Origin of the sequence: Pontibacterium sinense (assembly GCF_015209595.1) — a bacterium.
Lineage (GTDB): Bacteria > Pseudomonadota > Gammaproteobacteria > Pseudomonadales > Balneatricaceae > Pontibacterium > Pontibacterium sinense.
In genome coordinates this window covers 57,672-99,198 of record NZ_JADEYS010000021.1, presented here as the reverse complement: position 1 = coordinate 99,198, position 41,527 = coordinate 57,672, and the positions used below count along the sequence as shown (strand labels likewise).

Below are 41,527 nucleotides of genomic sequence, written 5' to 3'. Positions count from 1 at the left end.
TCAGCTGGTCTGGGTGGATTTGAGCCAACCGGACGCTTTAAAACCGGCATCCTGGGTATGGCTAATGAAGAAGATGAATACCAATTGTCTATTCAGTATCGCTTTTAAGCAGCTCAGAATAAGAAAGAAAAGGATAATAAAATGTTTAAGAAAATGCTCAGCGCAGCTGTCGCAGTTGCACTCTCTGGCCCTGTAATGGCGGCCACTCTGGAGGATGTCGAAAACTCCTTCTACCCCTATAAAAATGGCGCACCTGAGGTGGCTGGCCTGACCGCTGGCATGACGATTAATAGCGCCAACGTTGATACAGTTAAAGACGCACTTGACCCAGCGATGTATCAGTTCATTAAAAACGGGGATTACGAGATACGTATCGGTGAAACCACCTCGTTTGATCTGCACGAAAACTATGTCGAAGCTTCACGCAAAAACCTGAACACCACCACACTGGGCGATGAACCCGGTCAGATCAACGGTTTTGTGGCGGGTCGTCCGTTCCCGGAAGATCCAAAAATGGATGACCCCCGTGCCGGTGAAAAGCTGGCGTGGAACTACAAGTACGGTTACAACTGGGGTGATACTGGGGCGGTGTATCCGTTCTACTGGAAATTCCGCGATATGAATTCCGGTAAAATCGAGCGAAACATCAAGTTCAACTTCCACTTCCTGAACTATAAGCACCGTGTGCGCCACGATCCGCAGCCGGATGTTGCCCAGAACCCATCGAACTTGTTCCGGGGCATCTACGTACGTGTATTAGAGCCGTTTGATGTGAAAAACACGCAGCTGCTGATCCACCGCTACGAGGATGATCTCAAACGCGACAATGCGTACCTGTATCTGGGCTTCCAGCGCCGTGTACGCCGTCTGTCCACGGGTCAGGTCACCGATGCATTCCTGGGTTCCGATCTGATGATCGAGGATTTCGAGGGCTACAACGGCCGTATCAGCGACATGAACTGGTCGTATAAAGGTACCCGCCACTTGCTGATGCCTTACTACAACCACAATGATCAGCCACTGGACGCTGAGACCCATAAGGATGACGAAGGTTATCAGGTGGTGAGTTTCACGGGTAAAGGCGGCTGTTTCCCGAATGTCAGCTGGCAGCTACGTAAAGTGTATGAGGTGGAATCTATCCCGGTCGATACTAACCATCCGCTGAGCAAGCGCGTTCACTTCATCGATGCACAAACTTACGCAGTACCGCGTACCAATGCTTATGACCGCAAAGGCGATTTGTGGAAAGTATTCACCATTGGACAGTCGCATCCAGATCACCACCTGCCAGCAAACAAAGGCAGCGGCGTATCGATTGATGATGCGTTCTCTATGGTTGATATGCAGGCAACACACTGTACGACCGGCCAGTTCAAGGGCCAACTTGATCCTAAGCTAAGCCCACAGCGTACCTTTACGGTACAGAACCTACGTGCTTCCGGTCGGTAAAGCCTAGGTTCACATCATCACGTTACCTTTTTGCCGGTGCACGCGCTGCGCGCACCGGTTTTTTTAGCAGTTATTCGCAAAACGAACAAATCCTGCCTATATTTCCTCGCACTAACTCTCTGGTCAGAGGGAACTTGCTATACAACAGCACAAGATTCAAACAACGGTTTCAAACGCAGTGATTACCATTTTTGATTTTTTTTGTTAATCTGGGCTTGGTTATGTTCCTTTAGCAAAGTTGTACCTAAATAGCTTGAATTCGAAGGCAAAAATCTTCACGTTTTTAGTGGTATGCTCATACACTACAGGGTGAAAACATGACTCTCGGTTGTCTGACCAAGACGGGTGTCTGTCTTTAGTTTTTTTAGGATGTCACAGGATGACTGGCTCACCATATCTGTTGCTGGTGAATGGCAACGAAGAGCAACGTTCACATCTAGCGCGCTTTATCGCCGCAAACACTCAATACAGTGTTATTGAGGCAGATAGCGGTGCAATGGCCGCTGGGCTGTTAAAGACACAGGATATCCGCTGTGTTGTCAGCGATATCTATATCGACGGACTGGATGGCTGGCGTCTTGCACGCATGGTCCGTTCCGGCGTGTTCAGTTGCAGCGAACTTACTCCTTTTATCATCGTCGCCTCCACTTGGTGTAAACGGATTGCCGAAACCACCGCGCGTGAATTCGACATCGATCACCTGATACCTTATACCCAGCACGAACAACTCAAAGAGCTGTTAAACGTATCGCTCACTGAATCTCATCAGTATCGTCATGCAAATATTCTGGCCATTGAGGATTCAGAAGACACGTCAACACTGATACAACGTATTTTGCGTGGCCGCTTTGAAGTCGATATAGCAGAAGACGGTCCTAGCGGATTAGAACTCTGGCGACAGAAAAGACATCCAATCATCCTGCTGGATGTGATGCTACCGGGCATGTCGGGTCCAGAGGTGATGGAAAAAATCCTCGATGAGAAACCCGATCAGACGATCGTAATCATGACGGCACATGGCACGATGGATCTTGCCGAAGAATTGATGCTCAAAGGCGCTTCGGACTTTATCAGCAAGCCCTTCCGCAATGCCCAGTTACGTAAAGTGTGCGAGATTGCATCCCGCCGCGAGGACTTTCTGGTCAGTAACGAGCAGTTCGCCCAAACCATCGAATCTCTGCGCCAAAACGAAAATGCACTCGATAATCAGGCTCGCGAACACAAACGCATTCTAAACAACCTGACTACCGCGGTGTTGGAACTCGATTCCAACGGTCAGATCGTATTCTTAAACCAAGCCTGGAAACAGATGACCGGCCTGACCGAACAAGAGACGCTGGGACAGAAGCTCTCTGGTTTTGCCTGCCGTGAAGGCCACACGTTTTCGAATGAGGTCGAGCATGCGACCAACGAGATTATCCAGCGCAAATGTATCCGTACGCGGTTGGAGTTTAAACTCAGCAGCCAGTTCAGCCAGGGAGCTTGGGTCGAAGCACGCCTGAATCGTATTATTCGTGATAACGATATGATCGCGATTTCCGTGTCGATCGATGACATCTCCGCCCGCAAACTTGCTGAACAACGGCTGGAACATCTGGCGATGCACGACTCGCTAACAGGCCTGTATAACAGACACTTCTTTGATACAGAGCTCGCCCGTACTGCTGCCATGGCCCGAAGTACCGGCTCGGTGCACACACTGCTCTATATCGATCTGGATCACTTTAAAGCGATCAACGACACTCAGGGCCACAACCAGGGTGACTACGTATTAGAAGACGTAGCCGGAAAGTTGCGACACCGTCTGCGTGATACTGATCGTCTCTGCCGTATTGGTGGCGATGAATTTACCGTCATTTTGATGGATACCGATCTGGATCAAGCCCGCTACATCGCTGAAAGCTTATGTGAACTGGTCGCCATGGATCAATACACCTTCGGCGACCAGATCTACAAAATCAGCTGCAGTATTGGTATGTGTCTGATCGACGGTTCAACAGACAACGCACAGCTCTACCTTCAACAAGCCGATATCGCGCTCTACGTCGCTAAACGCAACGGCCGCAATTATGTACACAGTTATACCGAGCAGGACAAAGAGAGTGACGATGTCAAATCCAGTATGCAGTGGTTGCATGCCGTACAGCAGGCGATCACTCAGGATAATCTGATCCTGCACTTCCAGCCGATTTACCATATTCCAACGAATCAGATCGCCTATTACGAAGCACTGGTGCGCCTGGTGGTCGACAATAAGGTCATCTATCCGGGTGACTTTATCCCTGCGTTGGAGCGCTTTGAAGATATCTCCTTACTCGATCAACACGTGATCAGCAAAGCGATCCGTTCGCTCTCTAGCTATCCTGAGTTGCAAAAAGTCGCGATCAACCTGTCAGCACAAGCATTTCGTAATGAACGTTTAGTGCCGCTGGTGCAAGAGAAGCTGACACAGTACGGAGTTGAGGCCCATAGAGTCATCTTTGAGCTAACCGAAAGTGCCAGCCTCTCCAATCTGAGTGCAACACAGCATATGGTGGAACAACTGTCAGAGATGGGCTGCGCCTTTTCCATTGATGACTTTGGTACCGGCTTCAGCACCTTCTCATACTTGAAAAACTTACCCGCAGAGACAGTCAAGATTGACGGTTCTTTTGTGAAAGAACTCACCAACAGCAGTATCGACCGAGCATTGGTAAAATCCATTCGGGAAGTTGCCTTTGCACTGGGCAAGAAAACGGTCGCCGAATTTGTGGAAGATAAGGATACCCTCGATCTGTTACGCGAAATACAAGTCGAGTATGCTCAGGGCTATTACCTCGGGAAACCGAAACCGCTTTCTGAGCTCTTTGGACAAAAAGTCGCACCCGACGTTTCTCATTCACTACAGGAAGTAGCCATGCAAACCCAGGACGGATCAGATGAATAGCAGCGCTTAATCCTCAGAACCCTGTTGCGATCAGCACTAATGACCTGGGATTGGTTCATTGGTTGTGCTGTTTGTGGCTGTTCTGTTTGGTTTTATTCTTAATAAATGGAATTCAACACAATGGACACCCAACCCACCCATACACATGGCAGTGAAACGGACACAGATGTTCCTAAAAACCTGACCGCGCCTTTTACCTATGGTGATCTTATTGTTGATTACCTGAAAGGCATGGGCGTCTCACATGTTTTTGGGGTTCCTGGTGGGTCTATCGAACCGTTTTTTGATGCCGTCGCCCGTGCAGAGCGCCGAGATATCCACCTAAAAATGGTTGTGTCACGCCATGAAACGGGTGCCGCCTTTATGGTTGACGGTCATATCCGCGAAACGGGTCGTTTTGGCGTTTGTTGTTCAACCACCGGGCCTGGGGCAACAAACCTAATCACCGGCGTTGCAAATGCGTGGGAAGAGAACTTACCCATGCTGGTCATTACCGCCCAAACACCAATGGCTAAGTTTGGGAAAAAAGCGTTGCAGGATAGCTCTTGTTCCGCGATCGATGTCGTAGGTATGTTCAAACACTGTACAAAATACAGCACGTTAGTTTCACATACAGATCAACTTGAAAATAAGTTGATTAACGCGTTTATGACCGCTAACACACCACCGAAAGGCCCTGTGCACTTGAGCCTTCCAGCGGACATCGTAAACACCCCGCTGCCCGTTATTCCCGATGTAAATAGCAGCCTCTTTGAACAAACAGTGGGGGTATCCACCCCCTCAGCACTTGAGCAACTCAAATCGGAAATCGGTACTGCGGAACGTATTCTTTTATTCGTCGGGGAAAACTGCAAGCTGGAAGAAAATCAGTTAATTCAGTTTGCCGAGCAAATCAATGCAGCAATCGTTTCAGATCCGACCGGAAAACGCTGGGTCGACGAAACCCATCCGCGTTACTGTGGCGTATTTGGCTTATCCGGCCACCAAAAAGCGCGCTCACTGGTCATGGATCAAAAGTATGACATGGTGTTGGCACTAGGAACCCAAATAGGCGAGCTCGGTACCAGCAGCTGGTGCCCTGACCTCCTCAGCCCGAAACTGATCCATATCGACGACTCCATAACTGCGTTTTCACGTACACCAAACGCTCACCTGCATATCTGCGGCGTATTGAGCGACATTATTGGTCAGCTCACGACATCAGCCGCCATCTTGCGAGCCCAAGGTAAACGTTGGCAGGATTTAACCGCTACCGTTGTAGATCAGCCCCTATTGAGTGCCCCGTTGCAGTCCGCCGCAAACAGCAACGCGGTGCCATTGAAACCGCAACGAGCGTTCCACTCTTTAGGGCGAAACCTTCCTGAAGATACACGTATATTTATAGATGCGGGAAACGCCTGGGCTTGGTCGATCCATTATATGCAGCGCGCAAACACCCAAGGATTGTTTCGCATCGCTATGGCTTATGGCTCTATGACTTGGGCAATCGGAGCATCAGTAGGCTCCTGTGTAAGCAACCCTGCATCCCCTCATCTGTGTATCACAGGAGATGGTAGTTACCTGATGGCAGGGCAAGAAATTACCGTCGCCATCCAGCAAAAAGTACCACTTGTGATGATGATCCTTAACGATACTGCCTTAGGAATGGTGAAACACGGACAACGTCTCGGAAGAGCGGAGGAGACAGGCTTTACACTGCCATCAATTAACTATGCAGCGCTCGCTAACGCTCTGGGTATTGAAGGCTTGGCAATTGAAACCCCGAGACAGCTCGATGAGCTCGATTTTGACAGGCTTTTTAGTAAAAACGCCCCCACTATCATCGATCTTCGAATTGATCCTGAAGAAATACCGCCTATGGGGGAAAGAATCAAAGGGCTATCCACCAGTAAATAGCTTATCACAACCGACTCTATGTCGGGCCACTACGGCAGGTCTCGATCCTCAACGCCGACATAGTTAATATCATCACACCTCATCGGTAAGTATGTTCCTGCAGGTTTGTCATATGTTTCAGCGTGACAAGCCTGAACACCTGCAACAACAATAAGCGTAGTCATCCGTTTGACCTCAGTTGCACTAAAACCATGATCACTTAGAAATGCCACCATATACCCACCGACATTGATACATTCATCATGGTTTTCACTAAGGTATTCATTGATCTTCATTGCTAACGCTTCATGCTCTCCAACTACAAACTCAAGATCAGAACTGACGCGCTGCATTGCAACCACACGTTCATCACCTTTTGCAATTGGTCTGGCATAACCTGGAACGCTGCTCTTACGGCCAAACTGTTCATCAACAATTTGCTGGACGGTTTTCCCATTCTTGTATTCTTTAAGGGCGTTACCAATGAATTCCATGCAATGATCCATTACTCCTGGACCATAGATAACCGAGTCAGAAGCGAGAACTCCTGCAACTGTTCCAGCAACAGCCGTCGACTTTGAACTACCCGCTAGTGCACCCATTTGGTTACACCAGATACGAGAGTCCGGCCAGCTGGCACAACTGAAAGTATTTTCTAGCCATTTCGCCAGCCTTATATCTGGTAGGCGGCCTGTAACGTTTAGCAACATTACCTGAAAATAAGACGTATGCCCCACCAAATCCTCTAACTGCGAGTATCCCTGATTGTAAACCGCTTCTCCTATTCTCCAACCACCTTTATTGCTGGATATACGATTACGATTCCTGTCCCACAAATTATCAACATCAAGTACATCATTCGATGACATAATTTTCCTCCGGGATAAAAGGCATATCTGTTATAGGGCGTCCAAATTTTTCAGCAGCCTGTGCCGCGATACCAGGAGCACTGCCTATCTGAAAGATCATTTCCCCTTCATAAGGCGTGAATCCTAAATCCTTCATACCCGCGGCAAAAAGGCCAGTCATCCTCCAGCCGCAATTCTCCTCGGATAGAGCATTAGCGAATAAACAGGCCCACGAAAAATATTTACCCGTTTCACAGGTACTGGAAATATTATCGGCAAGCTTCTGACTATAGGGGTCTTTGTCGCCATAAACAGTGCCAAACCCAGGTGCAGGATTTTTATCACCCTCAACGTCCAAAAGTCTTTTAAATGCATCCGCAGCAACGTCGGAAGGAATTAGCTTTATATTTCGTTCCAGATACTTCATACAATTGAAGACTTCATGGCTTCCTAGGAACTCTCCACTAAATACATTCAATGCTAGAGGGATAACATGGCTCACATTTGTTTTTGTAACCGCCGCGTTCATTGCAGCGCGACTAGCGTTATGCCTTGGTCCTGGGTGAATAATGCTAATTAGTAGTTTATCAAACAAAAGACTTTGCTCTGGATTTGGAAGCTCCCCCTTCATAAGCAGGAACAAAACATCAGAGAAACTACCATTGTTTACGAGAGCTAAGTGTTCATATCCGTGACAGCGCGCCTCAGCGATCTGAAACGGGTTATCTGAATCTGGAACCTCTTTCCAAACGGCAGTTGAGATTCGTTGGCAAAACGCATCTCCCCTTTTCTTTTCTTCTACTTTTTTCATAGGCTATTCAGCAAACTCTTTCATTCAAGGATCCTAGAGAACTGCATTGTAATCAGAACTTATACCGCAGCTCTCCTATTACACTCCTTCCTTCGAGTGGATAATCCCCAGGAATACTTGCGCTTGAAGGTTCTCTCGCATCTGTATCAAAAAGGTTTTTCACCATTATTGAGAACTTCAATCTCTTATTATCAAAGCTGCGTGTTAATTTTGCGTTAACCCAATGATAATCATCGACTTTATCGCGAGAATCTCCAGAATTTCGAGTACGATTTCCAATCCAATAATGCTGTAAAGAGCTACTCCAGTTTTGATTCAGGCGATATTGCAGATCAAGATAAGTGGAATGTTTTGGCGCATCAGGAACGGCCATACCAGTATCGGAATCTTCGGAGTGTTGATATGCATAATTAGCAAACAGCGTAAGCTGTTTAGTCGCTCTCCAATCGAATTCAAGCTCCGCGCCATACCCGTCTTGATTGCGTGCATTCTGATATTTAAGCGTGCTGCCTTCTGCCACAGTGGCAATTAGGTCTGTTGCTTTGTAACTATACAAACTCAGTTTCAAATCTGTTTCGAAGGTAGGTCTGTAGTCAAACGCCAATTCGAACGTTTCTATCTCTTCTGGATGAAGATCAGGATTACCTAAAGCGGAAGGATTATTTATCAGATGCTGTTCACTGAATGATGGTGCTCTGAATGCCTCACCATATAACAGCTTGGTCGTTAAATCATGGGACGTTTCCCACACGAGGGCTAAACGTGGATTGATGGTACTACCAAAATCAGAAAAGTGATCCCAACGTAATCCACCGGTAAAAGACCAATCATTATTTAACTGCCATTGATCTTGTATTGATACAAAGTAGGCTGTTCGCTCCTGATCCTGCAAGTAAATATCCTTAGTCCCAGCAACATTAGTCAATGTCCCATCAACAGATCCTTCTGTACCGTCAATTACACCTGGACCAAAATTCTTCAGCTCAGCTGTTTCAGCTTGATTATAAGTCCACCCTGATGCAATCCGTATCTGATGCTCAGAGAATCCGGTATATAACCCAGCTAACTCGTACTTCGTTGTCTCACTAATAGATCTAGGCTTTCCTATATACCCGTCAGGAAACCTTACTACACCTGCTGAAGGCGATGAGAATGCATTCCCATCAGAGCCAATCGGCAGAGCGGCACCAGCAGGAAATAATACAAAATGAGTATCAATATCGGTTCGTAAGAATGACAAATCAGTCTCTATCCGAAAAGTTTCACCCAAATCTGTTTTGTAACTTAACTTAGTAAGGAACTGATTTGCATCTTGATAACCAATATTATCAAGTGCCTGAGCCCCACCTTGGCCAAGCCCACCGTGATCTTGTTCCCAATACCAGTTTTCTAATCTCCAATTAGAAAACTCAAAGTCTAAGTGTAAATTGGTAATATCTTGCTGCGTGTTCAGCGAACCTGGGGCCTGAGATGCATTTGTCCCAAAGACAGTATCATTGATAGTTTGTAAATCACGCTCTACGATGCGCGAATCATCACCATCTGTCCGCAAATTTTCGAATGAGAATGAAACAGCGAAATCATCGTTTTGATAACCTTTTTGTGCCCAAACATCACTACTACCGAAGCGACCTGCGCGGATTCCGAATGAACCGTTTAGATTCTCATCAACAGATTTAGTAATAATGTTAATAACACCGCTATACGCGTCCGCGCCATATACTGCAGAACCAGGCCCGCGTATCACTTCAATACGACTGATGTTATTCACAGGCATGCGGAAAGTTGTCGCGAGACCTCCTGTCACCAACTGTTTTATCTCAGTACCATTCAGCAAGACAAGTATCTGAGGATTAAAGCCTGTTTGAATCCCGCGTACTGAATACACAGGGTCCAAACGACTTAAATCTGACCGCATCACGTGTAAACCAGGGATTCGTTCCAAGACTTCGTCGAGGTGGGTTGCTCCCATCGCTTCTATCTGTTTACTCGAGATTACACTGGCAACAGAAGGTGCTTTACTGATGGGCGTACTGGTGCCTGTTGCAATACTAACAAGCTCATCCTGACCGTAGAAATCTGCAAACTCATCGCCATCCGTGAACTGATTGTTACCGTCAGCCATCACTGCTGCGGTCCAGATAGTTGAGGTCAGAGCTAGAAAAGACAACTTTTTATGCATCATAATTTTTCCAGGTCTGTACTGCTTAGTTTCTTGGAGAGCAGATTCTCTGATGTCTGATCAACAGTGTCTGCGGGGGCTACCAGTGGTAGCCTAAAAATAAATGTGGTGCCCTGACCGGTTTCACTGAACACATCCAGCGTACCACCCATCATCTCCGTAAAATGCTTAGAAATTGCCAGCCCTAATCCCGTGCCACCATATTTCCGTTTTACACTACCGTCGATTTGTCGGAATTTGTCGAAGATCAGCCCTTGCTGCTCTTTCGGTATACCAATACCTGTATCTGATACCTGCCAGATAACAAATCCATCTTCCACAGAAGCCGACAGCAAAACGGTGCCCTGCTCTGTGAATTTACAGGCATTAGAAAGCAGGTTTAGAAGCACCTGCTGAGCCTTCTCTGTATCAACCTGCAGCAAATGATCTTCTGCTGGCAGATAGACTTTGAACGCATTCTGTCGCTTAGACGCCAACGGACGGATAACAGACTCTGTTTCCTGCGTCAGCGTGTGCAAGCTGATCTCTTGAGGCATCAGTTCCATCTTGCCCGACTCGCACTTAGCCAAATCAAGGATCATATTGATTAATGCCAACAACCGGGTAGACGCGCGCATAGCTTCGCGCAGATCTTCCACCGGCTCATCCATCGCCTCATCTTCCAGCTCTTCAATCACCAGCTCGATATATCCCATCGTAGCTTGCAGCGGTGTGCGCAGCTCATGACTGATATTGGCTAAAAATTCAGACTGGGTACGCACAGCAACTAACGCGGTGTCGCGGGCATGAGTCAGCTCTTTGGTACGGATCGCCACCTCGGTTTCCAGCCCACTGTTGAGCTTCACCAGCTTATCTTCCTGCTGCTCCAACACCTGCATCATGGCGTTATAACTTTCCGCCATCTGACGCACTTCCATGGGGCCTTCAACATTCGCGTAGTTATGCTCTCCCGATGTCCTTGCCTCATTCATACTCTGCGACAAATTCAGCAAAGGCCGGGTAATACGTTTTAAACCTACACTTTGCAGCCAGACCAACAGGGTCGCGAAGCCAAGACCAATCATCAGGTTATAGCTGAACAGATTGGTAGTCAGCGTCTGTAGCGAATCTTTGGATACGTTCAGCATCACATATCCCATCAACTCTTCCTGACTGCCACTGAGCTCAAACTCATCGTAATCATCTTGCTCTTCACGCAGAAAGACAGGAGACGTGATGATCCAATGATCACGATTGTCTGCAGCGAGCACCGGCACAGGATGTGCGAACCAATCCTTAAGTTGATCCGTGTCCCAATTGATCTCTCCACGTTGCTGCAGAAGCAACATCCGTTCGGTGAAGATTGCCACACCGGAGACATCGTTAAACGCCATCGCCTGATCAAGCGCCTGATCTGCATTCTCTTTACTCTCGGTAATCAACGAGAGCAAACTCTGATGAGCCAGATTCCCAGCGATCTGCAAAGAGTGATGTTCAAGCACCTGACGTGACTGATTCACAGCAATCCATGCGGCCACAATCGAGCTGGTGAGCGAGAGCAGAGCAATCGACACCATCAAGAACGTGAGCAACTGTTTTCGCAGACTATTTTGATTACCAACAAAAAGCACGGTCACTACCTAAACATCAAGGTTGAGGAAACGTTCGGTAAAAAGAGCGGGTCAACGTAGGGCTGTATTCCATTCCTAAGTGCACAGCGGTACGCAGATTCACCCCCAAATGCAGTGAGCGGGATGGTTCCACACCCGGCATCGTCTTCCCACTGAATAGCTCTTTTACCATCTCAGCCAGACGTTCACCTGACTGTTGATTATTCGGATAAATAGAAAACAACGCTCCACGCTTCACGTGGGACGGTTTACTCGAAAACATCACCAGACGACGATCCCAAGCTTCGCGCAGCAACATCGGCAAAATAACAGTCTCGTTCGCCGTTACTTTGTCGAGAGGTAACCAAATGGCGTCCGACCCATTGCGCGCATTGTCCAACACTTCTTCGTATTTCCTGACGGCGTCAGACAACGTATTAACCTCATACGCCCAAAGCTCCAGACCTTTCTTCTTCGCTGATACTTTCGCTAATTCCACCATCCAGCGAGACTTAGCCGTATATAAAACAAATACACGTTTGGTTACCGGGGAAAGAACGTTTAATTGACTGAAAAGGTTATCGGGATCGGTAATCAGACTGACACCAGAAAGTGTGCCATTGGGGGTGAGGGGTAAAGCGCCACTGACAAACGGGTAATGGCCATTAATATCATTGATCAGCGAATACCCCCGTCTTCCCAGCGTAATCACCATATCAACCTGATCACGATCAAGCTGGGCCAACACCTGTTCAGGGTTATAGCGGGTTTCTAATGGATATCGGATCAAACGGTCAGCATGACGTTCATCAATGCCATCGACAATCTGATCAAAGACTTGTTTATACGGTGGGGGGGCTTCTGGATACAGCACGGCAAGTGTAGCGGCCGATAACGGCGCAACAAGCATCGGCAAGCAGATGATTAAACCGAACAACCGCTTTAGATCAAGCCATCGCCCTGGTTGTAAAGTCCTTTTTAAATCAGCCATACAGCGGCAAGTTACCTAAATACAGAGATTATTAAATGATCGATAAATAGTTCCGCAGAATTATAACGCATACGGAATCTTTTGCTGAAAACCCGCTCAAGATCGATCAAATGCCTTTAAAAGAGTAAAGACCACACGTTGCTACCCTTTTATCACTAGTGAGTAACATATCATTTCGGCACATAGATTTCCCTTACTTATGCTGCCATCTCACCGCTACCGAGCAAGATAGCACCACCCTGAGAACGCTATATCAGAAGCCACAATCATATATTGTCACCATTGACAAAAAACAACACCCCACGATAAACTGTCAAAACTGACAATATAGTACTGAGTAGAGATATGGGACGCCCAAGTAAGAAAGAGGAACGGACAGAAGAGATTTTGCTGGCTTTCCAACGCTGCGTTTCGCGCTTTGGATTAGAAGGCAGCACACTGGAGCGCATTGCGGAAGAAGCGGGCCTCAAACGCAGCCTCGTCCGACATTTTGTGGGTAATCGGGATGAACTGGTTGCCATGTTGGCAGACCGGGTTATCGACCAGTCCAACGCTCAATGGGATGAGTTTCTTGCCTATATGCCGCCGCAACATGGATGCGACTATCTACTGAACGGCCTGTTTAATGAATATCACAGTGACTCCGCTTTCATACTGGTGATCGAATCGCTTATCTTCGCAGCGGGACGCGACCCCGTACTGCAAAAGAAAATGCAAAACTGGATGCAGCATTTCTCCGCGACAATCACCGCTATTCTCAAAAATGACTATCCGCAAGCCAGTGTGCAAGACGTGGCCGCAGTTTCATTTGGACTGGTATCCCTCTACTTTAATCTTGACTCCCTCTCTCCTCTAGCAATGACCGATATCTATCGTATGCCAGCGCGTCAGGCGGCAGAGCAGCTGGTTCGGTCTTTAAAATCAGCTAAAGAGGCGACTGAATGATGAGCTGGACAGCCATACTTGGAATCGTCTTACTGCTCTGGGTGACATACGACCTGTTCTCCGGAAAAAGCTGGTTACACCGAGAGTTCCACCGTAGCGAAGAGCCTGTTGCCTACTGGATCACGCTTCTGCTCTGGCTGGTTGTCGCACTGTCCTGCTTTTATTGGGAGATCTGAAAACATGGCATTACCAAAACGCAATATCGCCCTGCGTATCCTCTATGGCATGTCCATGCTGGGTATGTTTGGTTTCCTTTTCTGGCAATCACTACCCTTTGATGCAAACGGCAAAAACCTATTCGCCAACCAGCGTCCCAGTGTCCCAGATTCGTCGACAACACACACAGCGGTAAAACGTTACGAAACCGTCAAACTCTACACCCGAAAAGTCGGCGGGATCACACGCACACTGGATCTCAGTACACACCTGAACAGTCAGATCGATCAACACTGGCTGGACTTTGCCAACTCGGCTCTGGCCGCTGATCTGCCGCTACACAATCAACAGGTGTATGCGGTCTATCACAACTACGACAACCAACGCTCAACCGTACAACTCACCTTAGGGTTTATACATGCCGGAAATCGCCAATATCCTTCGGTTGTCACCTTAGCGGCCGGGCGTTATCTCAAGCTGCCACGTATCAGTGTACTCGACGGGTGGCAGCAGGCAGAAACGCTGCCCGGACCTCTGCGTTTACAGACAGATTACGAAATTTATCAACTTGATCCTGACTTTCAACCGGAAAGCCAGATCACATTTCTCGCCCTGAAATAAGCGGAGAACGCTGATGACTAACGCTAACTGGCTTGAATATATCGAATTCATGTCGTTCAACATATACGACTGGGTCTTAGTGTTCGCCGTGCTGTTCCTGACCTTAGAGTTGCTGAACGAACTGATCACCCGACGCTTTACCGGTGAACGATTTCTGGAAACACTCTCAAGCCTCTTTACGCAAGTGCCGTACTACTTGTTGGAATTTACGGTCTTTGGCGGGGCGGTGTACCTCTACTTCAACATCTACGAGTTGATCCCGTGGAAAATCCCCGTGAATGGTTACAGTGCTCTGCTGGTACTTTTACTTGCCGACCTGACGTACTACATCGAACACTACGCGATCCACCGGATCCGCCTATTCTGGCTGGCACATTCCGTCCATCACAGTTCGGGCGTTTATAATACCGCCACCGCGTTCCGTTTTAGCCTGTTTGACCCGATGGTATCCATACTCTTCCATCTGCCGCTGGTATTGATGGGCTTCAACCCAATCCTGATCTTCGCCGCTGAAATCTTGGTACAAGCCTACCAATTCTGGATTCACAACGAGATGATCGGCAAGCTCGGACCCCTGGAATGGTTCCTGAACACCCCATCGCACCATCGGGTTCATCACGGCAGTGATAAGCAATATATCGATAAGAACTTCGGCGGCATTCTGATTGTCTGGGACCGACTCTTCGGCACCTTCCAGAAAGAGGAATCTTTGCCCACGTACGGCCTGACCACCCCGATGACCAGCAAAAACCCCATCACCGTGCAGTTCTACGAATTTCCGCGGCTCTATAAAGACCTTGTAAAAGCCCGCACGGGCTCGGAATTTTTCAGCTATCTGCTTCGGCCGCCGGGCTGGCAACCCGACCCGACCCCGGAAAAAACACCGCCCACTGTGAGCCACTAACCCTTACAGGTATCTATCATGGACAACTTGAATCGTACCAGCCGTTTTCTAATGCAAGCGACGCTGGGGGTCAACCACGCCACCCTGAAACAGGTCGCGGACACTGGAATAGAACCCTGGCTGGAGCAACAACTTGATAGCCGGGTGAAAAGTAACAACACCTTCGAAGCCGCGACGCGCTCCATCTGGCAACACTTCCGCACACGTCTTAAATCGGCACATGGTGAAAGCGCCATTAACGGTGAGGGCAACAACCCCGCTCTGGCGTACAAATGGTATTTCCATATGGCATGGTGGGATCATACGCTGAGCAGCCATTCCGACCTGCTGCGCCAACGGGTCGCACAAGCCCTGAGTGAAATTCTGGTGATATCGGATAACTCCTCACTGGAACTGGACGCGGTAGGCATGGGCAGTTACTACGACCTGCTCTACAACCACGCCTTCGGAGACTATGCCGACCTGCTTCACGATGTCTCACTGCACCCGTGCATGGGCGTGTACCTGTCGCATATGAACAACCGCAAAGTAGACCCTGCGCAGCATATTCACCCGGATGAGAACTACGCCCGTGAAGTGATGCAGCTGTTTAGTATCGGGCTGTATGAGTTAAACCCGGACGGTCGTCGTAAAACAGACCGCCAGGGCAACGCGATTCCGACCTATGACAACACCGACATTAAAGAGTTAGCGCGGGTATTTACCGGACTTAAAGCACACAGCTACCAATACGAGTGGCCAACCAGTTTCTGGAGCAGCAGCTACAACGGCTACAAAGTCGGTTTTGAAGATGGCATCGATAAAACCTACAAGACCGTGCCGTTCGTAAACATGACCAAACCGATGGTAATTGACGAGGATTACCACGACCGTGGCCCCAAACGCCTGCTCAATGGCCATATCCAGCTGCCCGGCAAGCAGTCAGGTAAACAAGAGATCAGAGCAACAATCGAGGCGCTGGTCAGTCACCCCAATACGGCTCCGTTTATTGCCCGTCATCTGATAAACCAGCTCGTGACGTCCAATCCATCGGCAGCATACGTACGTGCAGTGGCCGCAAAATTCGGACGGCGCGGAAATCTCAAAGCGGTCGTGCGCGAAGTGCTGACCTATCCACTACGAAACCCCGTCTCTCACGTTGAGTTTTCAGCCGCACGGCATGAAGGAAGGCAAACAGTCCAATCCCAGAAGCTGAAATCCCCATTGTTAAGAGTCACACAGCTACTGCGTGGATTTAGCGCCAGTAATAAATCGGGACGTTTATGGCTAATCGGCGATGATATTCAGGAGATGCTGCAACAACACCCTCTCTCCTCTCCGACAGTGTTCAACTTCTACAAACCGGACTTTGTACCGCACGGTCCATTGGAACGTCGAGACCTGGTTGCGCCTGAGTTTGAACTACTCACCTCCGCCACCGCCATCGCTTACGTGAATTTTATGTATTACTGGTTTTTTGGCGACGGCTACCCGGCAGTCAGCACTCAGATCAACGCCACACCGGGCATCCTGAACGTACCCGAGCTGGATCCTGATCGCCTACAAAAAACCAGCCGTGACCGTATCCACCTGGACTTCAGCCACGAGCTGCAACTGGCTTCTGCCGGTAAACACGACGAATTGATCGATCATATGAGCCTGCGCCTCACCGGTCAGACCGATCTGGCGATCAAACCGCGCATTAAAGCTGCCTTTGAGCGTTACAAAGACACCCCGATCTGGGTAGTACAGACGGTTGCGTTTATGTTGGCAATCTCACCTGAATTCACCGTGCAGGAGGCCTGACCATGAAAACTCAAATCACCCGTCGCGAGCTAATCAAAGCTGGTGCGAGCGTTACCGCAGGGTTGGCGCTGTCCGGTGTGGCTCCTTCGTTCGCCGCCCCCTCACCCCGTCCTCAATCGATAGCACTCAATCTGCGCCCGCAAAAAAAAGCGCTGGTGTTCATTATGCTCGACGGTGGCAACGACAGCTTCAATATGCTGGTGCCCACCAGCGCCCCACACTACCGGGAGTACCAGCAGAGCCGCAGTAATCTGGCGCTGAGTCAGCAAAGTTTATTGCCACTTTCCGGCTTCACAGACAAGCAAGGCCGCACCTTTGGATTACACAACAGCATGCCGGAAGTGCAGGCGCTGTTTGCACAGAAGCAGCTGGCGTTTGTTGCCAACATCGCGCCTATGATCACACCGGTCAGCCAAGCCGCAATGCAAAACGGCAGCGCACAGATCCCGTTGGGCCTGCTGTCACACGCGGACCAGTTTCGACATTGGCAGACCAGCCGTCCGCATCAGCGCATCAACTCCGGTTGGTTCGGCTATTTTGCTGATGCCCTGCAGCCCAACCGACCGGTCAGCGAAATCCCCATGAACATCTCGCTGGCAGGTAGCAACATCATGCAAAACGGTGCGCAATCCTCCCATTACTCCATTACCGATAAAGGCAGTGTCGGACTGATCGTTAACGAACAGAAAACACCTCTCAATCGCGAACTTCTGGATAGCTTCGAAGACCTGCTCACCGCCGATTATCAAAACGATCCGTTCAAGCAGAGTTACCTGGCCCTGACCCGAGAAGCGCAGGCCCAACATGAGGTATTCCGCAGCGCTACCCACAATGTACGGGTGCCGGGATCATTCTCTGATAGCCCGCTCTCTCAGCAATTGCGGCAAGTCGCACAAAGTATCCAGGCGGCCGATGCACTGAACACGCCGCAGCAGACGTTCTTTCTGCGTTACATAGGCTGGGATCACCACGACGAACTGCTCAACAATCACGCCGAGATGCTGCGCGTACTGAGTAAAGCATTGGGTGAGTTCCAACATGCACTCAACTCCATGGGCCTGACCGATCAGGTGATTACCTTCACTGGCTCTGATTTCGGTCGCACACTGACCTCCAACGGGAATGGCACAGACCATGGTTGGGGCGGCAATACGCTGGTGATGGGCGGTGACATTCAAGGTGGCCAGATTTTCGGTGAGTATCCATCGCTATCGCTCGATAACAACCCTCTTAACGCAGGCGATGGCGTGTTGATTCCAACCACCAGCACTGACCAGCTCTATGCAGAACTGGCACACTGGTTTGGCGTGCAGAGAAAGCAGCTAAATGCCCTATTCCCCAATCTCGCACACTTTAACAATGGCACCTCACTGACCGGGTTGATCCGGGCTTAATAGCACCACAATCAAGGCAAATACGAGGCAAGTAGATCAGAACCCTTCGAAAACCTCGTCCCTTATTGCAACAGGAGAACCATAATGCCTGCCAGTCATGTGAGCACCGATCAAGTGATCCATCTACCCAAAGCAGCCTACACCTCAGAGGAATGGTTCAAGCAAGAACAGGCCACGCTGTTTGAGAAAAACTGGCAGTTTGCCGGATTGGTTGAAGATCTGCCTGAACCCGGTGATTTCATCACTGTTCAGGCCGGACGGTACAGCTTGATCGTATTAAAAGGTCCCGATGGCCAGCTGCGCGCTTTCCATAATATGTGCCGGCATCGCGGCACCCAGTTGCTGCGAACCTGCGGTAAAGCCGGAAAAGCGATCACCTGCCCCTACCATGACTGGAGCTACTCGCTCGAAGGGGATCTGATCGCCGTGCCTCAGCAAAAAACGGAATTTCCCGACCTGGATAAGAAGTCACTGGGACTACATAAAGCGCAGGTGGATATCTGGCTGGGGATGATTTGGGTGCACCCAATGCCCGACGCGGAACCACTCAAACAGTGGTTGCAGGGTGTGGATAACTATATCGGTCCACACCGACCGGAAGCATTGGTGGAATACCCGGAAGCGGCGACCGATCATGAGATCCACGCCAACTGGAAGCTGATCGCGGAAAACTACATCGACGGCTATCACTTGGCACACCTGCATTCAGCCACACTCAATATGTACGATCACCAGAAGCAGAAAACCGGTTTTATAGGCCCGCACTTCACCTTTTATGAGCCTCTACAGGATGATTATGCAAAAAATCTGAAGGATAAAAGCCCGCTTCCACCCATTGATCATTTTACTGACGATCAACCTGTGGGGGCATATGTACCGATGCTGTTTCCCAACCTGGGCATTGCTGCCACCGAAGACTCATGGTCTGTCTTCCATGTGATTCCGTTGGCACCCAATCGCACCCGAGTGATTACGCGTACGCGAATCAAAGCGGTGTCTGATTGGGCCTATCTCTGGCAGACCGGTAAAAGCTACAGCCAACAGTCTACATGGAGTGGAAAGTACAAAGAGGGTATCGGATCGGATGATCCCATGATGAGCGGTGACTTTATGGCAGAAGATATTTACGTCTGCGAACAACAGCAAAAATCACTGGAGTCCCCCCTGTTTTCAGTCGGTGCGACCGCAAGGCATCAGGAAAAATCGATCCGCGATTTTCAGAACATCATCCTGCAGCAGATGAACGCCAGCGGCTAAAGCCGCTGGGACGTTTCAGCAACAAGCTTCAATAATAACAGTGATCAGATGTAATTAGGGATGCTGACATGGGTATGACGCATATGTAACGACAACCCCAGGGAAGACAAGCCTCGCTCACCCAGCAATTTCGCAGAGAGTGGTAAAAACTCCTGTTCTTCAAAATTTGCATGGGCCAGATAGTCATCGGCCAGTTTACCCGCCGCTTCCTGATCCAGAGACGCTAGTTTGCCTTTAGAAAGCTGTTTGATATCACTTTCAATCGCTTTCCACTGCGCTTCCAGTGAACGGTGCTCACGCACCAGCTGATCGATCATACCCAACGCTTTTGCTGCATCGTCACCACCTTTGCGGGCGGAATCTTTTACTTCAGCAAACAGTTCCTGCTCCTCTTCACTGTGGTGTTCAAGTACCACATCGCGGAAGAACGCATAGAGTTTTTTCGCTGAAGCTTTGACATCGTCCTGAACAGGACTTTCGATTTCAGTTAACGACAGCGTCCGCAGACGTTCGAAGTTTTTGATAATGCCCACATGGCAATTGGAAAAGTCCGTCAATGGATCTTCGTTGCTTCCTGCACTGGCTGAGTTTGGCTCAGTAGTCATCAGTATGTACCCTCAGTTGCATATAGCGTGAGCTATTTCATATGCGGAATGCGAACTCTGATCCGGACCCGACCGGGATCTTTGAGTCTACCTTAATAATAGGTAACGACATCGAGGGTTGTTAATGACAAAAATCAATTACGATACAATTAATTCCAAAATACATAAATTAATGTATCACATAATGTTCTAAGCATAAATCAGTGCAGATCTCTTGAGCTTCACGCGTCCAGCGCTCTTATTCTGGAGGTTTCGTGATGACAGCCATCGTCAAAACACACCACGCGGTTACGGCCAGATTCCTTCGCAAAATAAAGAGCCTGATCCGCCTGCTCCAACATATCGCTAATGGAATTTGCATGTGTTTCATTCCATGCGGTGACACCAATACTCACAGTCAAAGTGCTCACTTTGTCCTGCCCCGATAACTCAACCACTAACCGGCTGATCGCCTCCCGGATATGGCTCGCCAGCTCAAATGCCTGCCGTATATCAGTTTCCGGCATCAATATGGCAAATTCCTCTCCGCCAAGACGGGAAATAATATCGGTACTACGCACCCGCCCAAAACACGTGGAATAGAAAGCACGCAGTACATCATCGCCAGCAGCATGACCGAACGTATCGTTCACACGCTTAAAGTAGTCCAGATCCAGCATCATGACGGACAGCGGGCGACCATAGCGCTGCGCGCGCTCGACTTCGTTGTCCGCCAATTCGTTGAATTTCCTGCGATTAAGTGCACCTGTCAACGGATCGGTGGAGGCTAGCATACGGAAACGTTCTTTCTCCCGAATACGCGCCTGGAGCTCGATATTCTGGCGGTGATTGCTCACCGCCGATGAGATATCAGCCCGCAACAAACTGCGGCGACACTGTTCATACGCTAACGCCATCCGGCCAAGCTCATCCTGGGCAAAATGTTCGGTAAAGCGCAGATCACGCCCACCTTTCGCCAGACCAGTCATCGCTCGGGTCATGCGTTGTACGGGTTCGATCACACTGCGATTCAGTAACCAGGACAGCAAAATCGTCAGGCCGAGAATCACGGCAAGTACGGCGGTCGTAATATAAAGCCCGCCCTTCAGGTCATTCACTTTCTGCGTCGCACGGCGATCAATCACCCGGCCCAACTCGTCAGCCAATTGTTTCAGTTCATCGATACGTGCAGAGGTCACAGCAAACCACAATTGTCCGTCCAGCTGGGGCAACCGATCATCCTGCATCGAGCGGTTGATCAAACTTTCAAATCCCTGTGCACGAATAGCGGCAGGCCCCTCGATCAATGAGGCCCATTCTTGTTGTTGTTCCTGATTTGTGAACTGCCGGAAGACCTTTAGAAAGCTGCGTTGCTCCCCAATCAGACTGGCATAGAGCTGGTACAAACCTGGCGAAAACTGCCCCTCTGCGATCGCCTGCGTCCCAATGGCTCGTTGCCGCCCAGCGGATTCCTTCATATGCAGTAACGCAGTATAAGCGGTCATGGAGTTGACCAGTTCCGACCCCATCTCCAACTGCAACGTCCCTTCAGGAATTTTCTGTAACGAATCAATCAGCGTGGTGTAATAACCCAACGCCTGAGTGGCATTCAAAGACTGTAGGTCAATCTGACTGCGCAGCGCCGCTAATTCATCCAGTTTCGCGGTAGTCATCTGAATCTGCGTCGACAGCAGTGGGTCAATTTCGGGCAATTGCTTAAGCCGCTGAACAAACGTATCCACCGCAAGATCCGTCAAGGCACGCTGATTGAGTAACTCTTGCTGAAACTGACGATATCCGGTGCTGATCACCCCGGTACTGAGGCCACGTTCGGCCTGAAGGTTGTGGCTCAGATCATTAATCTCATGCACCACCTGAGTCACACTGACCAATTGCTGCACATGGTAAACACGCTGAATACTGATCCATAAAACCAACACACTCAGCAGGCTGACACCAATAATGGGGATAAGAGCGGTCAGGAAAATTCGACGCCCGAGCGTCAGCTTGCTACCTAACCAAGCGGTCAGGCGGCGCAGGCAGGACGGCTTACGGTGATTGCGGGTACTTAGTCCCTGATCGTGAGCGAGCTGCGCAAAGCACATATCCTCTCCCACGATATGATTCATCAGCCAGTCAAACAGGAACAGGTTGATCTCGGCAGCCACCTCCGTGGTATCCGCATTCAGCAACTCCCGTTTCAGTTCCGGTACTTTATCGATGAACTTTCGGTGCTGTCGGATATGCGCCTTGAGGTCTTCATAACCACATTGCCGCATCAACGCTTCTTCACGGCTGAAATGCTCAACAACGTAGACTTCGAGCCGTTCAAAGACATCTTCAATCACGGATGTCGCTTTATTGTGCTCAATCGCATCCGAAATTTCGTTGATCAAGGAGAGAAGCATTTTGTGGTCATTGTCGATCGCATCGACACCCACACTCATCCCCGCGTCCCATTCTAATTTGTGCATCTGGCTATTCTTATTATCACACTGCGGTCTGCAACCTGAACGACAACAGAGTCACCCGGGAGGTTACATATACGCCCGAGATGACCGTTCAAAAGATGCAAAGTATATACTTAATTGTAGTGGGGTTAAAACGCTGAGGATGATTGATACGCTCCGTATCCGCTAAGGTTCCATCCCGCAGTCAAACGCTTTAACTGCCTTAACCCTCCGTTTACCCTGCCCAAGTTAGGCTCCTGTTATCACATACAACAGGACATTTTAAATCCCATGAGAATCAATACTCTGAGTGCCAGTACGCTGGCAACAAGTTTGTCTGTCGTAACGCTCCCTGCGTTAGCTGACAACAGCGAACTGGAAATAGGCCTCGGTTTAGGCGTCGGTTTTCACCAATCGATCTACAAAGGTATCGACAATCAGACAGACGCACTGCCCCTGATTGAACTAAGTTACGGAAACTTTTTCTTTGAAGGAATGGAAGCTGGTTACCTGATCGCTGACGAGGAAGATTACAGTCTGGTGATCTCCGTTACGGGAGATGAACTAGACGGCGAACGCACTGATAGCCGCGCCTTGAAAGATATGGGTGATGTCGACAGTGGTATCAATCTCAAACTGAGCGGAGAACTAGTTACCGATTTCGGTTTGCTGGGCGCCAGCATCGCACAGGACGTCAGCAACGAACACGAGGGCACCGAGCTTAGCCTGAATTGGTCCGTACCGCTGGAGTTTGATCAAACCCTACTTATGACCAGTGTCTATGCCAGCTGGATGAGTGATGATCTGGTGAACCACTACTATGGCGTATCTGCGAAACAGGCCAATGCGGGACGTGCACAATATAACGCTGATGCAGGATGGCGTTACGGTGTTGAAGTCATGGCGGAATATCCATTGAGCCAGCAATGGACATTGATGGGCGGCGTTGGTGCAGAGTGGTACGGCGATGAAGTGACCAACAGTCCGATTGTGGATGAGGATGGCGCGATTTCCGGCTTTATGGGTGTGACCTACCGGTTCTGAGCACTTAACCTGCTTTATCTGCGAGGGGCGCCCTATCTCAGGCTTCCCTCAAAGCACAGCACCCTCGCAGATTCTTTTCCCCGGCTCACAAGTGAGGCAACACACTTTATTTTGGCAGCTGCAGCTCAGCGCGCACGCCCTGCTCCTGAAACTGCAATTCCAGCGACCAGCCCAAGCGATCACAAATTCGTTTCACCAGCATCAGTCCCAAGCCAAAACTCTGATCTGAATCGATATTCAGTTCACCATGTTCACGGTTTTCGATCACCAGTCGATCCCCATTAAGATCCAACAGCACATCGCCTTCATCCGTATATTGAAAGGCATTGCGCAGCAGGTTACTTAGCACAATCCGCAACGGTATTTCAGGTAACCGCTGTACCGGTAAATCGGCTGCGTAGTGGCGCAGTATCTCAACAGATTTATCCTGAAGAAGATAACCCAATTCATCTGTCAGCTCGTCGAGCAGGCTATTGATCTGTACATCGCTTAAATTGGGTGCGGTTTCATTCTCCCGGCTCAACCAGAGCAAAGTTTCAGTCAGCTGCAACATCGCATGGTTAGCCCGGCGTACTCGCTCAACCGGACGATTCAGCGCCTCAGGAACACCCATTTTGTCGAGCAGTTCCATGTTGGCACGGATCACCGCGATCGGTGTACGCAGCTCATGACTGGCGTGACGTAAAAACTGATGTTCGCGCTCCAGCAGTGAGGCTATCCGTTCGAAAGCCGCCTGCAGCTGTTCCGCAATGCGATTGAGTTCAACATAACGAAAGTCCGGGCGAGCTTGGCTGATGGTTTCCAACGTCAGGGCTTCAGCCCAATCAGCAAGTTTCTGGGTGTGGCGGCTGACCCTGCGGTTATAGAACCAAACCACCAGTAACATCAGGAACAAGTAACCCCCGCTCAGATAAAATACCCGGGTGAACTGGGTATCAAATTCCTCCTTCTCCTCGTCGCTCATCAGATTCGAATCGTAGTCAGCCACCACATAAAGATCACGGCCATCGTGCAACTTGTGCCAATAGATGATCAGATATCGCGAATCTTCCCATTCTTCTTCACCATGTGGCGCCCATTCCACATCTTCAAGTTCGTTCAATTGCAACTCATCAAAAGGAATTACCTGCTTATAGAACTCCGGTGCAGTATCCCAGGAATCCAGATAGAAATGGGTGCTGTAACTGTTGGGTAACGCTGCATTTGGATTGCTGGCATACTCGGCGTCAAAAGCGCGTACCTCCATCATTAGACCTAGCCGCGATGCGTTATCCAGACCACTTTCGAAATACTCGATCAGTGCCATGATAAAACCCAATGCGGTTAACAAGGCCAGACCGAGAAAGTAATTGCTCAGCTCGCGGCGCATGGTACGCCCACTGGATTTAAACATTTTCAGCACGACTCACCCCTTCGCCTTGAGGACAAAACCTTGCCCCGGCAACGTATGGATCAGCGCCTGATCAAACGGTTTGTCCACCTGTTGACGAAGGTGGTAGAGGTGTACTTTCAACGCATTGCTATCCGGCGCATCATCAGGCCAGAGCGCTTGTTCCAGTTCCCGTTTACTGAGTACTGACGGGCTCGACCGCATCAAGGTCTCTAGCAGTGTCCAGCCACTGGGGGTCAGCTTCAGCGTTTGCCCCGCACGTTCAGCCTGACGCGCGCTCAGGTCAAGAATCAGATCGGCTACCTGCAGTTTTCGAACCTGCCCACTGCGCCGCTTTGCCAGTGCCTGAATACGTACAATCAACTCCTCCAACGCGAAGGGCTTAACTAAATAATCATCGGTACCTGCGCGAAAACCAGCCACTTTATCATCCAACGTATCGCGTGCCGTCAGCATCAGAACGGGGGTATCGATCCCCTGTTCACGCAGTTTTTCACACAATGTCAGTCCGTCCATACGTGGCAACATCAGATCCAGCAACAGTACATCGTAGTGACCGGAGCAGGCTAACGTCAGACCCGCCTGACCGTTATAGGCATGATCTACATCGATCTCCTCCAACGCCAGATAGTCAGCCACCGAGGCTGCCAGATCACGGTCATCTTCAACCAGCAATACATTCATGGCATTGAAACTCATAGGAAAAAGGCACTCATTCAACGGTTTCCATCGTCAGGGCATGGGTTTTGGTCGCCGCGCGTTGGCGCCACCAGCGGGCAATGTTCAGATCTTCACTGATCAGCAACAACACGGGAATCAACACCAGTGTGATCAACGTGGCAAACAGGATACCGTATCCCATAGCAATCGCCGCAGGAATCAGGAACTGGGCGTTCTCTGCCGTCTCCCAGATCAATGGCACCAGCCCCGCATAGGTGGTCACTGAGGTCAGAATAATGGCTCGCATCCGGTTACAGCCCGCATCCACCAGCGCCAACTTTACCGGACGGCCATCCGCTCTGCTCTCATTGTAGCGACTGATCAGCAACAAACTGTCATTCACCACCACGCCGGACAATGCCAGGATGCCAAACATCGACAGGATACTCAGTGGTACGCCGTGTAACCAATGACCGAGCAAGGCTCCGATGATGCCAAACGGAATAGCGGTCATGATCAGCAACGGTTGTACATAGGATTTCAGGGGGATCGCCAACAGTGTGTAAATCGCAATTAATGCAACGATGAACGCTCCTTTGAGCGAGTTAGTCGTCTCCGCTTCCTCTTGTGCCTCCCCACCCAAGTGTATGGTCAGATCACGGTAATCAAGTTCCAGCTGACCAAACAGCTCCGCATCCAGTGAAGCCAGAATCTCACCCGGAGACGCCACAGATTTATCCAGATCTGCGGTAATCACCGCCACCCGACCGCGATCAATACGTTCGATCTCCGTGGCGACATAACGGGAGCTGAGTTCAGCCACCGTGCTCAAAGGTACGACGCGACCATCCGCTGTACGGATACGGGCATTGTTCAGGTCATCGATACGCTGGCGCTGTTCATCCGGATAGCGCACTTTGACTTTCACTTCGTCGCGGCCACGTTGGATTCGCTGCACTTCGTAGCCCTGATACGCCTGCTGAATCTGCTGAGCAAGCATCGCAGTCGTCAAACCCATCGCCTGACCTTCCGGTCGCAGTTGCAGATCGATCTGCGCCTGTCCGGCTTTCATACTGTTCTGAATGCCAGAGACACCGCTGTACTGCGCCAAGGCTTCACGCACTTGCTTGCCCGCCGCTTTCAACGTTTCTGCATCCTGTGCCCGCAGCTCGATACTGATATCCGCTTCACCTTCCCAGGAGGTGATAAATTTCAGTTTCAGTACCCCTTCCAGTGGACCGATCTGTTCCTGCCAGCGATCCGCCACGGCCTGAGTCCCAAACGGACGGGCATCTCGTGGCGACAAACCTGCAATAATGGTCGCACCGGTTTCAGTGGTTAACGTCATCAACTGTGGAATCGGTGGCTGCTGTAACTGGTATTCGGCCTGTAACGCTTCATTCACCCGCGCAGCAATCGCTTCAACTTCGATCGCCTGCGCCTGTACCAATCCATACCCCGCCTGATCCTCCAGCGTCATCTCAACCATGATGAAGTTACTTGGAATATCCGGGAAAAAGACTGCTCTAATTTTTCCCGATGGCACCATCCCAATCACCACAATAAAGAGGGCAATGGCTATGATAACCGTGGCGTAACGCAGCTTAAGCATCCGGTGGATGAATGGTCGGTAGAGCTTGCGGGTGAAGTAACTCAGGCCACTGTGAACCTTACCCTGCAACCACCCCCACCCTGCCGAGATCGGATTACGGCTCAGACCAGAGTCCATTTTTAAATGCGCCAGATGCGCGGGTAAAATCAACTTGGATTCGATCAACGAGAAGATCAGACAAAACGCTGCGGCATAGGCGAAAAAACTGAAAATCTTGCCCATCTCACCTTCCACCAGTACCAGCGCCATAAACGCCACGACGGTGGTCAGCACACCAAACACGGTAGGCACGGTGACACGCTGCGCGCCGCGGATCGTCGAGTGCAAAGTCGCTCCGCGCTTCTCCCGCTCGCTGTAGATGCTTTCCCCCACGACAACAGCGTCATCCACCACAATACCGAGGGCAATGATAAAGCCGAAAGTGGTCAGCTCATTGAGGCTCAGGTTGGAAAAGTTCGGTCCCATCAACAGCATCGCACCGGCAAAGATTACCGGTAAACCCGCGCCGACCCAGAAGGCCACCCGCACATTCAGGAACAGCGCCAACAGAAACATGACCAGCAAAATCCCCATCAGGCTGTTGTCCAACAGCAAGGTCAGGCGGTTAGCGATGTAATGACTCTGATCGTTCCAGACTTCAACTTTGATGTTATCCGGCAAACGGCTGCGGAACGCGGCCACCTCCTTCTGCACTTGCTCCGAGATCTGCATGATGTCAGAGGTGTTGTACATTTTCACATCCAGCCAGATCGCCCGCTCGCCGTTAAAACGTGACATCACCGCCGATTGTTCGTACCCATCTCTAACCCGCGCCACATCGCCCAACGTCAGACGCTGACCATCCGTGGTCTCCTTGATCAGGATGGCTTCAAACTCGCGCAAGCGGTAGCGTTGCTGGTCCGCTTTAACCACCAGGCTGCCGTCTTTGCTGAATAGCTCACCGCCCGCTTCCGTCAACGATGACGCCCCGACACGCTGCGCGATATCACTTGAGGTCAGCCCCAACGCCTGCAACTGTTGTTCATCAACCTGAATCGTGATTTCCGGCGTCTGACGTCCGTTGGTGTTAATCCTTTCAATGGCTTTGTTCGCCAGTAGCTGGTCTCGCAAGTTCCGTGCGGTATCCTGCAATGCATCCTGATCAGCATCACCGTAGAGGTGAATGCTGACCGCATCTTCCAGATAGATCTCACGGCTGATTACCGGTTTTTCAGCCTTTTCCGGCAAGGTGGCGATGCCATCCACCCGGTTCTTCACATCTCGGTACAGCTTATTCAGATCGTAGCCACTAGTACGTTCAACCGTGACATAACTGCCACTGCCATCCGACGTGCTGGAGATCTTTTTAATACCCGGTACACCTTGCAGCGCTTCTTCGATCTTGATGGTTACACCCTCTTCCGAGGATTTAGCCGAACCACTGCTATAGATCACATTCACGCTGACACTGTTCGGCGGCAACGGAGGAAACGCCTCAACACGCAGATTCAGGGCAGTCATCACACCGGCGACCAGAATCAGTGCCATCAACAGATTGGCCGCCACGGGATTACCCGCAAACCAAGCCACCCAGCCTTTCTGCTCCGGTGCCGTTTGATAGGTGTCAGTCGAAGATTTCGTGCTCACCGCACACCTCCCATCACATGAGGCTGCACCCGCATATCCGGCAGATAACCGGACATCGGCTTACGCACTAGCTCGATGCTATCCGGCAATTCTCCCTGAGGCACAAAGATCTGCCCTTCGCTAGAGAACAGCGGTGCTCTTCGCACCCGTTGCAGCTGCTGATCGATGACATGCCATATATAGCCATCCGCGGTCAGCGCCGATGCTGGCAAAGCAAACAGATCAGACACGTTTTCGCCATGAATCTGTGCACGAACAAAACTCCCAAACAAGAGCGGCGTCGCCTGATCCAGCGGTTTATCCACCGTCACAATCAAACTGCGCTGTCGGGTATTTGCATCAATGGTTGCAGACAAGCGCTGCACGTTCCCCTGCCACTGCACGCCGTGCTGGTCCCGGCTCTGCAAAACCACCTCCAAGCCCACTGGATCATCAGGAAGCTGCTGCCACTGATTGGCGGCCAGCGACAACGCAACTTCAGCCTGATCGCTGGCCCTCAGGGTCGCCACCACCGTGCCAGACTCCACATAACTGCCCAATGCTGCACTGCGCTGGACAATGACCGCCGAAAAGGGCGCTTTTAGCTGAGTTAGCGCCAGATCACGCTTCGCTTGCACAACCGCCGCTTTAGCCGCCTGAAAACGTGACTTCGCCACCTTCAGTTGCGGTTCGCGCAGCACCAGTGCACCGGGTTTTTCCTTGATCCCCGAACGCTGCCAGTCACGTGCGGCCTGATCACGCTGGCGCTTCTCCTGCTGTAAGGCCAATGCGGCTTCTGCCTCTGCTTGCTTAGCATTCGCCAACGCGGTCTGGAAATCGGTATCATCGATGCGAATCAGCACCTCACCCTTATTAATCCGCCCACCCACTGCGAATTTGGCGTTACGCCACACCACCCGACCGGTCAGCTGACTGCTGAGACTGATCTCATCTACTGCGCGCACTTCGCCAAAGGCCTGCATCACACTGTTATAACTGCCGGTCGAGATCGGTAACACAGTGACACGTGGTGCGATGATTTTTTCTGGCAGCTTTTCCGGCTGAGCCTGATTGCTGATCGCATAGTCGGTATAGGTCAGAGCGGCCGGAATCATTGCCAGCGCCAAGGTGGTCAGCAGGATCGGTTGCCAGCGTTTATTCAGTTTCATCGAGCTTAGACTCCCATGCCCAGTGCCAGACCCAACGTAATACGATTGGTCAGACGGGCTTGTTGTGTTTGCAGTAACTGAATACGGGCGTCAAAGGCACTTTGCTTGGCATTCAGCAGATCAAGAATGGTGTTCAGGCCGTCGCGGTAACGGGCCTGATAATGAGCCAGACTGGCCTCTGAGTGTTGCAGGGCGGCCTTCAGGTGCAGTTGCTGCTGTGCCAGCGCAGCTTCTTGCCCCAATGATGCTTCCACTTCGTTCAGGGCATTCAATAAGGTTTGCTGGTATGCGAGGTAGCTACGCTCAGCCTGCAATCCGGCGATCTCAGCACCGGCTTTCAGTCGACCGGCGTTAAACAACGGCGCGGTTAAGCGTCCGAGCAGACTCCATGCATTGGACCCGGACAGCAAATCATTCAGATCCGGGCGGGTCTGGCTCAGGCTCGCACTGAGACTGAAACTGGGGAGCAGTTGCTTCTGTGCCACCGCCGCCTGCGCATCTGCCGCCAGAATCTGTTGATACGCAGACTGCAGATCCGGACGGTGAGCGATCATCTCCGCCGGTAAACGCAGGGGCGGATTCTCAATATCAGGGCGTAGCTGAGGGTTCGGAAGATCGATTTGACCAGCAATCCCCTGCAGAGCCGCTAACTGGCGATAGGCATTACGTTGAACCTGCTCCCGCGCAGCCAGACTGGCGCGAATACGGGCCGTTGCCGTCCGCGCTGCTTCCAAATCGGCCAACCCATTGCTGCCACTCAAACCACTGCGGTAACGCTCGGTAATGACCTCCTCGGTACTTTGCAAACTCTGAAGCCATTGTTGTTCGGCTCGAATAACCTGCTCACGCAGACTGATATCAATCCAGCGCTGAATCGTGCGCGCCGCCAGAGAGTTCCTCGCAGCTTGATAATCCAGCACCCGGGCCTGTGTCGTCGCCTCTGCCGCCCGACTCTGATCAGCCAGGCGGCCCCAGACATCTACCTCCCAGCTCAGATCCAGTGATAAGGTCTGTGTGTTCGTAATTATGGAATCTTTAACCCGTTGCGAGTTGAGATTCAGGTTCAGCTCCGGCTTGCGCGCTGCATCCGTCTGACGCGCCAACAACTGCTGTTCACGCAAACGTAACGCGGTTTGACGCAGATCGTAGTTCGCCGCCAACGTCTGCTGCACTAACCGGGTCAACTGTGGGTTGTCTATCAGATCCAGCAACTGATCACTGAGCAGCACCGGGTTCTGCGGCAAGGTTTCCTGCCAGCTTGTCGGTAATGCCACTGTTTGCGCATGACGGTTAACCCGGTCGGGGTGGGACGTCAGTCCGCTGCAGGCACTTAAAGCCAACACCATTAACGTCACCAGAGTGATACGGGATAAACGGGGGTTCACCATGCACCTGTTCCATACTTTCAGTTTGAGATGCTGATGTTGTACCTGAGTGCCGGTAAAGAGCGGGTTAAGACAGCCTTAAGGGAGCAACGGTGACAGGATGGAGGCCCACTCAATCGAGTCACTGCATGAAGGCGGGGGTATCTGAGCGAAGAGGATACAAACACGGCAGGATGAGTCCCGCCGTGTTTGGGCGTGGGTGTCAATCAGATCGAACTGAGCAACCCCAAGTTCTGCGCATGAAAACGCAGGTGGGATTCGATAAAGCTGGCGATGAAGTAGTAACTGTGGTCATACCCTTCATGACGACGCAGCTCCAACGGATACGTGCTGGCCTTAGCCGCCGCTTGCAGTGTTTCCGGACGCAACTGCGAGTTAAGGAAGTCATCCCCTTCACCCTGATCCACCAGGGTTGGCAGGTACTGCGCTTCAGTCGCTTGCTGCATCAACACACTGGCATCGTGCTGCTGCCAAGCGGCCTGATCCTCACCCAGATAGGCGCGGAACGCATCCTGTCCCCACTGGCAATTCACCGGATTACAGATTGGGCTGAACGCCGATACGGAGCGGTAACGGTTGGGGTTTTTCAGCGCAATCGTCAATGCGCCGTGTCCGCCCATCGAATGACCGGAGATGACGCGTTGATCGGTCACCGGAAACAGTTCTTCGACCAGTGCAGGCAGTTCGTTCACCACATAATCATACATGCGGTAGTGCTGCGACCAGGGTTCCTGCGTCGCATTGACGTAGAAGCCTGCGCCTTTGCCCAGATCGTAACGTTCCGCTTCGTCAGCCACCGCGTCGCCACGTGGACTGGTATCCGGTGCAACAATCGCAATACCCAGCTCTGCCGCCACGCGTTGGGCACCGGCTTTCTGCATAAAATTTTCGTCGCTGCAGGTCAGACCCGACAGCCAGTACATGACCGGCACTTTCTCACCGCGCGCCGTTTGCGGCGGCAGGAATATCGCGAAACGCATTTCGCAATTGAGGCTGGCCGACTGATGCTTGTACTGCTTGTGCCAGCCACCGAAGCTACGGTTCTGACTCAGATTTTCAACATGCATAAGGCACTCCATGCGGCCTCCGCAGAGGCCGCGCGCTCAATTATTTGTCGAAGTGGATCACACTGCGAATACTTTTGCCTTCATGCATCAGGTCAAAGGCTTCATTGATCGCATCCAGACCCATCGTGTGGGTGATGAAGTCGTTCAGCTTGAACTCACCCGCCATGTAACGTTCAACAATCTCAGGCAGCTCGGAGCGACCCTTCACGCCACCAAAAGCGGTACCGCGCCATACACGACCGGTCACCAGCTGGAACGGACGGGTAGAGATCTCCTGACCAGCACCAGCCACACCAATAATCACGGACTCGCCCCAACCTTTATGGCAGCACTCCAGTGCGGAACGCATCACATCGACATTACCGATACATTCGAAGCTGTAGTCCACACCACCGTCGGTCAGTTCAACGATCACTTCCTGAATCGGCTTGTCGTATTCTTTCGGGTTGATGCAATCGGTCGCACCCAGCTGACGTGCCAGATCAAACTTGCTGTCATTGATATCGATGGCAATGATACGGCTGGCTTTCGCCATCGTTGCACCAATGACCGCTGACAGACCAATACCGCCCATACCGAAGATCGCAACAGTGGCGCCTTCTTCTACTTTGGCGGTGTTCATCACGGCGCCCATACCGGTGGTCACACCGCAGCCCAGCAGGCAGATCTCTTCCAGCGGCGCTTCTTTGCTGACTTTCGCCAGTGAGATTTCCGGCAGTACAGTGTACTCAGAGAAAGTAGAGCAACCCATGTAGTGGTAGATCGGCTGGCCGTCTTTGTAGAAACGGGTGGTGCCGTCGGGCATCAGACCTTTGCCCTGCGTTTCACGGATCTGCTGGCAGAGGTTGGTTTTTCCGGATTTACAGAACTTACACTCACCACATTCAGGCGTGTACAGAGGAATAACGTGATCGCCAACCTGAACGCTGGTCACACCCTCGCCCACCGCTTCAACCACACCGCCACCTTCGTGGCCCAGAATCGCCGGAAAGATACCTTCCGGATCTTCACCTGACAGGGTAAACGCGTCCGTATGACAAACCCCACTGGCAATGATGCGCACCAGAACTTCGCCTTTCTGCGGCGGCATCACATCCACTTCTTCAATGGACAGTGGCTGGTTTGGTCCCCACGCAATCGCGGCTTTGGATTTGATCATCTTGTCACTCATGGCTGGCTGCTCCTGTTGTAATTGGGTGCCGGTTATCAACCCATCGGCTTTCAGTCCGACAGGGATGTTAGTACGTACTATCCAGTTTAGTTCTTTCTCATTTAGTTATAATCTACACTTTAAGCAAATCACTTTTACGAGATAGTAATAATGTACAGCTGGGAAGGCGTGACAGAATTTGTGGCGGTCAGCGAAACCGGCAGCTTCACTAACGCCGCCCAACGGCTCGGCATTTCCGTTGCACAGGTCAGCCGACAGGTCAGTGCACTGGAAAGCCGACTCGCCACTAAGCTGTTTTACCGCACCACACGGAAGGTCACCGTGACCGAAGCCGGGCAACTGTATTATCAGCACTGTCGCCAGGTATTAGACGGACTGGAAGAGGCCGAGCGCACCCTCACTAATATGCAGCGCACGCCACGCGGTCAACTCAAGATCACAGCCCCTACCACCTACGGTGAAAATCAGATTGCACCGCTGCTGAATAACTTTATGTGTGATTACCCCGACCTCCATCTGGAGTGTCATTTTACCAACCAGAAAGTGGATCTGATCGACAACGGCTACGATCTGGCAATCCGACTGGGTAAGCTGGAAGACTCCAGTCTGATGGCCAAACGCCTTGCCAGTCGACGCCAATACGTGTGTGCGTCTCCTGACTACCTCGCCGCGAATGGCGAACCCCATCTGCTGTCTGAGCTGGAACAACACAACTGCCTGCGTGGCACTCTGGAATACTGGCGCTTTCAGGAAAACGGACAGGAGCGCAACATCAAGGTCAGTGGCAATATCCACTGCAACAGCGGTCAGGCCCTGACCGATGCCGCGCTGAAAGGGTTGGGGCTGGTGCAACTGCCCGATTACTACATCCAGTCGTATCTGGAGGCAGGCACTCTGATCGCCGTCCTACAGAACTATCAGCAGTCCGATGAAGGGATCTGGGCACTCTATCCCCACAATCGCCACCTCTCACCTAAGGTACGGATGCTGGTTGATTATCTGTCCGAAAAGCTGTGACTGGAAAAACAACACAGTTCACCTGATCAGACTTAACCTGTTCTTAACCCGGCCTCTGGCACTGTTGACACAGTGCACTACCAGACTGGGTGAGAACATATGGAAATCAACAGCAATTCAGCCGCAAGGCCATCACTGAAAAGTACGCAGGGACATTCAGAAACATCCTCGCAACCGCCCAAAAGTGCGGCGGTTCTGCCTGCAAAAAACAACACTGCCGATAAAAAAAGCAATGCAGAGTTAAACAAGCTCTCGTCAGCACAGCTGAATAAACTCAACAAATCCCAGCTTGGAAAACTCAGCTCTGCTCAATTGAATAAGCTTAATAAAGCCCAACTCAATAAACTTGGCAGCGCCCAGCTGAACAAGCTAGATAAGGCGCAGTTGGGCAAGCTGAATAACGCCCAACTTGCAAAACTGAACGGTGCACAGTTAAAGAAATTGGGCAACGATCAGCTCAACAAACTCGATAAGCCTCAACTCAACAAACTGGGATCAGCGCAGCTCAATAAGTTGGACAAAGCTCAACTGAGCAAGCTCGGCAACACCCAGCTCAACAAATTAAACAAATCCCAATTGGGTAAGCTAACTCCTAACCAATTGGAAAAAGTCAGCGTCTCAAAGTTGAAGACACTGGGTGACAATGTCATCAAAAAGCTCAGTCCAGCGATGCAAGACAAGATTGGAAAATCTTCACCGCCTGCCCAAATCGATAAAGTATCGATCAGTGATGCTGCGCGTGACAAACTTGCCGCCGAACAAGCTGAAAAAAACAAAGCCGCGAAGACAGAAACCGCGACTAAAAACGGCCCGACCCAACCCAATTAACCTCTGAGGTCCATTTGGGATCTCCATCCATGTTGGGGCCAGTCGACCCGTTCACTGGCCTCCTTTTTCATCACTCACCACCCGCTCTCTGCGTTCTTTCGACACCCTATAACGCGCGTTCCGCTCAATCAGTCTATGCTTAATGCTGTAAATCCTTTCATCACAATCGTCTGGAGTTCCGTTATGACAGATGTATTTGCGAAAGAGGAATGGTGCTCAACGGTATCAGATGCGTGTCACTTTTTGACCGAACGACAAGACGCACTGATGCGAGATTACAAACTGGGGGAACACCAGCGTTTTGAATGGGATCAGTCATCCGGTGTTCTGACATTTTCCAATAACGGCATCCCTGCAGTCAGGGCTAAGATTCAATTTGTAGGTTCGGTCTCCATACTCTCCAAAACCTGGCTTTGGTCATGGGCTAACCCCTCGGTTGACCAGACCGTAAAAGACCAGATGGAGTGGGTAAAAGGATACGGAGAAGAACGAAACTTTATCGCACTGACCAACGAACAATGGGAAGGTGACGATGACGACGGGTGGGAAATGACCTGTGTGGCAGCATTAGTGCTGAATGCGCAGGGCGCTTATCGGACTGAGTCGGAAACTGGCTACACCTATATGATTATCACCGACATTCAGTGGGTTTTGAACTGAACAAGCTATACACAATAATCGTCCTTAAAGACGAGATATGGGGAGCCATCCGCTCCCCTTTTTCATGCCCGCGTTCAGGCGCTGGACTCCTGCAAAAAATCGATCACCAGCCGGTTAAAACGGGGAGCTTGTTCGATCTGCGTCCAGTGACCGCAACAGCCAAAGATATGCAGCTGCGCCTGTTTGATCTTACGTGACAGGTCTTCAGACACATGCACCGGCACCACAGCATCATCCCGACCATGGATCAGCAACGTCTGATGATCGAGTTCAGCCAGATCCGCATCATCGATCACCAGTGCATCGGCCCAGCGTTGATAGGGCGGCGGAAAGACCCGTTCGAACAATTCCTGCGCCCCAGGCCTTAAGGTGGCCCGGTAACGCAGCTCGGCCAGTTCATCGGTGGCTATCGACTGATCCCACGCCATGATCTGAAGAATCTGCTTCATCTTCTCCAGCGAGGGCTTATAGCCCCAGAGTGTCATCAGATTTTCGTTCACCACAAACGGCTGCCCGCCACTGCCCATCAACACCATCCGCCCCACCCGTTCAGGATGGCGAACCACCAGGGCCAGCGTCAGCGAAGCACCAAAGGAGTTGCCGATAAAATCGGCCTGCGCAATATCCAGCGCATCCATAAAACCGATGATCTGCTCAACCCAGCTGTCCATATGATGGAACTGATAATCCTCCGGCACATCGGTGTAACCAAACCCGATCAGATCCGGGGCCAGCACTCGCCGAAATTCAGCCAAGACGGGAATCGTATTGCGCCAGTTGGCCCATGCGGAAACACCCGCGCCAGAACCGTGTAACAGCAACACCGGACGGCCCGCCCCCTGATCGTGATAGTTCACCGCAAACTGGCCAACCTGAACGGTCTGGCCAATTTCGGGTGTTATTTCGGATGATGTGGTCACAATCAACTCCTAAGGTTTGAGCTTATACACCCACTTCATCACGGGTACGGGTCATACTGTCGATGATGGAATAGATGATGTTCTCCACGGGCGCGACCATATCGCCAATATTGCTCACACCCATCCCACCCAGACCAGCAGCAAACTCTTCCGGCACATCCGCATCACCTATCCACGGATAACCGACGCGCACCAGCGGCACTCCCAACTTGTTAATAATGGCCGCATCAGTCTGACCACTGAGCATCGGTGCGCCCGGATATTCTTTACCTTCCTGATTTTCCCAGGCAGAACGTGCGGACTGCACAATCCAGTGATCTTCCGGTGTCATAGACCCCGGACACGAGGCATACATCTCCCAATCGGCTTCCACCTCAGGGTGACGGGCAACGATGTCTTTCATCGCCTGATCAAACTGATGGCGCACATCGGAGGTGGTCTGATGGGGATTACAACGCATATCGATAAACAACTCTGTGGTCGCCGCCGGGAATGCCGGACGATGCGGCCAACCGGAACGCACCGCTGCGATCCATCCCTCGGGGGCGATCTGATCGGAGGTGTTTGCTTTGGTGTATTCAGGCAACCACTGCTCCAGCTCCTGAATCACAGTGGCAGCCGGCACGATGGAACTGCGGAAACCCGGTGTACCACGCGGGATACCGGAGTACCCCATATCCCCTTTCACGCGGACCTTAAACCAACACATACCCGGATGTTCGTGATACACCTCGTACCACGGCTTAAAAATAATCCCGAAGTCAGCGGTCACGCCGTGGGTTAGCATGTAGCTCACGCCGGTAGAAACACCGTAGTTATTGCGCTCCGGCACCATGGACGGCATCCCGCCACCGGCAAACGCCAGTACGATATTACCCTTCAGTGGCACACCCGCATCGACCACGGCATTCACCGCTTCCGCCAGACCCGACACCATCCCTTTTGGATTGGATGACCCCAGCCCAATGACCAGATCATCACGTAGATAACCTTGTGGGCGCATGTCGTCGCGCAGCTCATCACCCACCATCGGCAGATCCTCTTCGCTGCCCTCCAGATGGGTATCAATCGGTGCGTAGAGCAACATGGTTGCCCCTTCACCTGAACCATTTAGTTCACCCACCGCATTACCGCTGAGCTCATTTACCGGTTGGTATTTCGCATTAAGACCCATATCAGCCATGTACCGGCTCATAAATTCACTGGCTTCCTTCTCTGCGCCGGTGGGGCTGTGAATATTGACCAGATCCAGATTCAGCTGGCGTAAGCGTTCTTTGTCGACGCAGGCACAGGCTTTGTCGTACCACGCCTGCTGTTCAGGGGTCAGTTGATGCTTAGGATTCATGATGGCTCCTTATTGTTATTCTGCCGTCGCGGGCCAGGCCCGCGGAAAAAGGGTGTGTGAAATCGTTGTTGGGATCAGGCCCGCGTCAGCGTCTGCAACTTGTCTGCAAAATCGATCAATGCATGGTCCTCACCCAAGGGGGCGATCAGTTGAATGCCCAGTGGCAGGCCGTTCTCACCTTCGGCAATCGGAAACGTGATCGCGGGTAATCCCAGTAAGGTCCAGATACGGTTGAACAGCGGGTCACCTGTGCCATCAACCCGTTTGGGTGCGGTTCCGGCAGTGGCCGGGGTAATAATGAAATCGGCATCCCGAAACAGCTGCTGCAGTTTGTGTGCGCATCGTGCTTTAAGGTTATGCGCCGCAGCTTCGTCAGCGTTGTTGACCTGCATACCCTGCTCAATCAACGCCACCAACGGTGCACTGAGCTGATCGCACTGCTGATCGTAATGGGTGCTTAATGCACGGCTGGCTTCAACCCCCATAATCTGTTGCTGGGCGGTTAACAGCGCCGCGAAATCCGGCCCCATCTCGTAGTGCTCCAGGTCCGCACCTGCTTGCTGGCAGTCGGCCACAAACTGGTCAAACTCGGTGAGCATTTCGTCGTCGCCCTGCGACCAGAACGGTGTTTTGCATACCAGAATTTTCGGATTCTTCACGGCGTTGGCGATAGGAAGGTGCGGCGCTAATGCGGTCAAAATCAGACGCTGATCGCCCACCGTGCGGGAAAATGTTCCTAACGTGTCCAGCGTAGGGCAGAGAGGAAAGGTGCCGGCCGTGGGTAACACCCCATAACTCGGCTTGAGCCCCACTACACCGTTAAATGCGGCCGGACGAATCACCGAACCGGCGGTTTGAGTGCCAATCGCAAACGGCACCTGACCGTCCGCCACCGCGGCAGCGGAGCCGCTGGAGGAACCGCCCGGGCTGTATTCAGGATTGTGGGGATTCATCGTAGGACCGGCGGTAAAACAGGCAAACTCAGTGCTGACCGTTTTACCCATCACATAGGCACCCGCCTTCTTAAGTGCAGTGACTATCGCCGCATCGCTGGTGGGATGATGGTCTTTATAGATCGGGGAGCCGTAGGTCGTCAGCATGCCTTCGGTATCGATCAGATCCTTCACGGCGACCGGGATTCCTTGCAGCGGTGAATGCCGCACGCCCTGCCGAATCTCTTCAGCGGCCTGCCGGGCACGTGCTTGTGCCTGCGCCGGGTCCAGCCAGCTCCAGGCCAGAACCTGTTCATCGCGCGCTGCCACTCGTGTCAGCAACTGCTCCATTATCTCGTCCGCTGACAACCGACCAGAGGCTAGGGCCACTGATGTTTGCGCTACGGACATAAAGCATGACCCATCTTTCATTAATTTAATCTCTATTGAATTTTTATAGTTATTAGATAGTGATTAATTAATAATTACAGCCAAGTCAAGTGCTTTATATATTTGTATAAATAACATACACCCGCTTTTCATAGCTAAAACCGGCTTCAAATATGATCTAAGTCATTGTCCAAACTGGACAAAGGCTCACTTTCTGCTCTCCAAAAGCAAGAAGCAACCTTTCTTAAAAGCCCAGACAGGCACTATCTCATTGCCATAATTATTAATTAAGCAGTTGACATCAATTTTGTTCGTAATGATACTAAATGGACTTTCCATAGACTTTCAATCTATGAGAGAGAAAAATTGCCAAGGTGATCTATTGGCTCTTATAGACCAAAGAACACCGCCTTAGAACAAAAACAAAAAAGGTGAAAAATGGTAGCCGCTCTCAACAAGCTGACACGCCTGGGTGTTGGCGTCAGCCCATGGCTGGTCATTGCCGGACTGCTTTACGTTGGACTCTTTGTAAAACCGGAGCCCGTGGGCAGCACGGTTATTCCTACCGCTATCGAAGCACGCGACCGTTTCTACGGTCTGGTTAACCCTGAGCCTCAGGTTCTTTGGGCCGTGGCTGCTGACGGCAAGATCGTCCGCAGCGATGACGCGGGTCAGAGCTGGCAGGTGCAGGACAGTGGCACGAACGTTCACCTGCAGGACATTGCAGCATGGGACAGCCAGAAGGCGATCATCGTCGGTAATACCGGCGTGGCGATGTACACCGAAAACGGTGGCCAGAGCTGGTGGCAGGCCGATGCACCCCGTAATGATGTCGTTAACAAACTATTGGACGTGAAGGTCTTTGCCAACGGTGAAGCCTGGGCGGTGGGATCGTTTGGCACCATCATCGTGTCCCACGACTACGGCAAAAGCTGGAAATACGCGCTGGAGCCTGACGACTACATCCTCAATGAGATCACCGAACGCAAAGATGGCGCACTGGTTGCCGTGGGCGAGTTCGGCACCATTCTGCTCTCCGAAGATCGCGGCCAGAGCTGGAAAAACATCCCATCCACCGTGGAAAGCAGTCTTATGACTGTGGACTTTGTAGATGCCCAAACCGGTATCGCCGCAGGGTTAGACGGCATTCTGCTGAAAACCTCCGACGGCGGCCACAGCTGGCAGCGCATCGGCAATCAGTTTGCCAATCTGCCGGAAGCTAAAGCCGCTCCGGGCGTACCAAATGCAAGCAGCTGGCAGGACGTCACCACCGAGCACATCTTTACTTTGCGCTGGCACCCACTGCAGGAACGCTGGTACGGCGCAGGCAGCAAAGGATTGTGGCTGAAAGCTGATGCCGATGGCAGCAACTGGCGCGCGGGTCGTCTGGCCCCGAAAGACCTTTCCTGGCACACCTCGATCGCCCTGACCGATAACGGTGTGATCTATACCGGCCGCAATATTGGCCGCTGGGACGGGACGCGCTGGCAGGTTTATCAGAGCCGCTAACGCCGTAATCACGACCGAATAAGAACAATAAAACCGGGGATTATTCCATGAGCGAA

Annotated in this window: 33 protein-coding genes (1 of these 33 running past the window's edge); 16 read left to right on the top strand and 17 right to left on the bottom strand. The window is 51.3% G+C overall.

Going from position 1 to position 41,527, the window contains the following annotated elements; genetic code table 11:
• The first annotated feature begins 141 nt into the window (after positions 1–141).
• The 3 genes from IOQ59_RS17605 to IOQ59_RS17595 all read left to right on the top strand — a co-directional run bounded on the left by IOQ59_RS17605 (position 142) and on the right by IOQ59_RS17595 (position 6,271).
• Positions 142–1,449, top strand: a complete 1,308-nt coding sequence (locus IOQ59_RS17605) for a DUF1329 domain-containing protein (protein WP_193954767.1) — start codon at positions 142–144, stop codon at positions 1,447–1,449.
• A 379-nt stretch (positions 1,450–1,828) separates the two neighbouring features.
• Complete coding sequence (locus IOQ59_RS17600) at positions 1,829–4,375, top strand: EAL domain-containing protein (protein ID WP_193954766.1); 2,547 nt, start codon at positions 1,829–1,831, stop codon at positions 4,373–4,375.
• A gap of 120 nt (positions 4,376–4,495) precedes the next feature.
• Entirely contained in the window at positions 4,496–6,271 is a 1,776-nt protein-coding gene (locus tag IOQ59_RS17595; protein WP_193954765.1) for a thiamine pyrophosphate-binding protein, read from the top strand.
• Between the two features lie 29 nt (positions 6,272–6,300).
• On the opposite strand, the gene IOQ59_RS17590 is transcribed toward IOQ59_RS17595, so the two are convergent.
• The 5 genes from IOQ59_RS17590 to IOQ59_RS17570 are packed head-to-tail and all read right to left on the bottom strand — an operon-like array spanning position 6,301 to position 12,590.
• Positions 6,301–7,119, bottom strand: a complete 819-nt coding sequence (locus IOQ59_RS17590) for a citrate synthase family protein (protein WP_193954764.1) — start codon at positions 7,117–7,119, stop codon at positions 6,301–6,303.
• A complete protein-coding gene (locus IOQ59_RS17585; RefSeq protein WP_193954763.1) occupies positions 7,106–7,909 on the bottom strand; it encodes a citrate synthase family protein in 804 nt (267 codons plus the stop codon). The genes IOQ59_RS17590 and IOQ59_RS17585 overlap by 14 nt, the downstream gene beginning before the upstream one ends.
• A gap of 52 nt (positions 7,910–7,961) precedes the next feature.
• Positions 7,962–10,094 (bottom strand): TonB-dependent receptor plug domain-containing protein, encoded by a 2,133-nt coding sequence (locus tag IOQ59_RS17580; protein ID WP_193954762.1) that lies wholly within the window; start codon positions 10,092–10,094, stop codon positions 7,962–7,964.
• On the bottom strand, positions 10,091–11,701 hold the full coding sequence (locus IOQ59_RS17575; RefSeq protein WP_193954761.1) for a sensor histidine kinase: 1,611 nt from the start codon (positions 11,699–11,701) through the stop codon (positions 10,091–10,093). The genes IOQ59_RS17580 and IOQ59_RS17575 overlap by 4 nt, the downstream gene beginning before the upstream one ends.
• Before the next feature lie 16 nt (positions 11,702–11,717).
• Complete coding sequence (locus tag IOQ59_RS17570) at positions 11,718–12,590, bottom strand: ABC transporter substrate-binding protein (RefSeq protein WP_228050992.1); 873 nt, start codon at positions 12,588–12,590, stop codon at positions 11,718–11,720.
• A 426-nt stretch (positions 12,591–13,016) separates the two neighbouring features.
• Here IOQ59_RS17570 and IOQ59_RS17565 point away from each other — a divergent pair, with 426 nt between their 5' ends.
• The 7 genes from IOQ59_RS17565 (at position 13,017) to IOQ59_RS17535 (ending at position 19,733) form a co-directional block, all read left to right on the top strand.
• On the top strand, positions 13,017–13,616 hold the full coding sequence (locus IOQ59_RS17565; protein ID WP_193954759.1) for a TetR/AcrR family transcriptional regulator: 600 nt from the start codon (positions 13,017–13,019) through the stop codon (positions 13,614–13,616).
• Complete coding sequence (locus IOQ59_RS17560; protein WP_193954777.1) at positions 13,613–13,792, top strand: hypothetical protein; 180 nt, start codon at positions 13,613–13,615, stop codon at positions 13,790–13,792. Before IOQ59_RS17565 ends, IOQ59_RS17560 begins: the two co-directional genes overlap by 4 nt.
• 4 nt (positions 13,793–13,796) lie before the next feature.
• The gene (locus tag IOQ59_RS17555) at positions 13,797–14,393 is read left to right on the top strand and encodes a hypothetical protein (RefSeq protein WP_193954758.1); all 597 of its coding nucleotides are present in this window, start codon (positions 13,797–13,799) and stop codon (positions 14,391–14,393) included.
• A gap of 13 nt (positions 14,394–14,406) precedes the next feature.
• Positions 14,407–15,297 carry a sterol desaturase family protein gene (locus IOQ59_RS17550; RefSeq protein WP_193954757.1) on the top strand — a complete coding sequence of 297 codons (891 nt, stop codon included), beginning with the start codon at positions 14,407–14,409 and terminating at the stop codon, positions 15,295–15,297.
• A gap of 18 nt (positions 15,298–15,315) precedes the next feature.
• Entirely contained in the window at positions 15,316–17,082 is a 1,767-nt protein-coding gene (locus tag IOQ59_RS17545) for a DUF1800 domain-containing protein (protein ID WP_193954756.1), read from the top strand.
• Positions 17,083–17,084: 2 nt separating this feature from the next.
• Positions 17,085–18,476, top strand: coding sequence for a DUF1501 domain-containing protein (locus IOQ59_RS17540; protein WP_193954755.1), 1,392 nt, complete (start codon positions 17,085–17,087; stop codon positions 18,474–18,476).
• Positions 18,477–18,560: 84 nt separating this feature from the next.
• Positions 18,561–19,733, top strand: coding sequence for an aromatic ring-hydroxylating oxygenase subunit alpha (locus tag IOQ59_RS17535; protein WP_228050985.1), 1,173 nt, complete (start codon positions 18,561–18,563; stop codon positions 19,731–19,733).
• Positions 19,734–19,777: 44 nt separating this feature from the next.
• Here the strand turns inward: IOQ59_RS17535 and IOQ59_RS17530 are convergent, their stop codons facing one another.
• Positions 19,778–20,338: a hemerythrin domain-containing protein gene (locus IOQ59_RS17530; RefSeq protein ID WP_193954754.1), complete on the bottom strand. Its 561-nt coding sequence runs from the start codon at positions 20,336–20,338 to the stop codon at positions 19,778–19,780.
• Positions 20,339–20,559: 221 nt separating this feature from the next.
• Positions 20,560–22,791, bottom strand: coding sequence for a bacteriohemerythrin (locus IOQ59_RS17525; protein ID WP_193954753.1), 2,232 nt, complete (start codon positions 22,789–22,791; stop codon positions 20,560–20,562).
• Positions 22,792–23,058: 267 nt separating this feature from the next.
• On the opposite strand from IOQ59_RS17525, the gene IOQ59_RS17520 reads away from it, so the two are divergent.
• On the top strand, positions 23,059–23,811 hold the full coding sequence (locus IOQ59_RS17520; RefSeq protein ID WP_193954752.1) for a MipA/OmpV family protein: 753 nt from the start codon (positions 23,059–23,061) through the stop codon (positions 23,809–23,811).
• 106 nt (positions 23,812–23,917) lie between these two features.
• On the opposite strand, the gene IOQ59_RS17515 is transcribed toward IOQ59_RS17520, so the two are convergent.
• The 7 genes from IOQ59_RS17515 to IOQ59_RS17485 all read right to left on the bottom strand — a co-directional run bounded on the left by IOQ59_RS17515 (position 23,918) and on the right by IOQ59_RS17485 (position 33,870).
• Positions 23,918–25,204: a sensor histidine kinase gene (locus IOQ59_RS17515; protein WP_228050991.1), complete on the bottom strand. Its 1,287-nt coding sequence runs from the start codon at positions 25,202–25,204 to the stop codon at positions 23,918–23,920.
• Positions 25,205–25,216: 12 nt separating this feature from the next.
• Positions 25,217–25,900, bottom strand: coding sequence for a response regulator transcription factor (locus IOQ59_RS17510; protein ID WP_193954750.1), 684 nt, complete (start codon positions 25,898–25,900; stop codon positions 25,217–25,219).
• Between the two features lie 13 nt (positions 25,901–25,913).
• Positions 25,914–29,099, bottom strand: coding sequence for an efflux RND transporter permease subunit (locus tag IOQ59_RS17505; RefSeq protein WP_371871891.1), 3,186 nt, complete (start codon positions 29,097–29,099; stop codon positions 25,914–25,916).
• Positions 29,096–30,247 carry an efflux RND transporter periplasmic adaptor subunit gene (locus IOQ59_RS17500; RefSeq protein WP_193954749.1) on the bottom strand — a complete coding sequence of 384 codons (1,152 nt, stop codon included), beginning with the start codon at positions 30,245–30,247 and terminating at the stop codon, positions 29,096–29,098. The genes IOQ59_RS17505 and IOQ59_RS17500 overlap by 4 nt, the downstream gene beginning before the upstream one ends.
• Positions 30,248–30,252: 5 nt before the next feature.
• Complete coding sequence (locus IOQ59_RS17495; protein ID WP_228050984.1) at positions 30,253–31,635, bottom strand: efflux transporter outer membrane subunit; 1,383 nt, start codon at positions 31,633–31,635, stop codon at positions 30,253–30,255.
• A gap of 203 nt (positions 31,636–31,838) precedes the next feature.
• Positions 31,839–32,699 carry an S-formylglutathione hydrolase gene (gene fghA, locus IOQ59_RS17490; RefSeq protein WP_193954748.1) on the bottom strand — a complete coding sequence of 287 codons (861 nt, stop codon included), beginning with the start codon at positions 32,697–32,699 and terminating at the stop codon, positions 31,839–31,841.
• 40 nt (positions 32,700–32,739) lie between these two features.
• Entirely contained in the window at positions 32,740–33,870 is a 1,131-nt protein-coding gene (locus tag IOQ59_RS17485) for an S-(hydroxymethyl)glutathione dehydrogenase/class III alcohol dehydrogenase (RefSeq protein WP_443094389.1), read from the bottom strand.
• A 150-nt stretch (positions 33,871–34,020) separates the two neighbouring features.
• Here IOQ59_RS17485 and IOQ59_RS17480 point away from each other — a divergent pair, with 150 nt between their 5' ends.
• The 3 genes from IOQ59_RS17480 (at position 34,021) to IOQ59_RS17470 (ending at position 36,375) form a co-directional block, all read left to right on the top strand.
• A complete protein-coding gene (locus IOQ59_RS17480) occupies positions 34,021–34,887 on the top strand; it encodes a LysR family transcriptional regulator (protein WP_193954747.1) in 867 nt (288 codons plus the stop codon).
• 99 nt (positions 34,888–34,986) lie between these two features.
• Entirely contained in the window at positions 34,987–35,715 is a 729-nt protein-coding gene (locus IOQ59_RS17475; RefSeq protein WP_193954746.1) for a hypothetical protein, read from the top strand.
• A 183-nt stretch (positions 35,716–35,898) separates the two neighbouring features.
• Positions 35,899–36,375: a DUF6882 domain-containing protein gene (locus IOQ59_RS17470; protein WP_193954745.1), complete on the top strand. Its 477-nt coding sequence runs from the start codon at positions 35,899–35,901 to the stop codon at positions 36,373–36,375.
• Positions 36,376–36,449: 74 nt separating this feature from the next.
• On the opposite strand, the gene IOQ59_RS17465 is transcribed toward IOQ59_RS17470, so the two are convergent.
• The 3 genes from IOQ59_RS17465 to IOQ59_RS17455 all read right to left on the bottom strand — a co-directional run bounded on the left by IOQ59_RS17465 (position 36,450) and on the right by IOQ59_RS17455 (position 39,923).
• Complete coding sequence (locus tag IOQ59_RS17465) at positions 36,450–37,295, bottom strand: alpha/beta fold hydrolase (protein WP_371871890.1); 846 nt, start codon at positions 37,293–37,295, stop codon at positions 36,450–36,452.
• A gap of 22 nt (positions 37,296–37,317) precedes the next feature.
• On the bottom strand, positions 37,318–38,640 hold the full coding sequence (locus IOQ59_RS17460; protein ID WP_193954744.1) for a M20 family metallopeptidase: 1,323 nt from the start codon (positions 38,638–38,640) through the stop codon (positions 37,318–37,320).
• A 74-nt stretch (positions 38,641–38,714) separates the two neighbouring features.
• Positions 38,715–39,923, bottom strand: coding sequence for an amidase (locus IOQ59_RS17455; protein WP_193954743.1), 1,209 nt, complete (start codon positions 39,921–39,923; stop codon positions 38,715–38,717).
• Positions 39,924–40,400: 477 nt separating this feature from the next.
• On the opposite strand from IOQ59_RS17455, the gene IOQ59_RS17450 reads away from it, so the two are divergent.
• Together IOQ59_RS17450 and IOQ59_RS17445 are read left to right on the top strand one after the other, a co-directional pair.
• Positions 40,401–41,471 carry a YCF48-related protein gene (locus tag IOQ59_RS17450; protein ID WP_193954742.1) on the top strand — a complete coding sequence of 357 codons (1,071 nt, stop codon included), beginning with the start codon at positions 40,401–40,403 and terminating at the stop codon, positions 41,469–41,471.
• 47 nt (positions 41,472–41,518) lie between these two features.
• On the top strand, positions 41,519–41,527 hold the beginning of the coding sequence (locus IOQ59_RS17445) for an efflux RND transporter permease subunit (RefSeq protein ID WP_193954741.1). The gene runs 2,328 nt beyond the window's last position; only the first 9 of its 2,337 coding nucleotides appear in the window; the start codon lies at positions 41,519–41,521; its stop codon lies beyond the right edge, outside the window.

What these genes read in the sequence shown, in the direction of transcription:
- IOQ59_RS17605 (WP_193954767.1), top strand. Translation starts at nt 142, where the DNA reads ATGTTTAAGAAAATGCTCAGCGCAGCTGTCGCAGTTGCACTCTCTGGC.
- IOQ59_RS17600 (WP_193954766.1), top strand. Translation starts at nt 1,829, where the DNA reads ATGACTGGCTCACCATATCTGTTGCTGGTGAATGGCAACGAAGAGCAA.
- IOQ59_RS17595 (WP_193954765.1), top strand. Translation starts at nt 4,496, where the DNA reads ATGGACACCCAACCCACCCATACACATGGCAGTGAAACGGACACAGAT.
- IOQ59_RS17590 (WP_193954764.1), bottom strand. Translation starts at nt 7,119, where the DNA reads ATGTCATCGAATGATGTACTTGATGTTGATAATTTGTGGGACAGGAAT.
- IOQ59_RS17585 (WP_193954763.1), bottom strand. Translation starts at nt 7,909, where the DNA reads ATGAAAAAAGTAGAAGAAAAGAAAAGGGGAGATGCGTTTTGCCAACGA.
- IOQ59_RS17580 (WP_193954762.1), bottom strand. Translation starts at nt 10,094, where the DNA reads ATGATGCATAAAAAGTTGTCTTTTCTAGCTCTGACCTCAACTATCTGG.
- IOQ59_RS17570 (WP_228050992.1), bottom strand. Translation starts at nt 12,590, where the DNA reads ATGCTTGTTGCGCCGTTATCGGCCGCTACACTTGCCGTGCTGTATCCA.
- IOQ59_RS17565 (WP_193954759.1), top strand. Translation starts at nt 13,017, where the DNA reads ATGGGACGCCCAAGTAAGAAAGAGGAACGGACAGAAGAGATTTTGCTG.
- IOQ59_RS17560 (WP_193954777.1), top strand. Translation starts at nt 13,613, where the DNA reads ATGATGAGCTGGACAGCCATACTTGGAATCGTCTTACTGCTCTGGGTG.
- IOQ59_RS17555 (WP_193954758.1), top strand. Translation starts at nt 13,797, where the DNA reads ATGGCATTACCAAAACGCAATATCGCCCTGCGTATCCTCTATGGCATG.
- IOQ59_RS17550 (WP_193954757.1), top strand. Translation starts at nt 14,407, where the DNA reads ATGACTAACGCTAACTGGCTTGAATATATCGAATTCATGTCGTTCAAC.
- IOQ59_RS17545 (WP_193954756.1), top strand. Translation starts at nt 15,316, where the DNA reads ATGGACAACTTGAATCGTACCAGCCGTTTTCTAATGCAAGCGACGCTG.
- IOQ59_RS17540 (WP_193954755.1), top strand. Translation starts at nt 17,085, where the DNA reads ATGAAAACTCAAATCACCCGTCGCGAGCTAATCAAAGCTGGTGCGAGC.
- IOQ59_RS17535 (WP_228050985.1), top strand. Translation starts at nt 18,561, where the DNA reads ATGCCTGCCAGTCATGTGAGCACCGATCAAGTGATCCATCTACCCAAA.
- IOQ59_RS17530 (WP_193954754.1), bottom strand. Translation starts at nt 20,338, where the DNA reads ATGACTACTGAGCCAAACTCAGCCAGTGCAGGAAGCAACGAAGATCCA.
- IOQ59_RS17525 (WP_193954753.1), bottom strand. Translation starts at nt 22,791, where the DNA reads ATGCACAAATTAGAATGGGACGCGGGGATGAGTGTGGGTGTCGATGCG.
- IOQ59_RS17520 (WP_193954752.1), top strand. Translation starts at nt 23,059, where the DNA reads ATGAGAATCAATACTCTGAGTGCCAGTACGCTGGCAACAAGTTTGTCT.
- IOQ59_RS17515 (WP_228050991.1), bottom strand. Translation starts at nt 25,204, where the DNA reads ATGTTTAAATCCAGTGGGCGTACCATGCGCCGCGAGCTGAGCAATTAC.
- IOQ59_RS17510 (WP_193954750.1), bottom strand. Translation starts at nt 25,900, where the DNA reads ATGAGTTTCAATGCCATGAATGTATTGCTGGTTGAAGATGACCGTGAT.
- IOQ59_RS17500 (WP_193954749.1), bottom strand. Translation starts at nt 30,247, where the DNA reads ATGAAACTGAATAAACGCTGGCAACCGATCCTGCTGACCACCTTGGCG.
- IOQ59_RS17495 (WP_228050984.1), bottom strand. Translation starts at nt 31,635, where the DNA reads ATGGTGAACCCCCGTTTATCCCGTATCACTCTGGTGACGTTAATGGTG.
- fghA (WP_193954748.1), bottom strand. Translation starts at nt 32,699, where the DNA reads ATGCATGTTGAAAATCTGAGTCAGAACCGTAGCTTCGGTGGCTGGCAC.
- IOQ59_RS17485 (WP_443094389.1), bottom strand. Translation starts at nt 33,870, where the DNA reads ATGAGTGACAAGATGATCAAATCCAAAGCCGCGATTGCGTGGGGACCA.
- IOQ59_RS17480 (WP_193954747.1), top strand. Translation starts at nt 34,021, where the DNA reads ATGTACAGCTGGGAAGGCGTGACAGAATTTGTGGCGGTCAGCGAAACC.
- IOQ59_RS17475 (WP_193954746.1), top strand. Translation starts at nt 34,987, where the DNA reads ATGGAAATCAACAGCAATTCAGCCGCAAGGCCATCACTGAAAAGTACG.
- IOQ59_RS17470 (WP_193954745.1), top strand. Translation starts at nt 35,899, where the DNA reads ATGACAGATGTATTTGCGAAAGAGGAATGGTGCTCAACGGTATCAGAT.
- IOQ59_RS17460 (WP_193954744.1), bottom strand. Translation starts at nt 38,640, where the DNA reads ATGAATCCTAAGCATCAACTGACCCCTGAACAGCAGGCGTGGTACGAC.
- IOQ59_RS17455 (WP_193954743.1), bottom strand. Translation starts at nt 39,923, where the DNA reads ATGGAGCAGTTGCTGACACGAGTGGCAGCGCGCGATGAACAGGTTCTG.
- IOQ59_RS17450 (WP_193954742.1), top strand. Translation starts at nt 40,401, where the DNA reads ATGGTAGCCGCTCTCAACAAGCTGACACGCCTGGGTGTTGGCGTCAGC.